Origin of the sequence: Pseudomonas quasicaspiana (genome assembly GCF_021147825.1) — a bacterium.
Classification (GTDB): Bacteria; Pseudomonadota; Gammaproteobacteria; order Pseudomonadales; family Pseudomonadaceae; genus Aquipseudomonas; species Aquipseudomonas quasicaspiana.
The window spans coordinates 1-45,981 of sequence record NZ_JAGTPI010000048.1; the positions used below are offsets into that span (position 1 = coordinate 1).

Sequence of the window (45,981 nt, forward strand, 5' to 3'; positions counted from 1 at the left end):
GGGTAAACCGGCAGGGATGCCGGTTTAGCCGCCTCAGGCCATGGATGGCCGGTGGCGGCGGCCCCACGCAGCAAGGTCGGATTACGGGTATGCCGAGCGCCAGCGAGGGACCGAGTGGTGGGGCAAGAGCGTTTTGCTTACTTTTGTCTGGGCCGGCTTCCGGATTTCAAAAGTGAGGCGCTGTAAAAGCGCAACCAATATCAGCCATTAACGCAACAACGGATATGTACACAAAAATCAGTACCCGTTCCAAAAAATCTCACACTTTCTTACAGACCCCACCCGCTATTTCATCACCAATTCCACAGTTGGAAAGCTTCTTGCAATAGGTCATATCAGGTCGCCATCGGCGTCAAAGTTTTGATTTAGCGCGCAGGTGAATAATCGGTGGAACGCTCTCAGTTAATCAGTAGCGCACGTAGCAATCTGGCAGGCCTCGGCCGCGGCCAGCTGGGCGTTCCGTTGCTGCTGTTGGTCATGATGGCAATGATGATGTTGCCCATCCCGCCGTTCCTGCTGGACGTGTTCTTCACGTTCAACATCGCGCTGTCCATCGTGGTTCTGCTGGTCTGTGTGTACGCACTGCGTCCACTCGACTTCTCGGTATTCCCGACCATCCTCCTGGTCGCCACCTTATTGAGGCTGGCGCTCAACGTAGCCTCGACCCGCGTCGTCATGCTGCACGGTCAGGACGGTCACGCCGCTGCCGGTAAAGTGATTCAAGCGTTTGGTGAAGTGGTCATCGGCGGTAACTACGTCGTCGGTATCGTGGTGTTCGCCATCCTGATGATCATCAACTTCGTGGTAATCACCAAAGGTGCCGGACGGATCTCCGAGGTGAGCGCGCGTTTCACCCTGGACGCCATGCCCGGTAAGCAAATGGCAATCGACGCCGACCTGAACGCCGGTCTGATCGACCAGCCTGAAGCCAAGCGTCGCCGTCTTGAAGTCGCTCAGGAAGCCGAGTTCTACGGTTCCATGGACGGTGCCAGCAAGTTCGTTCGTGGTGACGCCATTGCCGGTCTGTTGATTCTCTTCATCAACCTGATTGGCGGCATGCTCGTGGGTATGCTGCAGCACAACATGACATTTGCTGACGCAGGCAAGATTTACACCTTGCTGACCATCGGTGACGGTTTGGTGGCGCAATTGCCATCACTGCTTTTGTCCACCGCCGCAGCGATCATGGTGACCCGTGCTTCCGGTTCGGAAGAAATGGGCAAGATGATCAACCGCCAGATGTTCACTTCCTGGAAAGCGCTGGGTGTGTCTGGCGCGATCATGATCGTGATGGGCCTCGTGCCAGGCATGCCGCACTTTTCCTTCATCAGTCTGGGCCTTGTCGCTTGCGGCATCGGCTACCTGCTGTGGAAGAAAGAGAATCAGGTCAAGGTCGTCGCGTTGGAAGAGGTCAAGCGTCAGCAGGAAATGCTGCCTTCGCCGACGCGTATTCAGGATTCCAAAGAGCTGGGCTGGGATGATGTGACACCCATCGACATGATCGGTCTGGAAGTGGGCTATCGCCTCATTCCGCTGGTAGACCGTAATCAGGGTGGTCAACTGCTGGCGCGGATCAAGGGCGTGCGCAAGAAGCTCTCTCAAGAGCTGGGCTTCCTGATGCCGACCGTACACATTCGCGACAACCTGGACCTGGCTCCCAGCGCCTATCGTTTGACACTGATGGGTGTCACGCTGGCTGAGGCGGAGATTTATCCGGATCGCGAGCTGGCCATCAACCCGGGTCAGGTGTTCGGTTCGCTCAACGGTATTACCGCCAAGGACCCGGCGTTTGGCCTGGAAGCCGTCTGGATCGAAATCAGCCAGCGCAGCCAGGCTCAGTCTCTCGGTTATACCGTGGTTGACGCCAGTACCGTGGTCGCGACCCACCTCAACCAGATTCTTTACAAGCACTCTCATGAGCTGATTGGTCATGAGGAAGTGCAGCAACTGATGCAATTGCTGGCTAAAAGCTCGCCCAAGCTCGCTGATGAGCTGGTTCCAGGCATTCTGTCGTTGTCTGCCTTGCTCAAGGTGTTGCAGGCGCTGTTGGCCGAGCAGGTTCCTGTGCGGGACATCCGCACCATTGCCGAAGCCATCGCCAACAACGCTCAACGGAGTCAAGATACCGCCGCGCTGGTGGCTGCAGTCCGGGTCGGATTGAGCCGCGCAATCGTCCAAAGCATTGTAGGCATTGAGCCGGAGCTACCAGTTATCACGCTGGAGCCAAGGTTGGAACAGATATTGCTCAATAGTCTTCAGAAGGCTGGTCAGGGTCAGGAAGAAGGCGTTCTCCTTGAACCAAGCATGGCGGAAAAACTTCAGCGTTCGCTGATCGACGCCGCCCAGCGTCAAGAGATGCAAGGCTTACCAGTGATTCTGCTGGTGGCAGGCCCGGTTCGGGCCATGCTGTCGCGGTTTGGACGGTTGGCTGTACCAAATATGCACGTGTTGGCGTATCAGGAAATTCCTGACAACAAGCAAGTAACCATCGTAGCGACTGTCGGGCCTAACGGCTGAGGTAGTGAGTCATGCAAGTTAAGCGATTTTTCGCCGCCGATATGCGTCAAGCCATGAAACTGGTTCGTGATGAGCTGGGCGCAGAAGCGGCCATCATCGGGAACCGGCGCATTGCCGGTGGCGTCGAGCTGACTGCCGCTCTGGATTACAAACTGTCCGCGCTCGCACCTCGTGTGCCTAATATCGAGCTCGAGGACGAGTTGCGCAAAACCCAGTCGCGCATCGTCTCGGCCCAGGCAGAACTGAACAACCGCAGCGACAGCGACGGCGCGACCAATCGCCAGTTGTTTGCCGGTTTGCCATTGAGCACCGCTGACACCCACATCGAGCCGACGCTGGAAGAGCCGCCGCGTCCCTCCGCACAGCCGCAGGCCGCTCCGGCGGCACCTGCTGGTGGTCAGCGCGGTTACGACTCGATGCGTTTCGAATTGAATGGCCTGCGTGAGCTGCTGGAAGTCCAGCTCGGCTCCCTGGCGTGGAATCAGTTGCAGGGCAGTCGTCCGGCCCAGGCCAACCTGTGGCGTCGTCTGCAACGTGTCGGTTTGTCTGGCCCGTTGTCCCGCGACCTGCTGGAAATGATCCCTGATATCGACGAGCCACGTCAGGCCTGGCGCATGTTGCTGGCCCACCTGGCGCGCATGATTGAAGTGCCGGACGTCGAGCCGCTTGAAGAGGGCGGTGTGATTGCCATGGTCGGCCCGGCTGGCATGGGCAAGACCACCACGCTGGCCAAGCTGGCAGCGCGCTACGTACTCAAGTACGGCGCACAGAATATCGCTCTGGTCAGCATGGACAGTTTCCGTATCGGCGCTCAGGAGCAGCTCAAGACATTGGGCCGTATCCTCAACGTACCGGTGACTCACGTCGATCCTGGCCAGTCGCTGGCGCAAGCGCTTGATCCGCTGTTGCGCAAGCGCGTCGTGTTGATCGATACCGCGGGCCTGCAAGCCAGTGATCCGGCGTTGCGCATGCAGCTGGAAAGTCTGGCAGGGCGCGGTATCAAATCCCGTAATTATCTGGTCCTGGCAACCACCAGCCAGAAACAGGTGCTGACTGCTGCATATCACAGCTACAAACGCTGTGGTCTGGCCGGATGCATCCTGACCAAGCTGGACGAAACCGCCAGCCTGGGTGAAGTGCTCAGCCTTGCGATCAGTCATGAGCTGCCTGTTGCCTATCTCACTGATGGGCCTAGAATTCCTGACGATCTTCACATTCCACGCCGCCACCAATTGGTGACACGCGCGGTCAACGTGCAGATGCAAGAAGAGCCAAGCGAAGAGGCCATGGCGGATATGTTCGCCGACCTTTACCACAACCCCAACAAACGGGTCGGTTAAGTGAAGCGAACTATTGAGAGTTACCTGCATCGGTGGTCTGCCTGGCATTGCTCTTCATTGAGCGTGTCGCCTGCAATCTGGCTTCGGTCTACGCAAGACAAGGTAAAGAATTAAATGGGCAGCATGCATCCCGTACAGGTGATCGCGGTGACCGGCGGCAAAGGTGGCGTCGGTAAGACTAACGTGTCAGTGAATCTTTCACTGGCCTTGGCCGAGCTCGGCCGGCGCGTCATGTTGCTGGACGCCGACCTTGGCCTGGCGAATGTCGATGTCCTTCTGGGGCTGACGCCTAAACGCACCCTCGCCGATGTGATGGAGGGTCGTTGTGAGCTGCGCGACGTGTTGTTGCAAGGCCCGGGCGGGATCCGGATCGTGCCTGCTGCCTCCGGCACGCAGAGCATGGTTCATCTGAGCCCGGCGCAGCACGCCGGCCTGATCCAGGCTTTCAGTGACATTGGCGACAATCTTGACGTGCTGGTCATCGACACGGCCGCCGGTATCGGCGAGTCGGTGGTCAGCTTTGTCCGGGCTGCTCAGGAAGTCTTGCTGGTGGTGTGCGATGAGCCCACTTCCATCACTGACGCCTACGCCCTGATCAAGTTGCTCAATCGCGATTACGGCATGAACCGTTTCCGGGTCCTGGCCAACATGGCCCAGAGCCCGCAGGAAGGGCGCAACCTGTTCGCCAAGTTGACCAAGGTGACTGACCGCTTCCTGGACGTCGCTTTGCAGTATGTCGGTGCAGTGCCTTACGACGAATGTGTGCGTAAGGCCGTCCAGAAACAACGCGCCGTATACGAAGCTTTCCCACGCTCTAAATGTTCGCTGGCATTCAAGGCCATTGCGCAGAAGGTCGATACCTGGCCGCTGCCTGCCAACCCACGTGGACATCTTGAGTTCTTCGTTGAGCGACTGGTTTACCAGACAAGTGCAGGGCCTGTTCAATGACCGCGAGCGGCTATCAGATGTACAGCAAAGCGTCCAGAAACTCGCAATATGAGTTGATCGAGCGGTATGCTCCGCTGGTCAAGCGCATTGCTTACCATTTATTGGCGCGCCTGCCTGCCAGTGTTCAGGTCGAAGACTTGATTCAGGCGGGGATGATCGGCTTGCTGGAGGTTTCCACCAAGTACGATTGCACCAAGGGTGCCAGTTTCGAGACCTATGCCGGGATTCGTATCCGGGGTGCGATGCTCGATGAAGTGCGCAAGGGAGACTGGGCTCCTCGCTCGGTTCACCGCAATACGCGCATGGTGAGTGACGCAATTCGCTCAATTGAAGCAAAAACCGGCCGTGACGCTAAAGATCACGAGGTTGCGGCCGAACTCCAATTGAGTCTCGATGATTATTACGGGATTTTGAACGATACCTTGGGCAGTCGCCTCTTCAGTTTCGACGACCTCTTGCAGGACGGCGAACATGAAGGACTGCATGAGGATGGCGCAAGCGGTTCGCTTGAGCCGTCGCGCGACCTGGAAGATGAACGTTTCCAGGCTGCGTTGGCAGATGCAATTGCCAACTTGCCGGAGCGTGAACGTCTGGTTTTGGCGCTGTACTATGACGAGGAGCTGAACCTCAAGGAAATCGGTGAGGTCCTGGGGGTCAGCGAATCTCGAGTCAGCCAGTTACACAGCCAGTGCGCAGCTCGTTTACGAGGGCGTTTGGGAGAGTGGCGAGCGCGTTGACAGGTGGTACGCAATCCCTTGTGATTGTGTGTCTCGTGTGAGCAGGCTGTGCAAAGCGTTACGTGGGACAGTGGACAAGGCTGGAGCCGTACAGGCATTCGCGCCACGGACTGTTAAAAGCAATAGCTTTCATGCAGTCCGTGGATTTGCTGTGCGGTTTCCATAGTTGTTGATTTGCCAAGCCCGTCGTTTACGTGCAGCCGATGTGAGCTGTGCCGGTATTGATTGAACAGCGCGTTCAGGTGCTGAACGCGTCAAAGACTGCTTGGAGGTCGAATTGGACAAGAACATGAAAATCCTCATCGTTGATGACTTCTCAACGATGCGGCGGATCATTAAAAACCTGCTGCGTGATCTGGGCTTTACCAACACGTCCGAAGCCGATGACGGGCTTACCGCGTTGCCGATGCTGGAAAGTGGTTCCTTTGACTTTCTGGTAACGGACTGGAACATGCCTGGCATGACTGGTATCGACCTGCTGCGTAAAGTGCGTGCCGATGAGCGCCTCAAGCACCTTCCGGTGTTGATGGTGACCGCAGAAGCCAAGCGCGACCAAATCATTGAAGCGGCTCAGGCCGGCGTCAACGGTTATGTCGTCAAGCCATTCACGGCTCAGGCGCTGAAAGAAAAGATCGACAAGATCTTTGAGCGCGTAAATAGCTGATGTATGCCGCGAGGGCTTTATGGAGAACAACGAAACGTCAATGGGCGAGTTTGAATCGACCCTGAAAAAACACGCAACCGAGCTGGTGGCGAGCCTTGAAAAAGGCCGTTTCGGCGACGCCGTGCAACTGATCCATGAGCTCAACCAGGCTCGGGATCGTGGCCTGTATCAAGAAATCGGCAAGCTGACGCGCGAGTTGCACAGCGCGATCGTCAACTTCCAGATTGACCCGAACATGCCGCAAGCCGAAGAGGTGTCCCAGATCACGGATGCCACCGAGCGCCTGTCGTATGTCGTCAGGCTCACGGAAAACGCGGCCAACCGCACCATGGACCTGGTCGAAGAAAGCACCCCGCTGATGCACAGTCTGAACGACGAGGCCAAGGCCTTGAGTGCGGACTGGGGGCGTTTCATGCGCCGTGAGGTCAGCGCTGATGAGTTTCGTGAGCTGGCGCGTCGTGTCGATGGTTTCTTGACGCGCACTGAAAAGGATACCCACCAGGTTTCCTCTCACCTCAACGACATTCTGCTGGCTCAGGACTTCCAGGACCTCACCGGTCAGGTGATCAAGCGCGTCACGCAGTTGGTCACTGAAGTCGAGAGCAATCTGCTCAAATTGGTGCTCATGGCCAGTCATGTGGACCGCTTTGCGGGCATCGAACATGACGACGAATCCATCCGCGCAGAAAAAGATCCAGAAAAACATATCAAACAGGGTGAAGGTCCGCAGATTCATGCCGATAAACGGGAAGACGTTGTGTCCGGACAGGACGATGTAGACGATCTGCTATCGAGCCTGGGCTTCTAAGTCTGGTCTGTTGACGGTTAATTTTAGGGAGCACCCCAATGAGCTTCGGCGCCGATGAAGAGATCCTTCAGGATTTTCTGGTAGAGGCCGGCGAAATTCTCGAGCAGTTGTCTGAACAGTTGGTCGAGCTGGAAAGCCGACCGGATGACGCAGATCTGCTCAATGCAATTTTTCGCGGTTTTCACACTGTAAAAGGGGGCGCCGGCTTCCTCCAGCTCCATGAGCTGGTGGAGTGCTGCCACATCGCCGAGAACGTCTTCGACATCCTGCGAAAGGGTGAGCGTCGCGTAGACTCGGAACTGATGGACGTGGTCCTTGAAGCGCTGGATGCGGTCAACGCGATGTTCAGCCAGGTGCGTGAGCGCAGTGAAGTGACTCCGGCAACACCGGAATTGCTGGCTGCCCTGGCGCGTCTGGCAGAGCCTGCGTCTGCTGACGAAGCGCCCGCTGCTGAAGTCGTGGAGGAGGCACCTGTCGAAGCTGTCGCTGAAGCGGCTTCCGACGAGATCACCGATACCGAATTCGAAAACCTGCTTGATTCGCTCAATGCCGCCAAGGAGCAACCACCGGTTGTTGCCGCACCGGCTGCTACGGGCGGAGCCGCAACTGACGAAATCACCGACTCGGAATTCGAATCGCTGCTCGACCAGTTGCATGGCAAAGGTCAGTTTGCGCCTGACGCGGCACCTGCTGCCGCTCCGGTCGCTGCAGCACCGGCTGGCAAGGCTCAAAGCGGTGATATCACCGACGATGAATTCGAAGCGCTGCTTGATCAGTTGCACGGCAAAGGTTCGTTCGATGCCACCGCAGTGTTGTCTCCAGCCGCTACCGCAGTTGCGTCAGCGCCTGCTGCTGCCGGAGCCGCATCGGCTGGCAAAGGCAACGAAATCACCGATAACGAATTTGAAGCCTTGCTCGATGAGCTGCACGGCAAGGGCAAGTTCGAGCCGGAAATAGCTGCTACAGCCGCTGCAGTTGCTGCACCTGCGGCCGCCGTTGCAGCACCTGCCAAAGCCGCGACGCCAGCGGCGAAGCCTGCTCCGGCTGCTGCAGCCAAACCGGCTGCTGCACCAGCGCCCGCCAAGGCCGCCGCGCCTGCTCCTGCGCCTGCCAAACCGGCTGCCCCACCTGCTGAAAAGCCGGTCGCTTCAGAAGCGGAAACCACCGTGCGGGTCGATACCGCGCGCCTGGACGAGATCATGAACATGGTCGGCGAACTGGTGCTGGTGCGTAACCGTCTGGTTCGCCTGGGTCTCAATAGCGGCGACGAAGCCATGTCCAAGGCGGTTTCCAACCTGGATGTGGTAACGGCCGACTTGCAGACCGCGGTGATGAAGACCCGGATGCAGCCGATCAAGAAAGTCTTCGGTCGCTTCCCGCGACTCGTTCGCGACCTGGCTCGTCAGCTCAAGAAAGAAATCAACCTTGAGCTGGTGGGTGAAGAAACCGATCTGGACAAGAACCTCGTCGAGGCGCTTGCCGATCCACTGGTCCACTTGGTGCGTAACGCGGTTGACCACGGTGTGGAAACACCGGAAGAGCGCGAAGCATCCGGCAAGCCCCGTGGCGGTCGCGTCATTCTCTCTGCCGAGCAGGAAGGCGACCACATCCTGTTGTCGATCTCCGATGACGGCAAGGGCATGGACCCTAACGTCCTGCGCGCGATTGCGGTCAAGCGTGGCGTGATGGACAAGGATGCTGCAGATCGTCTGAGCGATACCGACTGCTACAACCTGATCTTCGCACCGGGCTTCTCGACCAAGACCGAGATCTCCGACGTATCGGGTCGTGGTGTGGGCATGGATGTGGTGAAAACCAAGATTGCCCAGCTCAACGGTACGATCAACATCTACTCGACCAAGGGCCAGGGCTCGAAGATCGTCATCAAGGTGCCGTTGACCCTGGCGATCATGCCGACCCTGATGGTGATGCTGGGCAACCAGGCCTTCGCTTTCCCGCTGGTCAACGTCAACGAGATCTTCCACCTGGACCTGTCGACCACCAACGTCGTCGATGGTCAGGAAGTCGTGATCGTGCGTGACAAGGCGCTGCCGCTGTTCTACCTCAAGCGCTGGCTGGTCAGTTCGGCCGTCCACGAAGAGCAGCATGAAGGGCATGTGGTGATTCTTTCCGTGGGCACTCAGCGGATCGGCTTCGTTGTCGATCAACTGGTCGGCCAGGAAGAGGTGGTCATCAAGCCGCTGGGCAAAATGCTGCAGGGAACGCCTGGCATGTCAGGCGCCACCATCACCGGTGACGGTCGCATTGCCTTGATTCTCGATGTGCCGAGTATGCTCAAGCGGTACGCCGCACGGCGTATTTGATTCTGGTGCCACCGGCAGGCAACTGCCTGTGGCGCCTGGTCAGGTTGTGTCGAAACGCTGCGAATGCACGAGAAGGCAATAACAACAACGTCGAGTCGCGTGCGTAGCTGGCAATAGAGCGTATGCGTCTCGTGGCCCTTTGGGATGCGTTCGGTCGATTTGTTGTCATCGCCCGAATCGCGCTTCAAAGGCATGTCGCACAGCGCAGTCGTTTCCGTGCAGCCTGTAATGGAGTGTTTATGGTAGTCAAGGTATTGGTGGTGGATGACTCCGGTTTCTTCCGCCGCCGCGTCACGGAAATTCTTTCTTCAGACCCAAACATCAAGGTTGTCGGTACTGCGAGCAACGGCAAGGAAGCGATTGATCTGGTGCTGTCGCTCAAGCCTGACGTGATTACCATGGACTACGAAATGCCCATGATGGACGGCATTACCGCCGTTCGCCAGATCATGCAGCGCAGTCCAACCCCGGTGCTGATGTTCTCCTCGCTGACTCACGAAGGTGCCCGCGTTACGCTGGATGCACTGGACGCCGGTGCGGTGGATTTCCTGCCCAAGAATTTCGAAGACATTTCGCGTAACCCGCAGAAGGTCAAGCAACTGCTGTGCGAAAAAGTCCACAGCATTTCGCGCAGTAATCGCCGCGGCTTGAGCGGTTCTGCTGCTCCCGTAGCAGCTCCCGTCTCATCTCCGGCTCATGCACCGATTCACAGCCCGGCCCATGCGCCGGCTGCGACTCCGGTCACCAGCAGAACTACAAGTCCGACTCCGGCTCCAGCGCGGCCGATAACCCCGCGTGCTGCACCTGCGCCAGCTCCAGCGGCAAGCAGCAGCTCGCACCCGCCGTTGTCAGGGACACCGAAACGCAAGAACTACAAGCTGGTCGCTATCGGCACCTCGACGGGCGGCCCTGTTGCCTTGCAACGCGTGCTGACCCAATTGCCTGCCAGCTTTCCTGCGCCGATCGTGTTGATTCAGCACATGCCCGCAGCGTTTACCAAGGCCTTCGCTGAACGTCTGGACAAGCTGTGCAAGATCAGCGTCAAGGAAGCGGAGGATGGCGACATTCTGCGTCCAGGCCTTGCGCTACTGGCGCCGGGCGGCAAGCAAATGATGATTGACGGCCGTGGTTCGGTGAAGATCCTGCCGGGCGACGAGCGTCTGAATTACAAGCCGTGCGTAGACATTACGTTCGGTTCGGCGGCCAAATCCTACGGTGACAAGGTATTGGCGGTAGTGCTGACCGGCATGGGTGCAGACGGCCGCGAAGGTGCGCGTCTGCTCAAGCAGGGCGGTAGCCACGTCTGGGCTCAGGATGAAGCGAGCTGCGTGATCTACGGCATGCCAATGGCGATCGTCAAAGCTGATCTGGCTGACGCGATTTACAGTCTGGACGATATCGGCCGGCACCTCGTGGAGGCGTGTGTCTGATGGATGTTTTGAGTCTGATCGGTATCATCCTCGCGTTCGTTGCAATTGTCGGCGGTAACTATCTGGAAGGTGGGCATCTGTCCGCCTTGCTCAATGGTCCTGCGGCCTTGATCGTGATTGGCGGTACGCTGGCGGCGTCGATGCTGCAGGCACCGATGAGCGCGTTCAAGCGTGCCATTCAGATTGCTGTCTGGATTCTCTTCCCGCCACGCATTGACCTGGCGAGTGGTGTCGACCGGGTCATCAACTGGAGCATGACCGCCCGCAAGGAAGGCTTGCTCGGCCTTGAGTCGGTGGCCGATGCCGAGCCTGACAGCTATGCCCGCAAAGGCCTGCAGTTGTTAGTCGATGGTGCTGAGCCGCAAGCGATTCGCAGCATCCTGGAGGTGGATTTCATGACCCAGGAGCATCGTGATATCCAGGCCGCCAAAGTCTTTGAAAGCATGGGCGGCTATGCGCCTACCATCGGCATCATCGGCGCCGTCATGGGCCTGATCCACGTCATGGGCAATCTCGCTGATCCGAGCCAGCTGGGCAGCGGTATTGCCGTGGCTTTCGTCGCTACTATTTATGGCGTGGCTTCGGCCAACCTGATCCTGTTGCCGGTTGCCAACAAGCTCAAGAGCATCGCCCTGCGTCAGTCGCGCTATCGCGAAATGCTTCTCGAAGGTCTGCTGTCCATTGCCGAGGGTGAAAACCCGCGCTCCATTGAACTCAAGCTGCAAGGCTTCATGGAGTAATACGCCATGGCTCGACGTCGTCGACCCGAAGAGCACGAAAATCACGAGCGCTGGCTGGTGTCCTACGCGGACTTCATCACGCTGCTGTTTGCCTTCTTTGTCGTGATGTACTCGATTTCTTCGGTCAACGAAGGCAAGTACAAAATCCTTTCCGAAGCGCTGGTGGGCGTGTTCAACGAACCCGAGCGCAGCATGAAGCCGATTCCCATTGGCGAGCAGCGTCCTTTATCGGTCAAGCCGGCCGAGCCGTTGGTCAAGGACAGTGAGCAAGTCGATGCGGGCATTGGCCAGAACGTGACCGACCCGCTCAAGGAAATTGCCGATGAAGTGCGTGATGGTTTCGGTGACCTGATCAAGTCCAATCAGATGACGGTGCGTGGCAACGAACTGTGGATCGAAATCGAGCTCAGTTCCGGCCTGTTGTTCGGCAGCGGGGACGCCATCCCCAGTGACAAGGCGTTCACGATCATTGAAAAAGTCGCCAAGATTCTCAAGCCGTTCGACAACCCGGTTCATGTCGAGGGCTTTACCGATGATCAGCCGATCAGCACTTCCCAGTTCCCGACCAACTGGGAACTGTCTTCGGCGCGCTCGTCTAGCATCGTGCGCATGCTGGCGATGGAAGGCTTGAACCCGGCCCGTATGGCTTCCGTTGGGTATGGCGAGTTCCAGCCTGTGGCTTCCAACGCTACGGCGGAAGGGCGTGGCCGCAATCGCCGGGTCGTGCTGGTGATCTCCCGTAATCTTGATGTACGTCGCAGCCTGACCGCTTCCGGTTCAGCCAATGCGCAACCGGATGCTGCATTGCGCCGTGCTGGCACACAAACTGCACCTGCGCCTGTCAACCCGGCGGTGCGCAGCAATACCGTCAATTCTTCGTCACCCGTACGATAGTCGTTTCTCGGTATGGCCACCGCCATGGCGGGAGGAAGAGCACACATGAGAGTCTGGGCAGTAGCCAATCAAAAAGGTGGCGTTGGTAAAACCACCTCCACCATCGCGTTAGCCGGGCTGTTGGCCGAGGCGGGCAAGCGCGTGGTCGTGGTCGATCTGGATCCCCATGGCTCGATGACCAGTTATTTCGGTCACGACCCGGACACCCTTGAACACAGTGTCTATGACCTGTTTTTGAACAAGGGCAGCATTCCGGACGGCCTGCCAGGCCAGTTGCTGTTACCCACCAGCGATCAACGTATTTCGTTGCTGCCGTCGAGCACTGCGCTGGCAACGCTCGAGCGCCAGTCACCCGGCCAGAATGGCCTGGGCCTGGTCATCGCCAAAAGCCTGGCGCAGCTTTGGCAGGAATTCGATTACGCGTTAATCGACAGCCCTCCGTTGCTGGGCGTGTTGATGGTCAATGCATTGGCGGCCAGTCAGCAACTGGTGATCCCGGTGCAGACCGAGTTTCTCGCCGTCAAAGGTCTGGAGCGCATGGTGAACACGCTGGCGATGATCAACCGTTCGCGCAAGGTCCCATTGCCGTACACCATCGTGCCGACCTTATTCGACCGACGTACCCAGGCCTCCATGGGCACCCTTAAATTCCTGCGCGACAGTTTCCCCGAGCACGTCTGGAAAGCCTATGTGCCGGTGGATACCCGTTTACGAGACGCCAGTCGCAAGGGCGTGACGCCTTCGCAGTTTGATAACAAAAGTCGCGCGGTGCTGGCTTATCGGGCACTGCTCAAGCATTTGCTGTCCGAACAACTCATGGCGCAGGTGGCCTGACATGAGCATGTCATCTTTATTTGCAGCGGGCACACAGATCCATTCAAGTCGGGGCTTACATTGGCCGATAACTCTTTCAAGCGGTAAACGCGTCAATCATTGTGTGGCACCTGTATGAACCTGAATCGGCCTGTAGAGATAGCAACACGACCGCAGTTGGCGCTGCAGTCTTATCTGGATGCGCTGCTTCAGGACGCCACCGAAGATTTGCCCGAAGTATTGCCAGCCGAACCGCAGTTCTCGGCTGAGGATGATTTCGAAGCAGCGGTGCGTGAGGAGCAGGAACATGACAAGCGCATGCAGGCGCTGGCGACACCGATAGCGGTGGCCGTTGCCGCACCTGCGCCTGTCGCTGTGCCGGTTGCAGTCGCTGCGCCAGTGGTCGTGCCGGTTGCGGCTCCAGTGGTGGCGCGGGTTGAAGTCGAAGTGGTGCCGGAAGTCGCGGAAGTGGTTCCGGTGCAAGAGGTTGAGTTGATTGAGCCGGTTGCCGACGTGCATCTGGCAACCGCCCATGGCACACCCACGCCGCCGCCTGCCAGCGACGGCCGACCTGCATGGGCAGAAGAGCCGTTCGAATGCCTGTTGTTTGATGTGGCCGGTTTGACGCTGGCAGTACCGTTGGTTTGCCTGGGGTCGATTTATCCCTTGGCCGGACATGATTTGACGCCGCTGTTTGGTCAGCCGGAATGGTTCCTCGGAATCCTGCCGAGCCAGAGCGGTAACCTGAAAGTCCTGGATACCGCGCGCTGGATCATGCCGGATCGCTATCGCGATGATTTTCGCCAAGGCTTGCAGTACGTAATTTCGGTTCAAGGCTACGAGTGGGGGTTGGCGGTGCATCAGGTCAGTCGCTCGCTACGCCTTGACCCAAAGGAGATCAAATGGCGTACCCAGCGAGGGCAGCGTCCCTGGTTGGCGGGCACAGTGATAGAGCACATGTGCGCCTTGCTGGATGTTTCAGAGTTGGCCGAGTTGATAGCCAGTGGCGCGGTCAAGCAGATGCACAAAACCAAATAATCAAGAGGGGGCGTACAGCACGCCTCCTGCACAGCACACACGCGAGGGGTTGGGGTTATGAAGAAGTCGTCCGCACAAGGTTCCGAAGATCCTATTCTGCAGTGGGTTACTTTCCGCCTGGATAACGAGTCTTACGGCATCAACGTGATGCAGGTTCAGGAAGTGCTGCGCTACACCGAAATCGCTCCCGTACCGGGTGCTCCAAGCTACGTGCTGGGTATCATCAACCTGCGCGGTAACGTCGTGACCGTGATCGACACGCGTCAGCGCTTTGGTCTGGATCCGGTTGAAGTCAGCGACAACACTCGTATTGTGATCATCGAAGCCGACAAGCAAGTGGTCGGTATTCTGGTCGACAGCGTTGCCGAAGTGGTTTACCTGCGTCAGTCTGAGGTGGAAACTGCACCAAACGTGGGTAACGACGAATCCGCCAAGTTCATTCAGGGTGTCTGCAACAAGAACGGCGAGCTGTTGATCCTTGTCGAGCTGGACAAGATGATGTCCGAAGAAGAGTGGTCCGAGCTGGAGAACATCTGATTGATGCTTGAGGTAGCTGTCATTTTCCTGGGGATTCTCTGGGTAGTGACCCTGGGTTGGTTCATCACATACACCAAGCGTCAGCGCCAGCTCGAACTGAAAAGGGAAGAGCTGGACGTTTTACGTGATCAGCGCTTTCGGGAGCTGGCCAGGCGGGTGGACCATTTCCAGAGCGGTACCGTCAAAATGGGTGAGGCCTTGCACGAGCTGCGGGCGACTGTCGGGCCTTTGCCCGACAAACTCACCGCATTGGAGCAGCGTGACCCATCAACCCTTTCTTTCGCCCAGGCCGCACGCCTGGTCGGCATGGGCGCCAGTGTCGATGAACTCACTCAGGCTTGTGGTTTGACTCAGGCAGAGGCTCAGTTGATGAGCAAGTTGCATAGTCATAATCAGGGGTGATAGCGGACGTTCCTCCACCTTGTGGGGACATATCCGTTTCTGGGGTGATGGCGGATATTGGTTGCGCTTTTACAGCGCGTCACTTTTGAACAGCGCAAAAGTAACCAAAACGCTCTTGCCCCACCACTGGGTGCCTCGCTGTCGCTCGGCATACCCGTAATCCGACATTGCTGCGTGGGGCCGCCGCCACCGGCCATCCATGGCCTGAGGCGGCTAAACCGGCATCCCTGCCGGTTTGCCCCACGCAGCAATATCGCATTCCGGCCGGCGTGGTTTAACGGGGCGCCTCAGATCAAAATCAAAAGCAGATCAAAAACAGCGGTTTCACCGCGGAACGGTAGGAGCGAACTTGTTCGCGAGACGTCCCGACAGCCAACGCATTCTTCGTATGACACACCCCATCGCAGCCTTCGGCAGCTCCTACAGATGCCGAGGAAATCCACACAATCAGGTCGGCTATCAGGCCGCCGCGCTGTTGATTTTGATCTGAGGCGCCCCGTTAAATCAGGCTGGCCGAACGCAGATTCTGAAGCGTGGGCAAACCGGCAAGGATGCCGGTTTAGCCGCACCGGGCCATGGATGGCCCATTGCGGCGGCCCGCGGTTCAGGATCTGCGGGCGGGTACACCGAGCGACAGCGAGGTGCCGAGTGATGGGGCAAGAGCGCTCTGGTTACTTTCGCGCTTTTCGAAAGTGACGCGCTGTAAAAGCGCAACCAATACCAGCCTTCACCCCAACAACGGATATGTACGCAAAAGTAGCTTCACCACTTAGGCGTAATATCCCGCTCCACCGGCGGTGCATCCGGATCCTGGCCCACCGGAAACTTGCCCTTCAAATGCCATGCAAAAGCAATGATCTCCGCAATGGTCCGATACAGCGGCTCTGGAATGCTGTCGCCCAGCTCCATACGCGCCAGTAACTTGACCAGCTCGGCATTCTCATAAATAGGCACCTCATATTCCCGGGCAATGGCCAGAATAGCTTCGGCCAACTGATCGTCACCTTTGGCGCTCAGAGTCGGCGTGTGTGTGCCGTCGTAAGTCAGCGCGATCGCCTGGCGCGGGTTTTGGTCGGGTTTGCTCATCAGGCGTTCTCGTCGATCCAGCGTTGTTGAAGGGTAGTGCGCGGTCCTTGATGGGGCACGCCCTGACTGCAAGCCAACTCACCGACTTCAAGGCCGGAGGCGATCAACCGCTCGCGCAAATACCCGAGTTCATTGCTGATCAGGGCAGCACTGTCAGCGCGTTCGGCCCACAGCTGGCTCGACAACTTGCCACGGTGCAATTGCGCCTGAACCTGAAGTGCGCCAAGGGGCGTCAGATCGAAGGCCAGGTCGATCTTCCAGAGTTTCTCCCGTACGTCCTTCGGCTCGCTGTCGTCCTTCTCCTGATTGCTGTCTTTTTCCGGCATGTCTTCGCGCTGTATCTTGACCTGCATCGGCACGATGTCCTGGCCGTTGCGCATCGGGATTTCCAGTTGCCAAGCGGTCACTTGAGTACCGTCAGCGTTGGTCCGGGTCTGCTCCAGGCTACCCAACTGATGACTCTGCACGCGTGAAACGGCTGCGGCAGCGAGTTTCAGCAGAATCTCCAGGTCATCCTCTTTGCCGCTCTTGATCGCTCGCGAGGGCAGCGGGAAATGGACTGGCAATGGCGGTGGCGCGACCAGTCCCATAGTGCCCAGCGCGCTACGCAATACACCGGGCATGGTTCGGGCCAGCATGTTGGAGGCGGCGGCAGCGTCATAGCTGGTGTTGGCGGGCAAGCCGGGCAGCAACTGCGCGATGAGTTGCATCAGGTTGGCCTTCATGTCTGGCATCGCCATCGGGTTCATTCCCGAGAGCAGCTTTGCCTCCATGAACAGGCCGCTGGCGTTGATCGCCTGGGCGACGACGCGGGGATTGCTCATCTGCTCCATGTCCGGCAAGTCCGCCAGCAACTGCTGAATGCTCGCTTGCAACGGTGTTGAGGGCGCAGACGATGTAGAAGGAGGGGGTTGAAGGTTGCGCAGCGCATTGATCAGCACGTCCAGCGAACCCTGACGGTTTTGCTGAGTGGTGAGTTGCTGGGTCACCGCCAATTGATCAAGGTTGCTGGGCAGCGGCACGAAATTGAGCGACTGGCTGCCCTGCACCTGGGCGCTCAGCAATGAGCCGGGGCGCAACGGCTGAGGGCTTTCGATGCTCAGGCTGGTGCCCGCCAAGGCCGTATTAAGCAGAACCACAATGGATTTATACAGGGCTGGCTGTGCGGCGGATTGTGTACCAGGTTGCGCCGTCCCCAAGCCGGTCAATTGATTCACGGCATCAGCCACGACCTGAGTCGTCAGCACCCGCGCCTGCAGCAATGTGCCTTGCGGTAACTTTTCAGTGTCGATGCTGGTCTGCAGGTTATTCAATGCAGTGTTGACCTGTTGCAAGGTCATGGTCAGCGCATTGGGGGACGCTTGCGAGATTGAGAGCGTAGTGCCCGGCGTGAGGGGCAGGGGGCTGGTTACACTGACGCTGGTCTGTAGACCATTACCCAACGCGATCTTGATCAGTAACTGAAAATTCTGTTGCAGTTGCTTGAGGGTGATCACCTCGGCAGCGACAGTCTCGCCCGGCTTTATAAGGTTTTCCATCGGCTGGAGGAGTTGAAGCACTTGCGCCGGGGAGAGGCCTGCGCGGCCCAGAGCGGCAGCGGCGGTAGTCGGTTGAAGGCTGGTGATGTCACCTGTCATGGAATCGCGACCTGTTGAAAATGCCCTCTTGTGGCGGACATGCCATGTATAATGCGGCCCGCTGTGGCAGCCACCGATACAAATGAAGTTGCCAATGTAACGGCCGTTTCAAAGCTGACTTGAACAGCCATTTCCTCAGACCGCATTTTCCGCGCTGTGTTCTGATGCGACTATGCGGCACCGGGACCCCTGATGACTCCTTCTGCACCTTTTCTGCAAGCCATTGATCTGGCGTGCGAGCGCGACTGGCGAATGCTTTTCGAGCACCTCGACGTGCACGTAAATGCTGGCGACATGCTGCAGATCAGTGGCCCAAACGGCAGCGGCAAGACCAGTCTGTTGCGCCTGCTCTGCGGGCTCATGCAGCCGACTGCGGGCCAGGTACTGGTCAACGGCTTGCCGTTGGGCGAACAGCGAATCCAGCTGGCTCGTAATCTGCTCTGGATCGGCCATGCTGCGGGCATCAAGGATTTGCTGACCCCGGTGGAAAACCTTGTCTGGCTGAGTGCGTTGCATCGTCCGGTTGAATCAACGGCTATCTGGCAGGCTCTCGAAGCCGTCGGTCTTGCAGGCTTCGAAGACGTCCCGTGTCACACGCTGTCGGCCGGGCAACAGCGACGGGTAGCTCTGGCGCGCCTGTATCTGGACTGCCCGCCGGTCTGGATCCTCGACGAACCTTTCACGGCGCTGGACAAGCAAGGCGTCGCGCAACTGGAGGAACATCTGGCCGGACATTGCGAGCGGGGCGGCATGATTGTGTTGACCACTCACCACACCTTGAGCCGAACACCGGCCGGTTATCGCGATATTGATCTGGGGCAATGGGCCGTATGAGTCATGTGTTTACCCTGTTGATCGCACGCGAGGCACGCTTGTTGTTCAGGCGTCCCGCCGAGTTGGCCAACCCGTTGGTGTTCTTCGCGATTGTCATTGCGTTGTTCCCGCTAGCGGTCGGTCCGGAGACGCAACTGTTGCAAACCTTGTCGCCGGGATTAGTCTGGGTAGCGGCTCTGTTATCGGTGCTGCTCTCGCTGGACGGCCTGTTCCGTAGCGATTTCGAGGACGGCTCTCTGGAGCAATGGGTGCTTTCCTCGCACTCTCTGGCGATGCTGGTGCTGGCCAAAGTGCTGGCTCATTGGACCTTTTCCGGGCTGGCACTGGTATTGTTGGCGCCGCTGCTGGCACTGATGCTGGGTTTGCCCACTCAGTGCCTGCCGGTGTTGTTACTGTCATTGCTGTTGGGGACGCCGGTATTGAGTCTGCTCGGTGCGGTCGGCGCGGCATTGACGGTGGGGCTGAAGCGAGGCGGTTTGTTACTGGCCCTGTTGATTCTGCCGTTGTATATCCCGGTCCTGATTCTGGGAAGTGGCGCGCTGCAAGCGGCACTGCAAGGTATGCCTGCGACGGGTTACCTGCTCTGGCTCGGCAGCCTGACCGCGCTTGCGGTTACCCTGACCCCCTTTGCAATAGCGGCTGGCCTGAAGATCAGCGTCGGCGAATAAATGAGGTTCTGCCTGAATGACTCTTTTAGTCAGCAGCAAACCCGAGCGACACCGTGAGAAGGCAGTTTGATGAAAGGCAGCGTGATGAAAGACAACGCTAAACGCGGGTTGAGCTGGGCGTGGTTCCACAAGCTCGGTTCCCCTAAATGGTTCTACGGCATCAGTGGGCGTCTGCTGCCCTGGCTGAGTATCGCCGCGGTGTTGCTGATCGGCATCGGCGTCGTCTGGGGCCTGGCCTTCGCGCCACCGGATTACCAGCAGGGCAACAGCTTTCGCATCATCTATATCCATGTTCCGGCCGCCATGCTCGCCCAGTCCTGCTACGTGATGCTGGCGGTCTGCGGCGTGGTCGGGCTGGTGTGGAAAATGAAACTCGCCGACGTCGCGCTGCAAAGTGCTGCGCCCATCGGTGCCTGGATGACGGCGTTGGCGCTGATCAGCGGGGCTATCTGGGGCAAGCCCACCTGGGGCTCGTGGTGGGTCTGGGATGCGCGCCTTACCTCGATGCTGATTTTGCTGTTCCTTTATCTGGGCCTGATCGCCCTCAGCAACGCCATCAGCAACCGCGACAGCGCCGCCAAGGCCTGTGCAGTGCTGGCCATTGTCGGGGTGATCAATATTCCGATCATCAAATACTCAGTGGAGTGGTGGAACACCCTTCATCAGGGCGCCACATTCAGCCTCACCGAAAAACCGGCGATGCCTGCGGAAATGTGGCTGCCGCTGCTGTTTACGGTACTGGGTTTCTATTGCTTCTTCGGCGCGATCGTTTTGCTGCGCATGCGCCTTGAGTTGCTCAAGCGTGAAGCCCGGGCCAGTTGGGTCAAGGCCGAAGTGCTCAAATCCCTGGGGCAGCCGCCGGTGAAGGGAGAGGCACCATGAAATTTGATTCATTCGGCGAATTTCTGGCCATGGGTCATCATGGCCTGTTCGTCTGGTCGGCCTATGGCATCTGTTTTGTGGTGCTGGCGATCAATGTGGCGCTGCCGCTGCTGGCACGTCGGCGTTACCTGCAACAAGAGGCGCGTCGCCTGCGCTGGGAGAAACAGAAGTGAATCCGCTGCGTAAAAAGCGCCTGTTGATCATCGTGGCGATCCTCGCCGGTGTCAGCATCGCCGTAACTCTGGCTTTGAGTGCCTTGAAAGAAAACATCAACCTGTTCTACACCCCGACCCAGATTGCCAATGGCGAAGCGCCGCTGGATACGCGGATTCGTGCGGGCGGCATGGTTGAAAAAGGCTCCTTGCAGCGCTCTCCGGACTCGCTGGACGTGAAATTCATCGTCACCGATTTCAACAAGGCCGTAACCATTACCTACCGTGGCATCCTGCCGGACCTGTTCCGCGAAGGGCAGGGCATTGTCGCCCTTGGCAAGCTCGGCGCAGATGGCGTGGTCGTCGCCGATGAAGTGCTGGCCAAGCACGATGAAAAGTATATGCCGCCGGAAGTCACCAAGGCGCTCAAGGAAAGCGGTCAACCCGCCCCGATTTCTTCAACACCATCGAAGCAGGGCTGATCATGATTCCTGAACTCGGCCATCTGGCCATGATTCTGGCGCTTTGCTTCGCCGTCGTGCAGGCCAGCGTGCCGTTGATTGGCGCCTGGCGTGGCGACCGTCTGTGGATGGGCCTCGCACAACCCGCTGCCTGGGGGCAGTTCAGCTTTCTGGTCTTCGCCTTCGGTTGTCTAACTTACGCGTTCATGACCGACGACTTTTCCGTGGCCTATGTCGCCGAAAACTCCAACAGCGCGTTGCCCTGGTACTACAAGTTCAGCGCCGTATGGGGTGCGCATGAAGGCTCGTTGCTGCTCTGGGCATTGATTCTCGGTGCCTGGACGTTCGCTGTTTCGATATTTTCCCGCCAATTGCCACAAGTGATGCTGGCTCGAGTGCTGGCCGTCATGGGCATGATCAGCGTCGGCTTCATGCTGTTCCTGATTCTGACCTCCAACCCATTCTCCCGCATCCTGCCGCAAGTGCCCGCCAACGGCCGCGATCTTAATCCGCTGCTGCAGGACATTGGGCTGATCGTCCATCCGCCGATGCTTTACATGGGCTATGTCGGTTTCTCGGTGGCGTTCGCGTTTGCCATTGCCGCGTTGCTGGGCGGGCGGCTCGATGCCGCATGGGCGCGCTGGTCACGTCCGTGGACCATCGTCGCCTGGGCATTCCTCGGTGTCGGCATTACCTTGGGCTCCTGGTGGGCCTATTACGAACTTGGCTGGGGCGGCTGGTGGTTCTGGGATCCGGTGGAAAACGCCTCGTTCATGCCATGGCTGGTCGGCACTGCGTTGATACATTCGCTGGCTGTGACCGAAAAACGGGGCGTGTTCAAAAGCTGGACGGTACTGCTCGCCATCGCTGCATTTTCTCTGAGCCTGCTGGGGACATTCCTGGTTCGCTCCGGCGTGCTGACGTCGGTGCATGCCTTCGCCTCTGATCCGGAGCGCGGCGTTTTCATCCTGATTTTCCTGCTGTTCGTGGTCGGCGGTTCGCTGACCCTGTTTGCCTTCCGCGCGCCGGTGGTCAAAAGCCACGTTGGCTTCGGCCTGTGGTCCCGGGAAACCCTGCTGCTGGGCAACAACCTGGTGCTGGTGGTCGCCGCATCGATGATTCTGCTCGGCACCTTGTATCCACTGGTACTCGACGCCATGAGTGGCGCGAAGATGTCCGTAGGCCCGCCGTATTTCAACGCGCTGTTCGTGCCCTTGATGGGCTTGCTCATGGCGGTCATGGCCATTGGTGTGTTGGTGCGCTGGAAAGACACTCCGGTCAAATGGCTGGCAAGCATGCTCGCGCCTGTGCTGATCGGCAGCGCTGTTCTGGCGGTGATCGCCGGTTTCGCCATGGATGATTTCCACTGGGCCGTGATGGCGACTTTCATGCTGGCTGCCTGGGTGTTGTTGGCGGGTGTCCGCGATCTGCTGGACAAGACCCGCCACAAAGGTTTGATCAAAGGTTCACGCAGTCTGACCCGCAGTTACTGGGGGATGCAACTCGCTCATCTCGGTATCGCGGTGTGCGCCCTGGGCGTAGTGTTGTCCAGCCAGAACAGCGCCGAGCGGGACTTGCGCCTGTCGCCAGGCGAATCCATGGAGCTGGGCGGTTATACGTTCGTGTTCGAAGGTGCCCGGCATTACCAGGGGCCAAATTTCACCTCTGATCGCGGCACCGTTCGCGTACTTGAAGGCGACAGGCAAGTGACCATCCTGCACCCTGAAAAGCGCCTCTACACCGTGCAGCAGTCGATGATGACCGAAGCAGGGATCGACGCTGGTTTCACTCGCGATCTTTACGTGGCCATGGGCGAGCCGCTGGGGGATGGCGCCTGGGCGGTACGTGTTCACGTCAAACCGTTCGTGCGCTGGATCTGGTTCGGTGGCTTGATCACCGGCTTGGGCGGTGTGCTGGCGGCGATGGACAAGCGCTATCGGGTCAAAGTGAAAAGCAAGGTGCGTGATGCCTTGGGCATGGAGGCTGCGGTATGAGGCGCTGGGTCATGCTATTGCCGCTGGTGCTGTTTCTTGGCGTTGCGGTGTTTTTGTATCGCGGTTTGTATCTGAACCCGGCCGAGCTGCCCTCGGCGCTGATCGACAAACCATTCCCGGAGTTTTCCCTGCGGGATGTGCAAAGCGACCGGATCATTACCCGTGCCGATCTGCTGGGCAAACCAGCACTGGTCAACATCTGGGGCACCTGGTGTGTCGCCTGCCGGGTTGAGCATCCAGTGCTGAACAAGCTGGCGCAGCAGGGGGTGGTGATCTACGGGGTCAACTACAAGGACATCAACGCTGATGCCTTGAAGTGGCTCAAGGATTTTCATAACCCGTATCAGCTGAACATTCGTGATGACGAAGGCAGCCTCGGTTTGAACCTCGGCGTCTATGGCGCACCGGAAACCTTCCTGATCGACAGCAAGGGCATCATTCGTCACAAGTTTGTCGGTGTCGTGGATGAAACCGTATGGCGTGAAAAACTCGCTGGCCTGTATCAGGGCCTTGTGGATGAGGCGCGTCAATGAAGCGTTTACTCGCCGCAGTGGTTTTCAGCCTTGGCATTGTCAGCGTGGCGCATGCCGCCATCGATGCTTACGAGTTTCGTGATGACGCCGAACGAGCGCGCTATGCCGAGCTGACCAGAGAGCTGCGCTGCCCCAAGTGCCAGAATCAGGACATCGCCGATTCAAACGCCCCCATCGCTGCAGACTTGCGCAAAGAGATTTTCCGCATGCTCGGCGAAGGGCAGAGCAATCAGCAGATCATCGACTTCATGGTTGATCGCTACGGCGACTTCGTGCGCTACAAGCCTGCGTTGAGCGCCAAAACCTGGCTGTTGTGGTTTGGGCCTGCCGGGTTGCTGATCGGTGGCCTGGTGGTGATTGGTGTGATTGTCGTGCGTCGTCGTGGCCAGGGTCGCGAGGAAACCGATGTGCTTTCCGACGAGGAGCGTCAGCGCCTCGCAAATCTGCTGGATAAAAACCGCGAATGATTGATTTCTGGCTAGCCGCCGGCCTGCTGTTGCTGGTGGCCATGAGTTTCCTGCTGATCCCCGTCCTGCGTGGCCGTCGCGCGCAAAGTGAAGAAGACCGTACCGCGCTCAACGTTGCTTTATATCAGGAGCGCGTTGCCGAACTGCAAGGTCAGCAGGAGGAGGGCGTACTGACCTCGACGCAAATGGACAGCGGGCGCGCCGAAGCGGCCCGTGAGTTGCTGGCAGACACAGAGGGGGCTGAACCGCTGCGTACCTCGCGCCTGGGCAAAACCTTGCCACTGCTGGTTGCATTTCTGGTGCCGCTGATGGGTATCGGTCTTTATCTGCATTTTGGTGCCAGTGACAAGGTTGAGCTGACTCGCGAATTCGCCCAGCCTCCTGGCTCGATTGCCGAGATGACCAATCGCCTGGAGCGTGCCGTTAAAGCCCAGCCGGATTCGGCTGAGGGGGTGTACTTCCTGGCGCGCACCTACATGGCTCAGGATCGCCCGGCTGACGCTGCTGCAATGTTCGAACGAGCCGTCGCGCTGGCAGGTCGTCAGCCCGAACTACTCGGTCAGTGGGCGCAAGCGCTGTACTTCGCCAGTGAAAAGAAATTCAGCCCTCAGGTGCAAGCGCTGACCAATGAGGCGTTGCAGGGCGATCCCAAAGAAGTCACCAGTCTTGGCTTGTTAGGGATTGCTGCTTTTGAAAGCCAGCATTATCAACAAGCCGTTGATTACTGGAAGCGCCTGTTGGCTGTGCTGCCTGCGCAGGATCCATCCCGGCAAGCACTGGAAGGCGGCATTGCCCGCGCCACTGAAAAGCTCGCCGAAAGCGGTGGCAAGGTTGAACAGCCTGCCGCAGTGGTGAATAAAACCGCATCTATCAAAGTGCGTGTCACTCTGGCCGCTGACCTGAAAGCCAAAGCAGCGCCGGGTGACAGCGTATTCATCTTCGCCCGCGCGGTAGGCGGCCCTCCGGCACCATTGGCAGTCAAGCGAGTGACGGTGGCAGACTTGCCCATTGAAGTCGAACTGGGCGATGCGGACGCGATGATGCCGCAACTGAAACTGTCGAACTTTCCGGAAGTCCAACTCGTGGCACGGATATCCCGTGTAGGTCAGCCGACCACCGGCGAGTGGATCGGCCGCAGCAAGCCGCTGGCGAGCAACACCACGGTCTTGCAGGCACTGACCATCGACAGCCCTGATCAGTAGAGAGCACGCTTATGTACCGCGCAGCCGCACGTATTACGTTATTGGGTCTGGTTATGGGCTTGAGCGCCTGTGCGGTCCAGCCCACCGGACCGCGCAGCCAGGAGCCGATCCCGACGCTGCCTGGTAAATCCCAACCCGGTATGCCGAGCACGCCAACACCCACGCCGACCCCGAAAGCACCTGCAGCAGGTCCAAAAACCTCCAGCAACTTCGCCCCGCCACCGGGTGGCAACAGCCACTGGGACGCGAGCCTGGGTGTACACGTTCTGGACGACCAGACTGACACCTTCTACCGCCAGCGTACGTATTACCGCTGGAACAACGGCTGGACCTGGTCCACTGGCCGCAATGGGCCATGGCAGGAGACGGATTCAAGTGGTGTGCCGGCGGGGTTGGGTAAGCAGTTCGGGAATTGATTAATAGGTGGCTTCGTGCTCGCCAACATAAAATAACTATATGAATTTAAATATTTTTCTGTAGGAGTGAGCTCGCTCGCGGTAGATCCAAGTCAGGCGCTAATTTATCGCCAGAAAAAACCGCATCGCGAGCAATGTGGATCGCCACCCCGGTCACTCCTACAGGGTCCGTGTTTGCTGCGCGACAGCGTGGTGTCAGGGACACCGGGGCGACTCCTACAGCTCAGGTTGTTACCCGAGAAAGCGCGAACCCTAGAGAGCATCGGAGGTTACAACGGTCGCGAAGCGGGCCATCCGGGCCGATCATCATGGTTGTCTCACGTCGCTCTTGAGCTCCCAGGCATTTCAAGTGAATCGCAATCCCCAGTAAAAAATGCCGCCACATTGAGCGAGTTTCATTCCGCCTCAAAAAACACCTGCGGGGAAAACCATCGTTGAGGGAAACGCTTCGAATGTCAGATAAATAGTTTTATTTCCGTGACTTCGAAGTTGTAACGGATGGCGTAAGTAGGTGGTTTTTGAAACCTCCGATCGGTTAGAGATATTGAAGTTATAAAGCGCCTGCTAATAGCCAAATCGTCTTCGCCCGGCGTTGCATTACGACGTTGCAGGGTGTTACATGGTGGTGTAATTGCGAGCGTTTATCTGTCGGTTTCCGCAGCTTAACTTAAAGAGTGACTATAAAGGACTATGGATCATGGACGTTAACGGTGCTTCTGGTGAAGTAAGGGCTTCCTTTCGCGCAATGCCGCCTGCCGATCAGCTGAAAAACGTTTTCGGAGTTTCACGACAGTCTGGCAGTCGTAAGCTGTATGTCGCGAGCGCAATCAATCCATCGTCGTCATTTAGATATGCTCGCGTGATTGTCGCCCGGTTTCATCCTGATAATACTGTCGATCCAGCGTTTGGTGTAGATGGCTTGGCCGAAGTCAGCTTTGAGGGGACTGAGCTCTCACAGGGCATCATTGGTTCATCCATGGCTGTTCATACAGATGGCGGTGTAGCCGTCCTGGTGCGCGCCATTGTTGGACCTGATCGGGGTCCAATAGTGGCACTGGTACGCTTCAACAGTGATGGCGACCTGGATGCAGATTTCGGTATTGGAGGGCTGAGAGTACATAATTTTTCTGACCTTGCTTATTTTAAGCAATTTGCGGGCGCTGCCCAACCTGCCTTGGTAGACGTTTTGAATGTGAGCCCGGTTCAGACGGGCGCAACTATTACCTCAGCTTCCGGGAAGTTTTTTTTCGTCTCTCAAACATCATCAGCGCCCGGCCCAAGTCTGGTAGTCAGATTCCTTCCAAGTGGTGAACTTGATACAAGCTTTGGTAATGATGGAGTCATTCAGATCGTGGTGCCAGGTTATGAAGGAGACTATGTATTTTTGCAAGGCGTCACGGAACTGTCGAATGGGCAAATTGCCATTTGCGGCGGTGTAAAAATATATGCTGACTCTGTGTTTATGTCCGAGCCCAAAGGTCTGGTCCTTAAGTTAAATGACGATGGCTCGTGCGATCCGTCGTTCGGTAATCAAGGACTTGTCATGATTGATCTGCCTGAAAATCTCTCGGGAAAAGATTACTCCACTATATATTACTTTCAATCGGTTGCTGAGGCGTCTGACAACTGTCTAGTCTGCTCCGGAGAGATGAGTACTTATACAGGCGGCGTGCACAGTTCAAAGGGTGTCGTTGTGAAGCTGGAGGGTACAGGGCTTCCGGACACGTCATTCAATAGCGGAAAGGTTGTTGTATTCGGTGCGCAGGGAGAGTTTCTGGCATTTGTATTTGCAGGCTGGCAATCAAACGGCAAGGTGGTTGTGGCGGGATCGGTATCAGAACAAAACTTATACGTTGATCCGGCATCTGCCAAATTTATCGTGGCGCGCTTTAATCCCGATGGAGCTGCTGATGTTTCTTTTGCAAGGCGAGGTTGGAATACCGCTAGCTTTGGGCCCGGAGTTAATTTGGCTAGCGCCATGCGCCTGGAAGCGGACTCAATCATCCTTGCCGGAAAATATGGGCAAAAGGGGGCGGTGAGCGAGACTGTGGTTATCAGCTTCTACACCTGACAATTTATTTGTGAGGCATTCGATGGACATACGCAGTTGATGAGCAAAAACGGCGACCCCAAGGTCGCCGTTTTTCATTTCAGATCACCCCAATCACTTGCCGGTATAAATCTGATCAAAAACCCCGCCATCAGCAAAGTGAGTTTTCTGCACGGTGCGCCAGTCGCCAAAGGTTTTCTCTACTGAAAGAAAATCAACTTTCGGGAAGCGGTCGGTGTATTTGGCCAGTACTGCTGGATCGCGAGGACGAAGGTAGTTGTTGGCAGCGATTTCCTGACCTTCCGGGGACCACAGGTATTTCAGGTATTCCTCGGCGGCGGCGCGGCTGTTTTTCTTGTCGACGACTTTATCTACCACGCTGACTGGCGGCTCTGCTTCTGCGGACACGCTCGGGTAGACCACTTCGAACTGATCACGGCCGAATTCACGGGCGATCATTTCTGCTTCGTTTTCAAAGGTGATCAGCACGTCGCCAATCTGGTTGGTCATGAAGGTGGTGGTTGCGCCACGGCCACCGGTATCCAGCACGGGTACGTGTTTGAACAGGTTGCCGACGAATTGCTTGGCAGCGGCTTCATCACCGCCGTTTTTCAGGGTATAGCCCCACGCCGACAGGTAGGTGTAGCGGCCGTTACCGGAAGTTTTCGGGTTAGGTACGATAACTTCCACGCCGTCCTTGACCAGGTCGTTCCAGTCTTTCAACGCTTTTGGGTTGCCCTTGCGGACGATAAACACGGTGGCCGAAGTGAACGGCGCACTGTTGTCTGGCAGGCGGGTTACCCAGTTCTTCGGTACCAGTTCGCCATTGTCAGCCAAAGCGTTGATGTCGGTGGCCATGTTCATGGTGATCACGTCAGCCGGTAGGCCATCGATGACCGAGCGGGCTTGCTTGCTGGAGCCGCCGAAGGACATCTGCACAGTGATGTTTTCCTTGTGCTCGGCCTGCCAGTGCTTCTGGAACGCAGCGTTGTAGTCCTTGTAGAAGTCACGCATTACGTCATACGACACGTTGAGCAGGGTCGGGGCGGCCTGGGCCGCGCTGCCGAAAGCCAGGCCAGCGGCGAGTAACGAAGCGGCGAAAAGTTTGTTCACTGCGCAATTCCTTTTTTTGGATGTTCCGACATTGATGGCCAGATGTTGATGATCAGATGTTGATGGCCAGATGTTCATGGCATAGTGCCCGCGACTATAGCCGCGCAGCTACACGCTCTTAAAGACTTAAAAGGCATTTGCTTATGCCTTGTTTTCAACGCGCGGGAAAAGCGCATTGCCACAGCGCGAACAAAACGCCGCGCCGTGTTCGTGGTTGTTCTTGGAGCACACCGGGCAATCATGTTTCAGCTGTTCGCCACGCATGGCCGTGGCGAGCTCCGCAGTAAAGATCCCGGTGGGGACAGCGATGATCGAGTAACCGGTAATCATCACCAGTGCCGAGAGCATTTGGCCGACCGCAGTTCTGGGCACGATATCGCCATAGCCCACAGTCGTCAGGGTCACGATCGCCCAATAGATGCCTTTCGGGATGCTGGTAAAACCATGCTCGGGACCCTCGATCACGTACATCAGCGTGCCGAACACCACCACTAGCGTAGACACAGTCAGCAAAAACACGATGATCTTCTGCTTGCTGCCGCGTAGCGCCGAAAGCAGGTAATTGGCCTGCTTCAGGTATGGGCTGAGTTTGAGCACCCGGAAAATTCGCAACATGCGGACGACGCGCACAATAAGCAGGTACTGCGCGTCGGTGTAATAGATTGCGAGGATGCCGGGCACGATGGCCAGCAAGTCCACCAGGCCATAGAAGCTAAAGGCGTATTTCAGAGGTTGCGGAGAGCAGTAGAGTCGCAGAACGTATTCAACGATGAATATGGCGGTGAAGCCCCATTCCGCATACGCCAACCAGTCACCGTAATTGGCGTGTACCGCAGGAATGCTGTCGAGAACCACCACAATCAGGCTGCAAAGGATAACCACGAGTAACGTTTTGTCGAAGCGTCGTCCGGCAGGCGTATCGTTCTGGAAGATAACAATGCGTAACTGTTCGCGGCGACTGATGGTGTTGTCCATGGTGCATTCCGAATTCAAGATCGGAGCAGTCTACGCAAATTTCCGGTTTTGGATTGCATTGTCTGGGGCGCACAAAACCGGTAGGAGCTAACTTGTTGGCGAGCGGTTTTCCTGATGCACCACCTCGCCAACAAGTTGGCTCCTACCGGTTCGAAAATGTCTAAACCCGGAACTGCCTCAACAGCCCATTCAAGTGTTCGCTCATTTCCCGCAAGTGCACGCTTGCCCCTGTGGACTGTTCAGCTGCGATGGCGGTGCTCTGGGACAGTTGCGCCGCCTGGGTGACGTTCTGGTTGATGTCCTCTACTACATGGGATTGCTGCAGAGTCGCGCTGGCAATCGATGCGTTGAGGCTGTTGAGGTTGCGCAGGGCCTGACTGATCGACGTCAGGCTTTGCCCGGCCTGATTGGCTTGCTCGATGGTCAGTTGCGATGAGCGACTGCTGTCGGCAATGACTTTCACCGCTGCGTCAGAGTGAGTCTGCAAGCGTTCGATCATGCTCTGAATTTCTGCTGTCGACTTCTGTGTGCGCTGGGCCAGCAAGCGAACTTCATCGGCCACCACGGCAAAGCCGCGACCCTGTTCACCGGCTCGCGCCGCTTCGATAGCTGCGTTCAGGGCCAGCAGGTTGGTCTGTTCGGCAATCGAGCTGATCACCTCAAGTACGCCGCCGATTTGCGTGCTTTCCGAAGACAGCGTGCGAATCACTTCTACCGCCTGATTGATCGTGCCGGAGAGGTGATCGATCTGGCGCAGGCTGCTGTCGATGTTGACCTGACCCTGATGCGCCTGAGATTCCGCGTCGCGCATTTCGTTGGCGGCGTGCTCGGCGTTTTTTGCTACATCCTGGACGCCGTAGGTCACTTCGTTGACTGCGGTCGCCACCAGCTCCATCTGCTGTGACTGTTGCTGGCTGCGTGCCTGGGCCTGTTCGGCATTGATGCCCAGATCTGATGAGGCTTTTTCCAGGCCATTGGCCGATGCCTGAAGCTGTAAGACGACACCGCGCAGCTTGGCAGTGAAGGCGTTGAAGTGCCTGGCCAGTTGCGTGACTTCATCGTTGCCTTGAGTTTCCAGAGAGCGGGTCAGATCGCTTTCGCCACTGGCGATGTCGGCCATGGCCTGCACGGAGTCGCGAAGAGGGCGGACGATGCTGCGTGCAATCATGATGACCAGCAGCACCATGATCACGATGATTGCCAGGCTGAACAAGGCAGCATTGATCGTCTGTTGCTGGAATTCTGCTTTCACGTCATCGACGTACACACCGGAGCCGAGAATCCAGCCCCAGGGTGTGAACAGTTTTATGTAGGAAATTTTCTGGACGGGTTCACTGGCTCCCGGCTTGGGCCAGCGGTACTGAACCATGCCTGCGCCTTTCTCTTTGGCGACGGCAACCATTTCATTGAAGACTGCGAAACCGTCCGGATCCTTGATGGCTGACAGGTCCTGACCGACCAGCTTGGCATTCATGGGGTGCATGATCATCACTGGACGCATATCGTTGATCCAGAAGTAATCGTCCTTGTTGTAGCGCATGCCGCGAATGGCATCCAGTGCCTGCTTCTGTGCGACCTCACGGGTCAGCGTTCCAGCCGCTTCCAGGCCTTGGTAATAATCCAGGATGCCACTGGCGCTCTGTACCACGTGCATGGTCTTTTCCGCCTTGGCGGCGTAAAGGTCCGTGTGCACTTGCTTTAGCATGGCGGCTGTCAGGATAAACAGCATCAACACGGAAACGACGAGGATCAGCCAGAGTCTTCGGCTGATGGATAAGCTGCGCATTGTCATGACCGGTTGCTCCGTCTTATTTTTTATTGTGTAGAGCGCTTTGCGCCGTGAGATTCACAATGAAGTCGGTCTCGCTTCGATAATAGCCTTTTGACACCCGTCGTCTAGCCCACCGCTACTAAAGTGGATGTCGGCGCTGAAAGGATAAACCTGAGCGAGCGGCAGGAGATTTCTCGAAATGTTTTGCGGTATAGCGAAAGGCTTACACGAGGACAGGAGTTTCGCTCTATGAGCTGTCACATTTGAACGGTAGATTGGATCCATCACCGCAGCGAAGGAAGCGCTTCGGGATCAGGGATGATCGACCATCGCCGGGACGGCTACTGACAGGATGTCGCAATGGTCATACAAAAAACCCGCTTCGGCGGGTTTTTTGTTGTCTGCGAAAAATGGCGTTGTCTTGCTAACAACCCTTTGTAGGAGCTGCCGAAGGCTGCGAACAGCAGTGTGTCAGGAGCAGTGCCTTCGCAGCCTTCGGCAGCTCCTGCAAGAACTATTCAATATCCGGAGCGCAGCCTTTGAGCACCAATCGAATGATTGTCTGGGTCGCAGCTTCGTAATCACTGTCTTCCAGCTTCGCCTTGCCGGTCACCGTCGATATCTGCCAGTCGAAGTCGGCATAGGTCTGGGTCGCGGCCCAGATCGTGAACATCAAGTGATGCGGGTCGATGGGCGCTATCAGGCCCTTGTCGATCCAGCCCTGAATACAATCGATATTGTGTTTGGCCTGCCCGTTGAGCTGTTCAACCTGCTGGGGCGAGAGGTGCGGCGCACCGTGCATGATTTCGCTGGCAAATACCTTGGAGGCAAACGGCAGGTCGCGGGAAATCACAATCTTCGAACGGATATAGGCGCTGAGCACCTCGGCGGGAACGCCCTCGCGATTGAAGGGAGTGGAAGCGCGAAGGATCGGCTCGATAATACTTTCGAGCACCTCGCGGTAAAGGTTTTCCTTGGATTTGAAGTAGTAGTAGACATTGGGCTTGGGCACACCAGCCTTGGCAGCGATATCGCTGGTTTTGCTGGCCGCGAAGCCCTTATCGGCGAACTCTTCACTGGCGGCACGCAGGATCAGCTCTTTGTTACGCTCGCGAATACTGCTCATAAACCAGAGGTTTCCTTGCCCGGTCGGCGGTCGCGCATGGTAGCACCCGCCTCAAGAACGCCTCAACATCGGACAACGACTCTGGCCGCGCTGTGCTTCAATGGCCGCCGCGTGGCATCAATTGTGCTGCGCTATCGAACTTAAATGACGTATTCAAGGATATTGATTGTGGCTGCTGGAAGCTTGCTTACCCTTTTGGATGACATCGCGACGCTGTTGGATGATGTCTCTCTGGCCGCAAAGAAAACCGCTGGCGTGCTGGGCGATGATCTGGCGCTGAATGCGCAACAGGTGACAGGGGTGTCCGCCGACCGTGAATTGCCGGTGGTCTGGGCGGTGGCGAAGGGATCTTTGATCAACAAGGCAATCCTGGTACCGGCAGCGTTGTTGATCAGTGCGTTTGCACCCTGGGCGATTCTGCCTTTGTTAATGATCGGCGGTGCCTACCTGTGTTTCGAAGGCTTTGAGAAGATTGCCCACAAATGGCTACACCCCGAAACCGAACAACAGCGTCAGCAACGGCGGGAGGCTGCAACCGACAAGAATGTCGACATGGTTGCGTTCGAAAAAGATCGGGTCAAAGGTGCGATTCGCACTGACTTCATCCTCTCGGCAGAAATCATCGTACTGGCGCTTGGCGTCGTCTCCACCCGGCCCTTTCTGGATCAGGTCGGCGTGTTGGTTATCGTCGCGGTACTGATCACTGTCGGTGTATATGGTCTGGTGGCGGGTATCGTGAAGCTGGACGATCTAGGCCTTTATCTGAAGAAAAGCGCCAAGTCGGCCGTTCAAGGTATCGGTTCAGGGTTGTTGTGGCTGGCACCGGTATTGATGAAAATCCTTTCCATCGTCGGGACTGCCGCGATGTTTATGGTGGGCGGCGGCATCCTCACCCATGGTGTGCCGATCGCTCATCACTGGATAGAAGGCGTAACAGAACAGGCGGCCCAAACGGTCGGCGGTTTTTCGATGGTTGTACCTACTCTGCTGGACGCGGTCGCCGGTATCATAGCTGGTGCGTTGGTCCTGCTGCTGGTCACGGTAGCGGGGAAAGTCTGGAAACTAATCAGGGCCTGATGGCTGGTCGACTTGAATGAATAGCCCACTGTTTTCCAGTGTTGTTGCGTACGCTCAGCAATGTGAGCGGCAGTTGGTCGAGATCCTGCATTTGCGGCCCAATCTGGATCGCAAGCAGGTTTCGGCCTGGGTCGATGAACAGAGTCACGCGCAAACCGAGAGTGATCCTTTGGAGTTGCTGCGTGCGATCAACTCGAAAGTGCGGGCGGGAAAACCGTTGCCGTGGGAGTAGATACGCAGAACTCTGGGCTCACGAGATTCCTGTGGGAGCGAGGCTTGCCCGCGATGCATGAGACGCAGCCAGAAGACATACCGCGTTATCGTTTATCGCGAGCAAGCTCACTCCTACAGATCGTATGTTTATCAGAAGAACACTTTCACCAGCAAACTTGCGGTGTTCTGGTTGGTATCAAAGAACTTGGTGTCTTCAATACCGTATTTGTCTGACCAGTAATCGTACTCGATACCCACATACAGCTGACGCTCAGGCAAGTTGATGGCTTTGCCCAGGTCGTATTTGATTTGCGGGTTGAAGTGAACGTTGGATTTGTATTCGCCGTTGCGGTCGGACTTGTTGTCCACCACCCAGTCGATAAAGCCGTCGATCAGGATGTCGGACTTGCCTACCGGGATCGTGTAGGACCAGACCGGCGTGACCTGCCAGGCGCCGTAACCTGCACGATGACCGTCGGTGTAACGCTTGTAGAAGTTCAACTGGAAGTAATCGAAGCCCGGAATGTTCAAATCAAAACCCGGACCAATCAGGTACGACTCGTTATCACCTTCACCAAACTCGTAAGTGGCCGCCAGCAATACATCGGAGATCGGGCCGAACTCGAATTTCTGACCAAAGATCTTGCCCATGGACAGGCGCGGGGATATTTCACCGTAGTAAGTGTTATCACCGTTGGTGGCGTCGCCTTTGCCGTTATAGAAGATCTTGTCGATGAACAGGAAGTTATCACCGTATTTCCAGCCGTCAGCGTGTTCAAAGGTGAACGTCTGCTGGTTTGACGGGTTGACTGTAAAGTCGCGGCCGTTGAGGTAAGTCAGGCTGTTGCTCTGCCATTGCAGCAGGCCGTCGGCCATGCTTTGTCCGGACGCCAGAAGACTACCGGCAACTATCGCGCTGGAAATAATACGGTTCATTCAATGCTCCCCTGATGGATCGTGATGGTCTTTTTTTGGTGCTCTTTTTAGGCACTTTTCCGCATTTAAAACATGTCTGTTTGGTCAGCTTTGACTACATAGCAAGAGCTGAGCCAATGCCGATTGAAAAGCGCACGAAAGTGTAATCGGCTGCATTTTTAGCAGTCGTTCGAGGCTTTTTTTCAGAAAACGTCACAGTTGACCGGTTGGTCAGTTAGTTGTCTGTTCAGTCAGCATTGCAACAGGATGGGTTTTAACGCGGCGGCGGAGGATATGGGGTGCGGAAGTTTAGTGCAAGTGCTCTGGGACAGGGCAGGGCGAGCAATTGTGGGGCGTGTGTGGAAGTTTCATTGGCTTACTGTAGGAGCTGCCGAAGGCTGCGATGGCGATGTATCAGGAAGATTGCCATCGCAGCCTTCGGCAGCTCCTACAGTTAGTTCGGCCAAAGATCAGTGGGTCTGCGCACCTGCAGTCACCCACGCTCCTATCAATTCCCGTTCCTGCTGAGTCATCTGGGTAATGTTGCCCAGTGGCATGATTTGCGACGTTACGGCCTGGGCCTGGATGCGCGGGGCCATTTGCCTGATCTGTTCTGCGGTGTCGAACATCACGCCGGCAGGCGCAGCGCTGAATAGCTGGCTGGTAGGTTTGGCGGAGTGGCACACCGTGCAGCGTTCATGAATCACGCTCTGCACCTTGCCAAAGTCGACGCCTGGGCTGGCAGCGGCAACCTCGGCCACAGGTTCCGGAGGTGGGGCTGGCCGAACTTCGTCGTGGCGATAGCCGCCGACGGCGGTGCCCGGCAATGGCTGATATTCGATCTTCGCTGGCGCAGGTTTCGGCATTGGCGCAGGGCCAGTGACGTAAGCCAGGCAGATCATGCCCAGTGCGGCGACGGGCAGGGTCCAGGCAAACTTGTGGCTGTTGTGCCGCGTATTGAAGTAGTGACGGACCAGCACCGCCAACACGCCGATCCCGGCCAGGATCAGCCAGTTATACGCGCTGCCGTAAGTGCTCGGGAAATGGTTGCTGATCATGATGAACAGCACCGGCAAGGTGAAGTAGTTGTTGTGGCGCGAACGCAGCAAGCCTTTGGCGGGCAGCGATGGATCCGGTGTGCGGTTCTCGGCGATGGCGGCTACCAACGCACGCTGGGCGGGCATGATGATGCGGAATACGTTGCCGACCATGATCGTGCCGATGATCGCGCCGACATGAAGGTAAGCGCCGCGCCCGCTGAAGACTTTGCTGAAGCCATACGCCGCCGCGATAACCAGCACGAACAGAATCAGGCCGAGCAGAGCGGGGCGTTTGCCCAGCGCCGAATCGCAGAGAAAGCTGTAAACGAACCAGCCAACGAACAACGAACCCAACCCCAATGCCACGCCTTCCGGACCGGACAGGCTGCTGCCCGGTGCGAGCAGGTACAAGGTTGGATTGGTGTAGAACACCACACACAACAGGGCGACACCTGACAGCCAGGTGAAATACGCTTCCCATTTGAACCAGTGCAGGTTCTCGGGCATGGTCGGCGGCGCGAGTTTGTATTTTTCCAGGTGGTAGATGCCGCCACCGTGAATGGCCCATAAATCTCCGGACAGCCCGTCGCGCGGGTTGACCCGATTAAGGTTGTTCTCCAGCCAGACAAAGTAGAACGATGCGCCGATCCAGGCGATACCGACAATCATGTGAATCCAGCGCACGCTGAGATTCAGCCATTCCATCAAATGTGCTTCCACGGTATTACCTCAAGCCTGCGTCACTTGCCGGACGCTCAGGCTGCTACGGGTGGGGGTCGAGAACCAGCTTCTGGCTCTCAGCGAAAAAATGCTCATCGCAGTTATTGCCAGCTCCACTGCGATCAACCACCAGGAAGTCATCCCGCTTTTCGATCGTCAGCACCGGGTGGTGCCAGACGCCGCGATGGTAATTAACACCCTGCCTGCCGTTGGTCACGAAAGCGCGGGTCAGCTCTGAATCAGGTTCATCGCCAATGGGCGCGACCACGATCAGAAAAGGGTTGCCGAGCAGTGGCACAAACGCCTGACTGCCCTGCGGATGGCGCTCCAGCATGCTGATGATCAAAGGCATCTGCAGCGCCTCCGCGCGGAAGATACTGATGATCGCCTTGTCGTCCGGCGTCGCGGTTTGCACCTCGGCCAGACGATGAAAGCGCTGGGTCGAACCGTTGTTGATCATGAAGTGATCGCTGCCGTCGGTTTCGATGACATCTCCGAACGGGGCAAAAGCTTCTTTGGTCAACGGTTCGATGGTCAGTGTGCGCATGCTGGGTCTTCTGTTTGAATTCATTTGATTTGCTGTAGGAGCGACCGGGGTGGCGCTCCACCTTGCCCGCGATAAGGGCCGAAGGACCTTCGTTGTCTGACACACCGCAATCGCGGGCAAGCGCGCTCCTACACAGACTGTGTGAAAACTACTGCAGGCTGGGCACCTTCGGTGCTACGCGCACAATGCTGCGTTAAAAACAGGCGAAAAATGCTCATTTAGAACACCTAGAGTCGGACGCGACCCCGGCCGTTTTTCGCCTGTTTTTGCCTTGTCTTGCCGTCGCTCGCTACGTTTTCACACAGTCTGTACCGGTTTAGCGTGCAACCTTACCCAACACCCGAAGACGACTCACGCCACCATCCGGAAATACATTCAACCGGATATGGGTAATCGGGCCTAGGGCCTTGATCTGCTCGGCGAACTCGTGCTCGGCGTGCATGCTCAGTTTCTGGCTTGGCAGCAGTTCGCGCCAGAACAGGCTCTGGGTTTCGATCTGGCTGTCAGTGCCGCCTTTGACGAAGGCGCCCTGAATCGAGCAACTGTCCGGATAGTTACCTTTGAAGTGCAGGGTATCAACCACGACTTTTTCCACTTCTCCCGCATGACCCAAGGCGATGATCACCCAGTCGTTGCCGGGTGTGCGACGACGTGCTGTTTCCCAGCCGTCGCCCATGTTCACGCCGCGACCCGGATTGAGAATGTTGCTCATGCTGCCGTAGTGTTCATCGGAGCATGCCAGAGCACGGCCACCGTTGAGCGCCGAGGCCAGATCGATCTGCTCGGATTCGCCCACCGCCGACCAGTCACGGAACGGCACGCCGTACACGCGCAGACGTGCAACGCCGCCATCAGGATAGATATTGAAACGCAGATGGCTGAAAGCCTGTTCAGCGTTGATTTCATGGTAGTGATGGCTGTCGCCATTCAGCTCTACGGCGGACAGGATTTCGGTCCACTGAGTGTTCTCGTCCGGATCGCCGCTGGCCAGGAAGCACGCTTCCAGAGAGGCCGATGGCGGATAGTTACCGGTGAAGTAGGACGTGTCGATATCCACGCCCTTGATCGAGCCCGCCACACCCAGACGGATCACTGCACTGTCGTAACCCTCGAAACGCTTGCGACGCGATTCCCAGCCGTCCATCCACTTGCCGTTGTCGTCGAACACGCCTTCTTTCCACACCGCCGCGGTTGGCTGGAACAGGCGGTTGGCGTCGGCGAACCAGTCGTCAGTGACGGAAAGGATTTTGGTGCCCAGGCGCGCGTCGGCCAGGTTGACGAACTTCTCGAAGGGTGCGGCGTAAGCTTTCATTCTTTTAGGTCTGCCTTTTGATCAGTGGCCTGGGTAGGGCGGTTAGAGGGCTTGCAAACGAAACAGGGCAATCTTGTTGATCTCGGCCAGGGCGCAGGCGAATTCGGCGTCGACCGTATTATCGATGCGGGTCTCAAAGGCTGCGAGTATCTGGTGCCGGTTACTGCCTTTGACCGCCATGATGAACGGGAAGGCGAATCGGGCTTTATAAGCGTCGTTGAGTTCGGTGAAGCGTTGAAACTCTTCAGGCGTGCACTGGTGAATACCGGCCCCGGCCTGTTCGCTGGTGCTGGCTTCGGTCAGTTGCCCTTGCACGGCGGCTTTACCGGCAAGGTCCGGGTGGGCGTTGATCAGTACGAGCTGCTGCTCATGATCGGCGCCGAGCAGGATTTGGCTCATTCGCACATGCAGGGTCTCGATATCGTCCAGCTCATCGACTGAGCCTTGATCGTAAGCGGCGGCTGCGACCCACGGCGAGTGCTCGTAGATATCAGCAAAAGTGGCAATGAACTCATCGCGGCTCAGTGTCGACGGCTTTAGTGTCGTGAAATGACTCACCGCGCAGTCTCCGGCTGATAGGGATGTTCGGCGTGCCAGTGGCGCGCGATGTCGACCCGACGCGTAAACCAGACCTGCTCGTGGCTTTTGGCGTATTCGATAAAACGCTTCAGAGAGGCCAGCCGTGCCGGGCGACCGATCAGGCGGCAATGCAAACCGATGGAGAGCATCTTCGGCGCGTCTGCACCTTCGGCATACAGCACATCGAAGGCGTCTTTAAGGTACTGGAAAAACTGATCGCCATTGTTGAAACCCTGCACCTGGGTAAAGCGCATGTCGTTGGTGTCCAGCGTGTACGGGATCACCAGATGCGCCTTGCCGGTCGGGTTGTTCGGCTCCCAGTAGGGCAGATCGTCGTCGTAGGTGTCGCAATCGTAGAGAAAGCCACCTTCTTCCATGACCAGACGCCGGGTGTTGGGCCCGGTGCGGCCGGTGTACCAGCCCAGCGGACGTTCGCCGGTAATCTCGGTGAGGATGCGGATCGCTTTGAGCATGTGCTCGCGTTCCTTGGCTTCGTCCATGTACTGATAGTCGATCCAGCGATAGCCGTGGCTGCAAATCTCATGACTGTCTGCGACCATGGCGCGGATCACATCCGGATGACGCTGGGCTGCCATGGCCACGGCAAAGATCGTCAGCGGGATATCGAATTGCTTGAACACCTTGAGGATGCGCCATACGCCCGCGCGGCTGCCGTATTCATAGAGCGATTCCATGCTCATGTTACGCTCGCCTTGCAGCGGTTGAGCGGAGACCATCTCGGACAGGAATGCTTCGGACTCCTTGTCGCCATGCAGAATATTGCGCTCGCCGCCTTCCTCGTAATTAAGCACGAAGGACAGCGCAATACGCGCGTTGCCCGGCCAGCGTGGGTGGGGCGGGTTGCTGCCGTAACCGATCAGGTCGCGAGGGTAGTCAGCACTCACTGCAGTCTTCCTTTCATTCAAATAGTCCTGTGATGGGCAGATTGTATACAAAGTGATTTGAGGATTGTAACCACCATTTCCCATCCAGCTGGTTTCGAAACCTTGGGAAGAACGCTTGCAAGAAACTTGCCTGACTGGTCAGGTTATCCACAAAAAAACCATTCAATTCCTGAGGTCCCGATAAATCGGCGTCCATCAGAACAGAGGCTGTCACCGAGCTTTGCCAACGGTATTTATTGTGTACAGATTTTCGTAAAAGTGTCTTAATTCGACATCGTCTGGTCGCCTGCCTGCACTCATAGGGTGCGACCGCAAACTCATTACTTTCATAACGGGGCATTGATTGGTCATGGGGAAATTGACGACGCATGTTTTGGACGCCGCTCATGGTTGCCCCGGCAGCTCCATCAAAATTCAGCTGTATCGGGTTCAAGACGAAGGCCTGGTATTGCTTGCCGACGCGGTGACCAACAGCGATGGTCGTTGCGATGCGCCTTTGTTGCACGGCGAAGATTACCGTTCCGGTGTCTACCAGTTGCAGTTCCATGTAGGTGACTATTATCGGGCGCGGGGCACACAGCTGGCAGAGCCGGCTTTTCTTGATGTGGTGGTGCTGCGGTTCGGGATTGATGCAGGGCAGGACCACTATCATGTACCGCTGCTGGTTTCGCCCTACAGCTATTCGACGTATCGCGGCAGCTGACTGTTTTGTCAGCAATAGTTTTGTAAGCAATAGTTATGTAGTCACTTAGTCATTCGCAGATTCGGGACGCTCCAGAGACTTTGATCAATGGAGCATGACCCTGTGAATGATTCGACAACCCTCGCAACCCCGGACGCTGGCATCCACTGGACGGGCCGGGCTTGCGACCTGATAGCCTTCGACAGCCTGCCGGAAAGCTTCCCGGAAAGCCTCAATCAGCGGCGCATCGCCGATCACCTGCAACGCATCCTCAATCACGTGGGCGAGGCTTGTGAACAGATTGATGTGTTGTCTGCTTATCAGACGTGCCGCATGCGGCTCCATGCTGCTGGCAAGTCACTGCGCACGCTGCTTGCGGCCCCCCTCGACAGCGAAGCATTGCTGGCGCTGAAACCGCAACTGATTGCGCAGCGGCAGGCAGCGCTGTTGGCGCTGGCTCAATTACAGATCTGCGAAGGCACGCTGAGTGCGGCGGACCTGCAGCGGCTTCAGTATGCGCTGGGGCTTGCGGATGAGCCGGATGACGACGTGCTGCATCTCGATGTGGGCGTTGGCGATCCGGACGAGCCCGTGGTGTTCAGCGGTGCAATGATCGTCACCACTGAACAGGCGCAGAAAACTCCAGCGCTGATCGAACCGGCTTTGCTGTACGTGCCCGGTGAAGCGGGCGGTCTGCAAAAATTCGAATCGTTGCAGACGCTCAAGGACCGGCTGGGTTTTACCTTGGGCACAGGGGCGGAAACCACGCTGTGGCGCCATGTCAGCAAGACGCAACGCGCTGCGGCCATGGCGGCGCCGCTCACATTCGTGACCCGTGTGATCACCATAAAGCCGATTCAGCATGGGGTGAACACCCAGCTCAGGGAGCTTGAAGTTCTGTGTACGCAGCCCAACTCCTGTAGGAGCGCGCTTGCCCGCGATGGCGGCCGTTCAGTCAAAACATCATCGTCTGATTCAACGCCATCGCGGGCAAGCGCGCTCCTGGAGATGGACAGTCGTGAGCGAGTGAGCAACCTCGGTGTAGCCCTTGGCGAAACCCGTGAGCGGGCCATCGACCTGATTGCCGAACAGCAACGTACCGCCGAACTGGTGCCGCAATTTCCCGTATGGTTGCTCAATGCACCTCTCGAAATACGTCAGGAATACGCAACCCGACTGGCTGAATTTCACAGTGCTGCGGGTCGCCTGGAGTCGCATCTGGCGGCTAAGCTTCCGACCTTCAATGCCTTCACTGCTCAGCAACTGAATGCTCGTATCAAAAACGACCTGAGGATGGACATCGATGCCGATCAACTGATCATAGATCTGCCGAAGAGCGTCCATCGTCACGTTGATATTGATCCGCAGTATGGAAGCCCATTGCATCACAAGCCCTGGAAGGGCAGCGAAGCGCGTGTGCAGTCGAGCCTGTCCGGGCTGGCCCGGGAAAACTTCGATGCCCGCGATGAGAACACCATCGCAAGGCTGGGCATGCTTGAACTCTCGTATCCACCATCGCCTCAGATGGCAGGTTTGCACCGCATTACCGGAGACTACCTGCTCAAGATCATTCCCGAGCTGGATATCGCCGGACAGTATCGCAGCCTGCTGCGCTCGGTGTTCCAGTTGCGCTCACCGGCATCGGCCCGCGACGCTGAGCTGATGATCAAAGCCTATGAGCTGCACATCATTCTCGATGGCTTCTGTGCACGCCAGCGTCGCCTATTGAGCGAGGCCGGTTATGCACTGCTGACCCAGGCGGCTAAAGCCAGATCCACTGCCGTGTTGAGCCAGGCAGGGGTGTTTATCAATCGACTGGTGTTCAAACCGGGCCAGGCTCTGACAGGAGAGCGCAGTAGCCGGACCTTGCGAGGCATCAGCGTCATCGAGCACAAGGCGAGCGGCAAGGTGCTGATGTATCTGCCCCAGGCGCCGGATGGAGAGTGCTTCATAGAGGCCGACAGTGTGCAGGAAGCTCGCGAGCGTCTGATCAGCAGCTTGCTGCGTCTGCCTGCACGGGTTGCCTGGCTGGCGTCCTGTGTGGAGAACGCCAGTGAGCAAGCTGCCGCCGAGCGTTATATCCGGGAAGCACTCAGGCGTGGATTTGAAGGTTTTGTCGCGATAGTGCCCGCGCTGGATCTGTTGATCAGCGAGCAGCAACTGCATGTGCGTGAGGACCTGCTTTACGAAAAATCCCTGACCGAAGCGCGCAGTAATCACGACCTCAAAGGGGAGCACAATCAGCGGCGCAATCAGTTGTATCTGATGTTCTTCAGAGGTGTTGTCTCGTTCGTACCGGGTTTGGGCGTGTTGTTCAGTGTGCAAGACGGCTGGAGTGACGGTCATGCTGCAAGCAAGGCATTGAGGGCGGGCAAGCTTGATGAAGGTCTGTTGACGGCCGGTAGCACGATGCTTTCGGTGATCGACGTGCTGCTTTCGGTAATCCCCGGAGTGAGCACCGTGAGCGCTCTCGTGGTGGTAGCCCGTCGAGCGACCCGCTTGCGGCAGCTAACGAGCCTGGGGCGCGCATTACCATCGATGTCCGGGCGTTCCAGAATCACAAAATTTGTCGGTTACGAGGCCGATATCTCGCTGTCAGGCGCCGTCGCGCAGAGTGGAAATGACGCGGGCACCTGGCTGAAAAACGGTGAGCTGTTCATCCATCATCAAGGCTCGGCTTACCGGGTTTACCGTCGGCCGGGGGAGCAGACCTTGCGCCTGAAAAAAACCGCTGCCCATGGTTACGAGCAGCCAGTGCGTCAGGTGGGCGGGGAATGGGTCTATCACAGCGACGTCGGCCTCAAGGGCGGTGGCCGCTCGATGATCGCGGAGATACTGCTGGTTGAAGCCCATGGCAATAGCGCTTTTCGAACCAGGCAAGCCCGTGAACTGCTGGATCAATTCAATTTTCCTGTCGATCAACAACAGCGCATGGAGTTGCTGCTCGCCGAGCATTACCGCAAGACCAGGTCGCTGCCTGACTGGGCTGAGCAGTACCGACGCCCGCCAGCGACTCAGACCGTACCGTCGCCAACAAAACGCAAGGAGCCTGATTCGCCGCAGGTCGAACCGGACCGTCGTCCGCCGCAACCCGTCGCGGGATCTTCCCGGCAGGCGGCCAGCGCCGATGCGTGGAGGGGATGGGAAAAGCAGGTGGACAATATGGCCGTGCTGGATCAGATCAGCGTCAACCCGCCGATTTACCGGCTCGACTTCGCTCATGATTACGACGTGATCCGCATCGGTCAGAAGTTTTACGAAATCCTGCCCGCCGGCGGACAGCGCAGGACCAATACTGCGTTCATTCGCAACCCTGGCAGTTATTCTGAGTGCCGCAATTTTGCGGAACTCAGTGAGGTGATTCGACGCAATCCCTTCGATCAGCCGATGATGGCGAAATATCAGCCAGCGACAGGTCAGTGGGCAGTGGAGGGCCCGCTGTTCAATCGCAAAATCGAGGCCTATATCGCAGAGAGTCGCCCGGGGTTTACCGACATCACGAATCTGGTGCTGGCGCATAAGCTGTTCGAGATGGCCGACGCGTCGACGTCAGCCGTGACCGCCACCCGCATGATCAACCTCAAAGCCACCGTGAATGCGTGGCGTACCGGCCAAACGGCGCCGCTGGCGCAACTTAACGATCCGCTTTTGATGCTCAACAAGGCGTATCCGACCAATCAAGCCGATAATCAACTGCACTGGAGCATCGGTAACGAAAGCGCGCTGGACAGCTTTGAACGCCTGGACTTTGCCACCCACCATCCCGTGACAGTGGAATGGCTGATCAGATCGGCTTCCGAGGCCAGGCTACCAGGCAGCATCCAGAGCCTTAGAGGTCTGATGGCCGATGTATTGACGCGCAACGGCTACGAAATCCTGCATGACCAGTTGGCGGTCGGTGGGCGTGAGTTCATGGCGTTTCGTCGTCCAGGGCAGGAAGAGGTCTACCTGCTCTATCTTCGTCGTTCAACAACCGGGGATATTACGACCCCTCCGAGTGGTGCATTCCGCGATCCTCTGGACGGAGACGGGATGGTCGAACCCTTGATTCGCATCTATGCCGCAGAACCCATTTCCCACACCCTTGAACAAGCCAGGCAGCAAGGCAAAGTGATCAAATTATTGGGGGGCACCAATATCACCAGCCTGGCGGACCGTGGCACACAGGTGTTCGTCATGCGCTTGCCCGATGACATCTCGATGCACCAGCGCTGATCAACACCGCGCTCAAAGGCTTCGCGGCACCTTGCGGGTGTCGCGATGCCTGGCGAACAAGTCGCCGTGTACAATGCGCGGACATTTTACCGGCGACTGCCTCGAGCGCTCATGAACGAACTGTTGCAACCCTTCAAAAAGCAGCCACGCACTGAAAAAACAGTACGCAGCGGTACTCAGGACGACGTTGTCTACGCGCACATCTTCGAGGCAATTCTCGAACAGCGCCTTGCCCCGGGTACCAAGCTGAGCGAGGAGGCGCTGGGTGAAATTTTTTGCGTGAGTCGTACGATCATTCGTCGAGCCTTGTCGCGCCTTGGCCACGAAGGTGTGGTGCTTTTGCGTCCCAATCGTGGCGCAGTGGTCGCCAGCCCGAGTATCGATGAAGCGCGCCAGGTATTTTTCGCGCGTCGACTGGTAGAGAAAGCCATTACCGAATTGGCGGTCGAGCATGCAACGGCCCAGCAGTTGTCGGCCTTGCGGCAGATGGTCAGCGACGAACGCGACAGCTTTGCCAGAGGCGATCGTGGCGCAGGCATTCGCCTGTCCGGTGAGTTTCACTTGCAGTTGGCGGTGGCGGCCAATAACAGTCCGCTGATCAGTTTCCAGCGCAGCCTGGTCTCGCAGACCTCGCTGATCATCGCCCAGTATGAAAGCGGCAATCGCACGCACTGTTCATGGGATGAACATAGCCAGTTGATCGACGCCATCGAAGCGCGTGATGCGAAGCGTGCGGTAGAGCTGATGATGCATCACATGGATCACATCGACAGAAAACTCCGTCTGGACGAGGACAGCGCTTCGGATGATCTGCATGCGGTTTTTTCGCATGTGATGTTGGGGAAGAAGGGTTGAGCAATACTGCATATCCCTGTGGGAGTCGCCCCGGTGTCCCTGACACCACGCTGTCGCGCAGCAAACACGCACCCTGTAGGAGTGACCGGGGTGGCGATCCACATTGCTCGCGATTCGGCCTGTCAGTCGATGAATATATTGCCTGTACTGGAGCTATCGCGAGCAAGCTCACTCCCACAGGAAAAAATCATCGCCTAGCAAAGCAACGCTAGCCCGCGACGGCTTGCTTCAGAGGACGCTATCGCGCAGCCAGCCCATAACTCTGTGGGAGCTGGGCTTGCCCGCGATAAGAGCGACTCGGTTCACCTGCAACACCGCAGCGTCTGCATCGCGGGCAAGCCCGGCTCCCACAGGAGAAAGTG

43 protein-coding genes are annotated in these 45,981 nt (G+C 57.4%); 30 read left to right on the top strand and 13 right to left on the bottom strand.

Annotation, left to right across the window (positions count from 1 at the left end; genetic code table 11):
• Positions 1-387 precede the first annotated feature (387 nt).
• The 14 genes from flhA (at position 388) to KDX30_RS22205 (ending at position 15,192) form a co-directional block, all read left to right on the top strand.
• A complete protein-coding gene (flhA, locus tag KDX30_RS22140) occupies positions 388-2,517 on the top strand; it encodes a flagellar biosynthesis protein FlhA (RefSeq protein WP_122705960.1) in 2,130 nt (709 codons plus the stop codon).
• Between the two features lie 11 nt (positions 2,518-2,528).
• On the top strand, positions 2,529-3,857 hold the full coding sequence (flhF, locus tag KDX30_RS22145) for a flagellar biosynthesis protein FlhF (protein WP_099267348.1): 1,329 nt from the start codon (positions 2,529-2,531) through the stop codon (positions 3,855-3,857).
• A gap of 114 nt (positions 3,858-3,971) precedes the next feature.
• Complete coding sequence (gene fleN, locus KDX30_RS22150; protein WP_027898770.1) at positions 3,972-4,805, top strand: flagellar synthesis regulator FleN; 834 nt, start codon at positions 3,972-3,974, stop codon at positions 4,803-4,805.
• On the top strand, positions 4,802-5,542 hold the full coding sequence (gene fliA, locus KDX30_RS22155; protein ID WP_027898771.1) for an RNA polymerase sigma factor FliA: 741 nt from the start codon (positions 4,802-4,804) through the stop codon (positions 5,540-5,542). The genes fleN and fliA overlap by 4 nt, the downstream gene beginning before the upstream one ends.
• A gap of 289 nt (positions 5,543-5,831) precedes the next feature.
• Complete coding sequence (locus KDX30_RS22160) at positions 5,832-6,206, top strand: chemotaxis response regulator CheY (RefSeq protein WP_176469940.1); 375 nt, start codon at positions 5,832-5,834, stop codon at positions 6,204-6,206.
• Between the two features lie 19 nt (positions 6,207-6,225).
• Positions 6,226-7,014, top strand: a complete 789-nt coding sequence (locus KDX30_RS22165; protein ID WP_027898773.1) for a protein phosphatase CheZ — start codon at positions 6,226-6,228, stop codon at positions 7,012-7,014.
• Between the two features lie 38 nt (positions 7,015-7,052).
• A complete protein-coding gene (locus KDX30_RS22170) occupies positions 7,053-9,338 on the top strand; it encodes a chemotaxis protein CheA (RefSeq protein ID WP_231677504.1) in 2,286 nt (761 codons plus the stop codon).
• 239 nt (positions 9,339-9,577) lie between these two features.
• A complete protein-coding gene (locus KDX30_RS22175) occupies positions 9,578-10,768 on the top strand; it encodes a protein-glutamate methylesterase/protein-glutamine glutaminase (protein ID WP_122394630.1) in 1,191 nt (396 codons plus the stop codon).
• On the top strand, positions 10,768-11,508 hold the full coding sequence (locus KDX30_RS22180) for a flagellar motor protein (RefSeq protein ID WP_099267345.1): 741 nt from the start codon (positions 10,768-10,770) through the stop codon (positions 11,506-11,508). The genes KDX30_RS22175 and KDX30_RS22180 overlap by 1 nt, the downstream gene beginning before the upstream one ends.
• Positions 11,509-11,514: 6 nt before the next feature.
• Positions 11,515-12,402 (top strand): flagellar motor protein MotD, encoded by an 888-nt coding sequence (motD, locus tag KDX30_RS22185; protein WP_027898777.1) that lies wholly within the window; start codon positions 11,515-11,517, stop codon positions 12,400-12,402.
• 45 nt (positions 12,403-12,447) lie between these two features.
• A complete protein-coding gene (locus KDX30_RS22190; protein WP_027898778.1) occupies positions 12,448-13,236 on the top strand; it encodes a ParA family protein in 789 nt (262 codons plus the stop codon).
• A 114-nt stretch (positions 13,237-13,350) separates the two neighbouring features.
• Positions 13,351-14,253, top strand: a complete 903-nt coding sequence (locus KDX30_RS22195; protein ID WP_122394631.1) for a CheW domain-containing protein — start codon at positions 13,351-13,353, stop codon at positions 14,251-14,253.
• A 57-nt stretch (positions 14,254-14,310) separates the two neighbouring features.
• Entirely contained in the window at positions 14,311-14,790 is a 480-nt protein-coding gene (locus KDX30_RS22200) for a chemotaxis protein CheW (RefSeq protein ID WP_027898780.1), read from the top strand.
• Entirely contained in the window at positions 14,791-15,192 is a 402-nt protein-coding gene (locus KDX30_RS22205) for a DUF2802 domain-containing protein (protein ID WP_122705966.1), read from the top strand.
• A 762-nt stretch (positions 15,193-15,954) separates the two neighbouring features.
• Here KDX30_RS22205 and KDX30_RS22210 read toward each other — a convergent pair.
• Positions 15,955-16,278, bottom strand: coding sequence for an EscU/YscU/HrcU family type III secretion system export apparatus switch protein (locus KDX30_RS22210; protein WP_027898021.1), 324 nt, complete (start codon positions 16,276-16,278; stop codon positions 15,955-15,957).
• On the bottom strand, positions 16,278-17,915 hold the full coding sequence (gene fliK / locus KDX30_RS22215) for a flagellar hook-length control protein FliK (protein WP_099267342.1): 1,638 nt from the start codon (positions 17,913-17,915) through the stop codon (positions 16,278-16,280). Before fliK ends, KDX30_RS22210 begins: the two co-directional genes overlap by 1 nt.
• A 192-nt stretch (positions 17,916-18,107) precedes the next feature.
• Here fliK and ccmA point away from each other — a divergent pair, with 192 nt between their 5' ends.
• The 11 genes from ccmA to KDX30_RS22270 all read left to right on the top strand — a co-directional run bounded on the left by ccmA (position 18,108) and on the right by KDX30_RS22270 (position 27,595).
• Positions 18,108-18,749 (top strand): cytochrome c biogenesis heme-transporting ATPase CcmA, encoded by a 642-nt coding sequence (ccmA, locus tag KDX30_RS22220; protein WP_231677505.1) that lies wholly within the window; start codon positions 18,108-18,110, stop codon positions 18,747-18,749.
• Positions 18,746-19,417, top strand: a complete 672-nt coding sequence (gene ccmB, locus KDX30_RS22225; RefSeq protein WP_122394921.1) for a heme exporter protein CcmB — start codon at positions 18,746-18,748, stop codon at positions 19,415-19,417. The genes ccmA and ccmB overlap by 4 nt, the downstream gene beginning before the upstream one ends.
• Before the next feature lie 84 nt (positions 19,418-19,501).
• Positions 19,502-20,299, top strand: coding sequence for a heme ABC transporter permease (locus KDX30_RS22230; protein WP_231677506.1), 798 nt, complete (start codon positions 19,502-19,504; stop codon positions 20,297-20,299).
• Positions 20,296-20,472, top strand: coding sequence for a heme exporter protein CcmD (gene ccmD / locus KDX30_RS22235; RefSeq protein WP_027898026.1), 177 nt, complete (start codon positions 20,296-20,298; stop codon positions 20,470-20,472). The genes KDX30_RS22230 and ccmD overlap by 4 nt, the downstream gene beginning before the upstream one ends.
• The gene (gene ccmE / locus KDX30_RS22240; protein ID WP_027898027.1) at positions 20,469-20,933 is read left to right on the top strand and encodes a cytochrome c maturation protein CcmE; all 465 of its coding nucleotides are present in this window, start codon (positions 20,469-20,471) and stop codon (positions 20,931-20,933) included. Before ccmD ends, ccmE begins: the two co-directional genes overlap by 4 nt.
• A 2-nt stretch (positions 20,934-20,935) precedes the next feature.
• Positions 20,936-22,906: a heme lyase CcmF/NrfE family subunit gene (locus KDX30_RS22245; protein ID WP_231677507.1), complete on the top strand. Its 1,971-nt coding sequence runs from the start codon at positions 20,936-20,938 to the stop codon at positions 22,904-22,906.
• The gene (locus tag KDX30_RS22250; RefSeq protein WP_027898029.1) at positions 22,903-23,439 is read left to right on the top strand and encodes a DsbE family thiol:disulfide interchange protein; all 537 of its coding nucleotides are present in this window, start codon (positions 22,903-22,905) and stop codon (positions 23,437-23,439) included. The genes KDX30_RS22245 and KDX30_RS22250 overlap by 4 nt, the downstream gene beginning before the upstream one ends.
• Positions 23,436-23,906, top strand: coding sequence for a cytochrome c-type biogenesis protein (locus KDX30_RS22255; RefSeq protein WP_231677508.1), 471 nt, complete (start codon positions 23,436-23,438; stop codon positions 23,904-23,906). Before KDX30_RS22250 ends, KDX30_RS22255 begins: the two co-directional genes overlap by 4 nt.
• A complete protein-coding gene (ccmI, locus tag KDX30_RS22260) occupies positions 23,903-25,108 on the top strand; it encodes a c-type cytochrome biogenesis protein CcmI (RefSeq protein ID WP_231677509.1) in 1,206 nt (401 codons plus the stop codon). Before KDX30_RS22255 ends, ccmI begins: the two co-directional genes overlap by 4 nt.
• Before the next feature lie 11 nt (positions 25,109-25,119).
• Complete coding sequence (locus KDX30_RS22265) at positions 25,120-25,524, top strand: hypothetical protein (RefSeq protein WP_231677510.1); 405 nt, start codon at positions 25,120-25,122, stop codon at positions 25,522-25,524.
• A 697-nt stretch (positions 25,525-26,221) separates the two neighbouring features.
• Positions 26,222-27,595 (top strand): hypothetical protein, encoded by a 1,374-nt coding sequence (locus KDX30_RS22270; RefSeq protein ID WP_231677511.1) that lies wholly within the window; start codon positions 26,222-26,224, stop codon positions 27,593-27,595.
• Between the two features lie 93 nt (positions 27,596-27,688).
• Here the strand turns inward: KDX30_RS22270 and KDX30_RS22275 are convergent, their stop codons facing one another.
• From KDX30_RS22275 to KDX30_RS22290, 4 genes are all read right to left on the bottom strand, one after another.
• Entirely contained in the window at positions 27,689-28,687 is a 999-nt protein-coding gene (locus KDX30_RS22275) for a sulfate ABC transporter substrate-binding protein (RefSeq protein ID WP_231677512.1), read from the bottom strand.
• Positions 28,688-28,828: 141 nt separating this feature from the next.
• Entirely contained in the window at positions 28,829-29,662 is an 834-nt protein-coding gene (locus tag KDX30_RS22280) for an ion transporter (protein ID WP_231677513.1), read from the bottom strand.
• Positions 29,663-29,822: 160 nt separating this feature from the next.
• The gene (locus KDX30_RS22285) at positions 29,823-31,454 is read right to left on the bottom strand and encodes a methyl-accepting chemotaxis protein (RefSeq protein ID WP_122705981.1); all 1,632 of its coding nucleotides are present in this window, start codon (positions 31,452-31,454) and stop codon (positions 29,823-29,825) included.
• Positions 31,455-31,947: 493 nt separating this feature from the next.
• Complete coding sequence (locus KDX30_RS22290; protein WP_231677514.1) at positions 31,948-32,559, bottom strand: TetR/AcrR family transcriptional regulator; 612 nt, start codon at positions 32,557-32,559, stop codon at positions 31,948-31,950.
• 168 nt (positions 32,560-32,727) lie between these two features.
• On the opposite strand from KDX30_RS22290, the gene KDX30_RS22295 reads away from it, so the two are divergent.
• Complete coding sequence (locus KDX30_RS22295; RefSeq protein WP_027902393.1) at positions 32,728-33,636, top strand: DUF808 domain-containing protein; 909 nt, start codon at positions 32,728-32,730, stop codon at positions 33,634-33,636.
• A 16-nt stretch (positions 33,637-33,652) separates the two neighbouring features.
• Positions 33,653-33,868, top strand: a complete 216-nt coding sequence (locus KDX30_RS22300; protein ID WP_027902392.1) for a glutathione S-transferase family protein — start codon at positions 33,653-33,655, stop codon at positions 33,866-33,868.
• A gap of 131 nt (positions 33,869-33,999) precedes the next feature.
• Here the strand turns inward: KDX30_RS22300 and KDX30_RS22305 are convergent, their stop codons facing one another.
• The 7 genes from KDX30_RS22305 to KDX30_RS22335 all read right to left on the bottom strand — a co-directional run bounded on the left by KDX30_RS22305 (position 34,000) and on the right by KDX30_RS22335 (position 40,255).
• On the bottom strand, positions 34,000-34,785 hold the full coding sequence (locus tag KDX30_RS22305) for an outer membrane protein OmpK (RefSeq protein ID WP_027902391.1): 786 nt from the start codon (positions 34,783-34,785) through the stop codon (positions 34,000-34,002).
• Between the two features lie 449 nt (positions 34,786-35,234).
• On the bottom strand, positions 35,235-36,524 hold the full coding sequence (locus KDX30_RS22310) for a urate hydroxylase PuuD (RefSeq protein ID WP_099267331.1): 1,290 nt from the start codon (positions 36,522-36,524) through the stop codon (positions 35,235-35,237).
• Between the two features lie 43 nt (positions 36,525-36,567).
• Positions 36,568-37,071, bottom strand: coding sequence for an ureidoglycolate lyase (locus KDX30_RS22315; protein ID WP_027897924.1), 504 nt, complete (start codon positions 37,069-37,071; stop codon positions 36,568-36,570).
• A gap of 316 nt (positions 37,072-37,387) precedes the next feature.
• Positions 37,388-38,383 (bottom strand): allantoicase, encoded by a 996-nt coding sequence (alc, locus tag KDX30_RS22320; RefSeq protein WP_231677515.1) that lies wholly within the window; start codon positions 38,381-38,383, stop codon positions 37,388-37,390.
• A gap of 42 nt (positions 38,384-38,425) precedes the next feature.
• Entirely contained in the window at positions 38,426-38,941 is a 516-nt protein-coding gene (gene uraD, locus KDX30_RS22325) for a 2-oxo-4-hydroxy-4-carboxy-5-ureidoimidazoline decarboxylase (RefSeq protein WP_231677516.1), read from the bottom strand.
• Positions 38,938-39,867: an allantoinase PuuE gene (gene puuE / locus KDX30_RS22330; RefSeq protein ID WP_231677517.1), complete on the bottom strand. Its 930-nt coding sequence runs from the start codon at positions 39,865-39,867 to the stop codon at positions 38,938-38,940. Before puuE ends, uraD begins: the two co-directional genes overlap by 4 nt.
• A 13-nt stretch (positions 39,868-39,880) precedes the next feature.
• On the bottom strand, positions 39,881-40,255 hold the full coding sequence (locus KDX30_RS22335) for a hypothetical protein (protein WP_231677520.1): 375 nt from the start codon (positions 40,253-40,255) through the stop codon (positions 39,881-39,883).
• On the opposite strand from KDX30_RS22335, the gene uraH reads away from it, so the two are divergent.
• The 3 genes from uraH to KDX30_RS22350 all read left to right on the top strand — a co-directional run bounded on the left by uraH (position 40,217) and on the right by KDX30_RS22350 (position 45,619).
• Positions 40,217-40,570, top strand: coding sequence for a hydroxyisourate hydrolase (uraH, locus tag KDX30_RS22340; protein WP_122705989.1), 354 nt, complete (start codon positions 40,217-40,219; stop codon positions 40,568-40,570). The genes KDX30_RS22335 and uraH overlap by 39 nt on opposite strands.
• A 102-nt stretch (positions 40,571-40,672) precedes the next feature.
• On the top strand, positions 40,673-44,764 hold the full coding sequence (locus tag KDX30_RS22345; RefSeq protein WP_231677518.1) for a dermonecrotic toxin domain-containing protein: 4,092 nt from the start codon (positions 40,673-40,675) through the stop codon (positions 44,762-44,764).
• 111 nt (positions 44,765-44,875) lie between these two features.
• Positions 44,876-45,619, top strand: coding sequence for a GntR family transcriptional regulator (locus KDX30_RS22350; protein ID WP_231677519.1), 744 nt, complete (start codon positions 44,876-44,878; stop codon positions 45,617-45,619).
• Positions 45,620-45,981 lie beyond the last annotated feature (362 nt).

What these genes read in the sequence shown, in the direction of transcription:
- KDX30_RS22290 (WP_231677514.1), bottom strand. Translation starts at nt 32,559, where the DNA reads ATGAGCAGTATTCGCGAGCGTAACAAAGAGCTGATCCTGCGTGCCGCC.
- ccmD (WP_027898026.1), top strand. Translation starts at nt 20,296, where the DNA reads ATGAAATTTGATTCATTCGGCGAATTTCTGGCCATGGGTCATCATGGC.
- KDX30_RS22195 (WP_122394631.1), top strand. Translation starts at nt 13,351, where the DNA reads ATGAACCTGAATCGGCCTGTAGAGATAGCAACACGACCGCAGTTGGCG.
- KDX30_RS22335 (WP_231677520.1), bottom strand. Translation starts at nt 40,255, where the DNA reads ATGAGCGGCGTCCAAAACATGCGTCGTCAATTTCCCCATGACCAATCA.
- KDX30_RS22300 (WP_027902392.1), top strand. Translation starts at nt 33,653, where the DNA reads ATGAATAGCCCACTGTTTTCCAGTGTTGTTGCGTACGCTCAGCAATGT.
- alc (WP_231677515.1), bottom strand. Translation starts at nt 38,383, where the DNA reads ATGAAAGCTTACGCCGCACCCTTCGAGAAGTTCGTCAACCTGGCCGAC.
- KDX30_RS22165 (WP_027898773.1), top strand. Translation starts at nt 6,226, where the DNA reads ATGGAGAACAACGAAACGTCAATGGGCGAGTTTGAATCGACCCTGAAA.
- ccmI (WP_231677509.1), top strand. Translation starts at nt 23,903, where the DNA reads ATGATTGATTTCTGGCTAGCCGCCGGCCTGCTGTTGCTGGTGGCCATG.
- KDX30_RS22245 (WP_231677507.1), top strand. Translation starts at nt 20,936, where the DNA reads ATGATTCCTGAACTCGGCCATCTGGCCATGATTCTGGCGCTTTGCTTC.
- flhF (WP_099267348.1), top strand. Translation starts at nt 2,529, where the DNA reads ATGCAAGTTAAGCGATTTTTCGCCGCCGATATGCGTCAAGCCATGAAA.
- KDX30_RS22285 (WP_122705981.1), bottom strand. Translation starts at nt 31,454, where the DNA reads ATGACAATGCGCAGCTTATCCATCAGCCGAAGACTCTGGCTGATCCTC.
- fleN (WP_027898770.1), top strand. Translation starts at nt 3,972, where the DNA reads ATGGGCAGCATGCATCCCGTACAGGTGATCGCGGTGACCGGCGGCAAA.
- uraH (WP_122705989.1), top strand. Translation starts at nt 40,217, where the DNA reads ATGGGGAAATTGACGACGCATGTTTTGGACGCCGCTCATGGTTGCCCC.
- KDX30_RS22200 (WP_027898780.1), top strand. Translation starts at nt 14,311, where the DNA reads ATGAAGAAGTCGTCCGCACAAGGTTCCGAAGATCCTATTCTGCAGTGG.
- fliK (WP_099267342.1), bottom strand. Translation starts at nt 17,915, where the DNA reads ATGACAGGTGACATCACCAGCCTTCAACCGACTACCGCCGCTGCCGCT.
- KDX30_RS22250 (WP_027898029.1), top strand. Translation starts at nt 22,903, where the DNA reads ATGAGGCGCTGGGTCATGCTATTGCCGCTGGTGCTGTTTCTTGGCGTT.
- KDX30_RS22265 (WP_231677510.1), top strand. Translation starts at nt 25,120, where the DNA reads ATGTACCGCGCAGCCGCACGTATTACGTTATTGGGTCTGGTTATGGGC.
- KDX30_RS22280 (WP_231677513.1), bottom strand. Translation starts at nt 29,662, where the DNA reads ATGGACAACACCATCAGTCGCCGCGAACAGTTACGCATTGTTATCTTC.
- KDX30_RS22190 (WP_027898778.1), top strand. Translation starts at nt 12,448, where the DNA reads ATGAGAGTCTGGGCAGTAGCCAATCAAAAAGGTGGCGTTGGTAAAACC.
- KDX30_RS22175 (WP_122394630.1), top strand. Translation starts at nt 9,578, where the DNA reads ATGGTAGTCAAGGTATTGGTGGTGGATGACTCCGGTTTCTTCCGCCGC.
- ccmB (WP_122394921.1), top strand. Translation starts at nt 18,746, where the DNA reads ATGAGTCATGTGTTTACCCTGTTGATCGCACGCGAGGCACGCTTGTTG.
- KDX30_RS22160 (WP_176469940.1), top strand. Translation starts at nt 5,832, where the DNA reads ATGAAAATCCTCATCGTTGATGACTTCTCAACGATGCGGCGGATCATT.
- fliA (WP_027898771.1), top strand. Translation starts at nt 4,802, where the DNA reads ATGACCGCGAGCGGCTATCAGATGTACAGCAAAGCGTCCAGAAACTCG.
- KDX30_RS22270 (WP_231677511.1), top strand. Translation starts at nt 26,222, where the DNA reads ATGGACGTTAACGGTGCTTCTGGTGAAGTAAGGGCTTCCTTTCGCGCA.
- KDX30_RS22170 (WP_231677504.1), top strand. Translation starts at nt 7,053, where the DNA reads ATGAGCTTCGGCGCCGATGAAGAGATCCTTCAGGATTTTCTGGTAGAG.
- KDX30_RS22315 (WP_027897924.1), bottom strand. Translation starts at nt 37,071, where the DNA reads ATGCGCACACTGACCATCGAACCGTTGACCAAAGAAGCTTTTGCCCCG.
- KDX30_RS22305 (WP_027902391.1), bottom strand. Translation starts at nt 34,785, where the DNA reads ATGAACCGTATTATTTCCAGCGCGATAGTTGCCGGTAGTCTTCTGGCG.
- KDX30_RS22180 (WP_099267345.1), top strand. Translation starts at nt 10,768, where the DNA reads ATGGATGTTTTGAGTCTGATCGGTATCATCCTCGCGTTCGTTGCAATT.
- KDX30_RS22210 (WP_027898021.1), bottom strand. Translation starts at nt 16,278, where the DNA reads ATGAGCAAACCCGACCAAAACCCGCGCCAGGCGATCGCGCTGACTTAC.
- KDX30_RS22230 (WP_231677506.1), top strand. Translation starts at nt 19,502, where the DNA reads ATGAAAGACAACGCTAAACGCGGGTTGAGCTGGGCGTGGTTCCACAAG.
- KDX30_RS22255 (WP_231677508.1), top strand. Translation starts at nt 23,436, where the DNA reads ATGAAGCGTTTACTCGCCGCAGTGGTTTTCAGCCTTGGCATTGTCAGC.
- KDX30_RS22350 (WP_231677519.1), top strand. Translation starts at nt 44,876, where the DNA reads ATGAACGAACTGTTGCAACCCTTCAAAAAGCAGCCACGCACTGAAAAA.
- motD (WP_027898777.1), top strand. Translation starts at nt 11,515, where the DNA reads ATGGCTCGACGTCGTCGACCCGAAGAGCACGAAAATCACGAGCGCTGG.
- ccmA (WP_231677505.1), top strand. Translation starts at nt 18,108, where the DNA reads ATGACTCCTTCTGCACCTTTTCTGCAAGCCATTGATCTGGCGTGCGAG.